We start from the raw sequence: 57,671 nt of genomic DNA on the forward strand, positions 1-57,671 counted from the left end.
CTGGAAAATCATCTGGATACGCCGCCGATTGGCCGCCAACGCCGAGCCATTCAAGGCCAGGAAATCGGTATCGCCCACCCACACATGCCCACTGTCACTGTCCACCAAGCGTATCGCCGCCTTGACCAGGGTGCTTTTGCCCGAGCCGGACTCGCCGACAATCGCCAAGGTCTTGCCCCGTGGCAGGTTCAGCGACACATTGCGCAGCGCCGCCACCGAGCTGCCGCCGACGGTGTAGGTCTTGGTCAGGTGCTCGATACGCAGCGCCATTTCGCCGTCGGCACTCGGCGCATGCAGCTCCGGGTGCAGCGCCGGTACGGCGGCGATCAGCTTGCGCGTGTAGGCGTGGGCCGGTGCGTTCAGTACCTGGTCGCGCTCACCGATCTCTACCAGGCGGCCGCCTTCCATCACTGCAATGCGGTCGGCGATCTGCGCCACCACGCCGAAGTCATGGGTGATAAACAGAATGCCGTGCTGCCCACGCCCACGCAGGTCGCGCACCAGCTTCAGCACCTGGGCCTGGGTGGTCACGTCAAGGGCGGTGGTGGGCTCGTCGGCGATCAGCAAATCCGGGTTCATCGCCAAGGCCATGGCAATCACCACACGTTGGCATTGGCCGCCGGATAATTGATGGGGAAAGCTGTTGGCGATGCGCGGTGGGTCTGGCAGTTGGGTGGACTCCAGCAGCGCGAGCATGCGTTCACGGCGCTCGGCGGCGGGCATCTGCGGGGCGTGGATGTCGAAGATTTCTTCGACTTGCTTGCCGATGCGAATCGCCGGGTTCAGCGCCGCCATGGGTTCCTGGAAGATCATCGCGATGCGATTGCCACGCAGGGCGCGCAAGCGGGCTTCATCGAGAGTGCAGATGTCGTCGCCGAGAAAATCGATCACGCCGCCGGCATGTCGCAGGCCTTTGGCGTAGTCGCCCATGATCGCCGCCGACAGCACGGATTTGCCCGAGCCCGACTCACCGATCACGCAGAGGATTTCGCCCTTGCGCACTTCCAGGCTGATGCCCTGCACGGCGTGGCTACGGTCGGCGCCCTTGGGGAGTTCGACGCTGAGGTTGTCGACCCGCAATACGGTTTGCTGGCTGTTCATGCTCAACTCCTTGCGCCTTGCTGCGCGTGTTCATCCAGCCCGTCGGCGAGCAGGCTCAGGCCAAGCATCAGGGTGGAGATGGCGATGCAGGGGAAGATCACCAGGTGCGGGAAGGAAATGGCCATGGCGCGGCCGTCGTTGATCATGCCGCCCCAGTCCGGCGTAGGCGGCGGCAGGCCGAGGCCGAGGAAACCCAAGGCACCGATCATGATCGCGGTGTAGCCGATGCGCAGGCAGAAATCGACGATCAGCGGCCCGCCGCAGTTGGGCAATATTTCCACCAGCATGATGCGCAGCGAGCCTTCGCCCTGGGTGATGGCGCTGAGCACGTAGTCGCGCGAGCGGATGTCGATGGTCAACGCGCGCATGATGCGAAAAATCGCCGGGGCGCTGGTGAAGGTCACCGCAATCAGGATATTCAGCGCCGACGCGCCGAGGGCGATGATGATCACGATGTACAACACCAGCACCGGGAACGACAGCACGGTATCGGCCACGTAGGACAGCGCCGCGTCCACCCAACCGTTAAAGTAGCCGGCGCACAGCCCCATGGCGATGCCCACGGCAAACGCGGTGAGGGTGGCGAGGATCGACCAGAACAGCACGGTGCGTGTGCCCCAGATCAAGCGCGAAAGGATGTCGCGGCCAATCATGTCGGTGCCAAGCAAGAAGCGTGCGCCGTCATCGCCAGCCGTCATTGGCGTGAGCAACGGCGTGAAGCTTTCCAGCGGATCATGGGGCGCCAGCCACGGCGCGCACAGGGCGATCAACACCCAGCCGCCGACCAGCAGCAGGCCGAGCAGGGCCAGGGGATGTTTGAAGGCGTTGAGCAGGTTCATTGGCGGCCTCCGCCGAGACTGTGCAGGGTGATGCGCGGGTTGAGCCAGGTGTAGGCCAGGTCCGAGAAGATCTTGCTGATACCCACCACCACGCCGCTGATCATTGCGCAGGCTTCGATCAGGTAGACGTCATGGTTGAGCGACGCGGTGTACAGCAGCGAGCCGAAGCCCTTGTAGGCGAAAAACACCTCCACCACGATGACGTTCGACAGCAGCCACGGGATGTACAGCATGATCACCGTGACCGGCGCGATCAGCACGTTGCGCAAAGCGTGGCGCAGCACAATGCGTGTAGTGGACGCGCCTTTGAGCCGTGCGGTGCGGATATACGGCGCTTGCATCACTTCCACCATCGACGCGCGGGTAATGCGCGCCAGGTAGCCAATGCCGAACAGGCACAGCACCATCAGCGGCAGCACCAGTTCCACGGCGCTGAAGCCATCGCTCATGCTGCTTACGCCGGGCAGCCAGTTGAGCCAGAACACGAAGATTGCCGAGACGAACACCGCACTGGCGAAGTCCGGGATCGAGGTGGTGACAATCGACAGGAACGACACCAGCCGGTCGATCAAAGAGCCCTGGCGAATCCCGGCGAGGATGCCCAGGGTCAACGCCACCGGCACCATGACCAGCAAGGCCAGCCCGGCCAGGGCCAGGGTTTGCCAGAGGTTCGGAAGCAGCAGCTTGAGCACCGGCTCGCGAAAGTACACCGAGGTGCCCCAGTCGCCGGTCACGAAGTCCTTGAGCCACACCAGGTAGCGCCACACGAAGGGTTGGTTGTAGCCATGTTCCAGCAGCCACGCCGCGCGCTGGTCGGCGGCGGAGTAGGGGCCGAGGACGTTGATTGCCACGTCCTCGATGTTCAGCTCCAGGGCCAGGAACACGATCAGCGACACCGACAGCAGTGTCGCTAACAGCATCAGCAGTTTGCGCAATAGAAAATGAGCCATCAGGTGCATGCTCCGACGGGTAATGGGAGGTGTGTTGCGCCAGTAATTCAGGCACTCAGCCAGACATTGCCCATGGGGTAGAAGTCGGAAGGGTGCACCTGGAAGCCCTGCACCTTTTTGCTCACGGCGGTGAACTTGTCGCCCCAGAACGGCTGCACGATCACGCAAGCGTCCTGCAGGATCTGCTCGACGCTCTGCATGGCCGCCGCACGTTGTTTCGGGTCGATGATGCCCATGGCCTTGTCCAGCGCGGCGTCGAAGGCCGGGTCGCTGTAGTGGCTTTCGTTCCAGGCGCCACCGCCACGGTAGGCCAATTCCAGGGACATCACGCCGAGCGGGCGATGGGCCCAGTAGGTCAGACTGAACGCGGCCTTGTCCCAGATCGGCCAGTATTGTGCGGCCGGGACCACTTTGAGGTTGATGCGGATCCCGGCTTCCAGGCAGTTTTGCTGCAGGATTTGCGCGCAGTCCTGCTCATAACGACCCTGGGTGTTGCCGACGATCAGGTCGATGTCCAGGCCATTGGCAAAACCGGCCTCGACCAGCAGTTTTTTCGCCGCCGCCACATCGCGTTCGCGCTTGGGCAGTGGGAAATATTCAGGATGGGAAGGGGCCACATGATGGTCCTCGCCCAGGGTGCCCATGCCTCGATAGGCGACCTTGAGCATCTGCGCGTTGTCGGCGCAGAGCACCACGGCTTTACGCACGCGCACATCGGTGAAGGGCTTCTGGTCGCAGGCCATGCGCATCACCACGGTCTGCGCGGATTTGCAGCTGAGCAGTTGCGCGCCGGGCAGGCGCTTGGCCAGGTCCAACTCGGCCACGGTGACGCGGTACAGCACGTCGACTTGGCCGGCTTGCAGGGCGGCGAGGTGGGTGGACACGTCGGTGCCCATGTCGATGTAGCGCAGCTCGTCGAGGTTGGCCGGTTTGCCCCAATAGTCGGCGCGCTTGGCGAAGGTCGCCTGCTTGTTCACGGCAAACGACACCAGCTTGAACGGCCCGGTGGCCAATGGGTTTTTCGCCCAGTCATCGCCGGCCTTGAAGCTGCGGTGCACCAGGGCGCAGGTGAAGGCGTTGAGCATTTCCGGGATCGCCAGGATCGGCCGCTTGAGTTGCAGACGGAACTGGTAGTCGCTGACTTTTTCGAAGGCCTTGATGTCCTGGAACGCGGTGCGGTTGACCGACTTGGAGTCGGCGGCAATCCAGCGCTGGATATTGTGCTGCACGTCATCGGCGTTGAAGCTGTCGCCGTTGCTCCACTTCACGTCCTGGCGCAGGTTGAAGGTCCAGGTGGTGAGATCCTCTGATGGGCTCCAGCTTTCGGCGAGGTACGGGTGGGTGATGTTATCGGCGTCGACCCAGGTCAGGTATTCCAGGGAGTTGCGCAACAGGTTCGAGGCTTCGATCCAGGTGATCAGCATCGGGTCCTGGATTTCCTGGATGGCGCAGGCAAACCGCAGGCTGCCGCCTTGACGGGCGGGCGTGCCGTCGGCCGCCTGGGCGTCGCTGCCGAGCAAGGCTGAACCGATGAAGGTGGAGGCACTGGCCGCGGTGATGCCGAGCAGGGCGGCGGTGCGCAGGAATTGGCGGCGGTTGATCTCGCCGCGCTGCACTTGGGTGCACAGTGCGTCGACAGCGGGGTGCGGCGCGTTACCGTCCAGGGTCGCTAGAACGTTGGAGTCGGACATGGGGCTGCTCTCATGTTGTTTTTATTAGAGATGCCCGCAGTTTTGTGATTTGCGCAAAGATCGACAAACGATAAATTCAGCCGTTAAACGTTCATTAAACGCATGTTAGTCCGCGTCAGGGCGCCAAGGTGTGGAGATAGACGGGCTGGCAGATACAAAAAATCATGTTGGCTAGGAAACATCCTACGGATCGTGGGATGCTTGGCGCCTCGTCAGTCGTCTTCGAGTGCCCTTCATGAAACGCAAAATGCCCGGTCTCAATGCCCTCAAGGCTTTCGAGGTGGCCGGCAGCACCGGCAGTTTTACCCGGGCTGCGGAGCTGTTGAACGTGACCCAGAGCGCGGTCAGCCGCCAGGTCCGGCAGTTGGAAGAACAGTTGGGCGAGAACCTGCTGGAACGACGCCATCACCACTTGGAGCTGACCAGCGCCGGGCGCGTACTGCTGCGTGCGCTGAACCAATCCTTCGACAAGATCGAGTTGACGGTACGCAGTATCCAGCAGAAAACCCACTCCAATCGCCTGCACGTCAATGCGCCGCCGACCTTTACCAGCCGCTGGTTGATGCCGCGCCTGGGGCGCCTGCGTGAGGCCCACCCGGAGCTGGAGTTGAGCATCACCACTTGCTTGCAGGACAGCCTGGCGCAGACCAGCACGCTCGATTGTGCGATTCGTTTTGGCAATGGTGAATGGGATGGCTTGGACAGCTCGTTGTTGATTCAGGAACGGCATATTGCGGTGTGTGCACCGTCACTGTATGCCCGTGAGTGCAGCGATGGGGTGGACTTGAATCGCATGACTTTGCTGCATGTGTTGGCCAGTGAGGATCAGCGGTATCTCACGTGGAAACATTGGTTGGATGCGGCGCGGATCCATGGGGTGGATACCCAGGGTGGGTATGAGTTCGATCTGTTGGATCTGGCTATTCGGGCGGCTACGGATGGGTTGGGGATTACGATTGCTGACTGGCATATGGTGGCGGCGGAGTTGGCGGCTGGGCAGTTGACTCAGGTGCTGAATGTGCATGTGGAGGGGCATCAGTCGTATTGGCTGGTGACTCGGCCGGAGCAGACGGATATGCCGCAGTTGCAGGTGTTTGGGCAGTGGTTGCAGGAGGAGATTTGGTTGGCGCAGCGGCAGTTGGAGCCTTCTACGGCGGCGGGGTGAGTGGGGTTTTGATTGCGTGCATATCCGTTATTTGGGTGATGGCTGATATGGGTTCCGCCCTTACGGCGGGTCACTTTGGAAAAGCCCCAAAGTAACCAAAGGGCTCTTGCCCCAACACTCGGCACCTCGCTTAGGCTCGGTGTGCCCGAACGCAGGCTTGAATCCGTGGGCCGCCGCGATGGGCCATCCTTGGCCCAGCGCGGCTAACCCGGCGTCCTGCCGGGTTACCCACGGATTCAAGCCTGCGTTCGGCCAGCGTGTTTGACGGGGCGCCTAGGATCAAGATCAAAAGCAAAAGCACAGCGGCCTGACAGCCGGCTTGAGTGGTGTGGAGCAAAAGCAAAAGCAACGGCGAACGCGGTCCACTGTGGGAGCTGGCTTGCCTGCGATGGCATCGACTCGGTATGCCTGATACACCGGGTGTCTGCATCGCCGGAAAGCCAGCCATTTGGTTCTGGTGAGGCTATAGGCTGATCTTGATCTGCGCACACAACCCACCTTCCGGCCGGTTGCTCAAGGTCAGCGTGCCGCCAATAGCTACCACCAACTGCTGGGCGATCGCCAAACCCAGGCCGGTGCCGCCGGTGCCGCGGTTGCGTGAGCTTTCCACGCGGTAGAACGGTTGCATCACCCGGATCAGTTCGTCTTCGGCGATGCCGGGGCCGTTGTCCAGGACCTTGATCGACAGTTCGCCATTGCCCGTGGAGCCGACTTCCAGTTGTGCGGCGCCGGCAAATTTGAGGGCGTTGTCCACGAGGTTCACCAGTACCCGGCGCAGGGCGTGGGGGCGGGTGTCGAGGACCACGGCGCTTTTGCCGCTGAGGCTGACCTGTTTGTGCATGTCTTGGTAATCAAATACCAGGCTGTCGAGGAAGGCGTCGAGGTTGATGCGGTGGCTGGCTTCGGTGGCGCCGTGGACGCTGCGCGCATAGGCCACGCCTTCGCGTACCAGGTGTTCCATCTCGCCCAGGTCGCTCCAGAGTTTGTCGCGTTCGGCGCAGTCCTCCATGAATTCGGCGCGCAGTTTCATGCGGGTGATCGGGGTTTGCAGGTCGTGGGAAATCGCCGCGAGGATCTGCATGCGTTCCTTGAGGTATTCGGCGATGCGTTTTTGCATTTCGTTGAACGCGGCGGCGGCGTGGGCGACTTCGGTGGGGCCGTTTTCGTCCAGCGGCGTGGGGTGGGCGTTAGGGTCGAGGGTTTCCACGGCGCGCGCCAGGCGGGTCAATGGGCGGATGGCCAGGCGCACGGCGATCCAGGTACAACCCAGCAACAACGCGAGTTGCAGCACCAGCACCACCGGCAGCCAATAGGCGACGGGCAGGGCGGTGGGGCGCACGTCGATCGTGATCGGGCTGCCATCGGCGAGGTTCAGGTGCGCCTGGAAGTGTTTCTGCATGCCGGGGATGTCGCGAAAGGTCAACGCGTAGTGTTCGCCCAGCGCATCCGCGATGGAGGTGGCGGCCATGGGCACATCATCGCTGCTCATCGGTTCGCCGGTTTCGCCGGCATTGAGCAGGTAGCGGTAGTTCTGACGGTCGAGACGCGGCAACCAGCTGGTGCGTTCGTTGGCCGGCAGGCGGTCGAGAATGGCCACCGAGGTGGACACATCGTTTTCCAGGTTGCCCAGCATGGCGGTGCGCGCACTGATGTAGCGCTCGTAGAACTGCGCACTGAAGGACAAGCCATGGGCGCACACCAGGCTGATCAGGAAGATCAGCGACAACTGTGACGCCAGGGTACGCGGCCAGCCAAACCTTAAGCTCATTGCTCGGCCCCGAGGATTTCCACCGGCAGCGAGAACACGTAGCCCTCGCTGCGCACGGTCTTGATGTAGGCCGGTTCGCGGGCATCATCCAGCAGGCGTTGGCGCAGGCGGCTCACCAGCAGGTCGATGGAACGGTCGAACAGGTCGGCATCGCGCCCTTGGGTCAGGTTGAGCAACTGGTCGCGGTTGAGCACGCGTTGCGGGTGGTCAAGGAACACCCGCAGCAGCCGGTATTCGGCGCCGCTCAGGGCCACCAGGGTGTCGTCTTCGTCGAGCAGGTGGCGGGCAGTGGTGTCCAGGCGCCAGCGACCGAAGCGGATCAGCCGGCCGGTTTCGCTGACCACCAGGTTCGGTGGAAGCATCCGTGTGCGGCGCAATACGGCGTTGATACGCGCCAGCAATTCACGGGCGGCGAAGGGTTTGACCAGGTAGTCGTCGGCGCCCATTTCCAGGCCGATGATGCGGTCGGTTTCATCGTTGCGCGCGGTGAGCATCAGCACCGGCGTGGCCTTGTGCTTGCCCACCCGCAGTTCGCGGCACAGCTGCAAGCCATCGTCGCCGGGCATCATGATGTCCAGCACGATCAGGTCCACTGGCGTGGTGTCGAGGAAGCTACGCATCTGGCGGCCGTCGGCGACCACGGTGGTACGCATGCCGTTTTTCTTCAGGTAGTTGCCTACCAGCTCGCGGATCTCCCGGTCGTCATCGACGATCAGGATGTGATCGACATGATCCATGCTGCTTTCCTCGTTAATTACTCATTGGGGCGCAGTCTAGCCACTGTCGTTGCCTTTGCCTTGTGCCCTTTGTATTGCAGTGTATCTGGCGTTAGGGAGATACACGATGAAGCAAAATTGCGGCTTTGATGCGCCAGGATCGGGGTGACGTCCTATGTCAACCCGGAATAAAGCTATAGGTTCACATGGCCTGAGTCGCTCGGATTCCCGGCTTAAACGCACATCCGACAGGGTACTCAAGGCCAGAAGATCAGGTTTTATTGCCTGGTGAGAGTGCATTCATGACCGCCGTTACTTCGCGAGCCAGCACCACGTTTCAGACGATTGAACAATTTCAGCACCGAGATGATCGCGGTGCCGGCATCCAGCACAATGGATTACCGTCCAAGACGCCTCAAGAAGCCACAGAAAGGCTCTGGCGTGGGAGTTCAGGCTGGCCGGACAAGAACGGCGACGGTCGTTATGAGGTGACCTATGAGTTTCGAGAACCGCCCAAAGACAAGGATCGACGACAGCGCAATATGTCCGGGTTCAGCCACATCCTGGAAAATCAACGGGACCAGACCCGACGCAGTTTGCAATCCATTTCAGATGTGGCCAACGTCAGGTTTACCGAGGGGCCGAAAACGGCGACTAGCGAAGGTCACATTACCGTCGGGAACTACGGCCATTTGTATAATAAAAAAGACCAGCAAAGCAGGTTATATCGAAGACTCCTAAAGCCATACCCATATGAGTTACCTGGGCGAACGTCACGGCTATATGAATCACCGCGGTACCCGCGCGTCGGCACCGCAACTTGACGATATCAGCGCTTATCAGAAGAAATACGGCGCCAACCACGAAACCCGCAAGGACGACACCACCTACGGCTTCAACTCCAATACGGACCGCGACTTCCTCAGCGTCAAGACCGACAAAGACAAGATGGTCGCTGTCATTTGGGATGGCGGCGGCGCCGATACTTTGGACTTTTCCGGTTATAAGCAGTACCAACAGATCAGTCTCAAGGCCGGGACCTTTTCGGATGTCGGCGGCCTCAAGGGCAATGTCTCGATTGCCTATGGCGTGACCATCGAAAACGTTATCGGCGGCTCCGGCAACGATTTGCTGGTGGGCAATGAAGCTGCCAACACGCTCAAAGGTGGGGAGGGCAACGACCGGTTATATGGTGCAGGCGGGGCGGACCTTCTGTGGGGTGGCAAGGGCAACGACGTCTTTGTCTATGGAAACACCAGCGAGTCGACCCACGACGCGCCCGATCAGATCATGGACTTCGTCAGCGGCGAAGACCGGGTGGATGTGTCCGGGATCAGCGCGGCATTGGGCGACAAGCCACTGAAATTTGTCAGTGCACTTTCTGGCGCCAGTGGCGAGGCGGTGGTGACCTTTGACCCGCTACTTCAGATGAGCACCTTGCAAATCAGCGGCAAGCCTGGCGAGCCGGCCTTCGTCCTGCTGGTCCACGGTAAATTGCAGCAGAGCGACATCGTGAGTTGATTCAGCCAGCGTTTCGCAACAGCGTCTCAAACAATCGCTGCACCTGGGGCTCATCAGTGTGGGCCACGTTGAAACGCATCGAGTCACGCTGCGCCGGGTCGTAGCCAAACAGCGCGCCGGGCGCGAGCACCATGCCCTGCTTTAACGCTGCCTGGGCCAATAGTTCGCCGTTGACCCCAGGCGGCAGGCGCGCCCAGATAAACATCCCGCCTTCGTAACCCATCGGCAACTCGCAGCCGCAACGCTTGAGCCACTGTTCCACGCGTCCGCCGGCCTCCATCAAGCGTTGCACCATGCGTTTGCGGTGCTTGGTGTAGCTGCCTTCGCTGAGCATGCGATACACGATCTGCTCGAACAGTTCGGAGGTCACGCCGCCGCTCATCAGCTTCATGTTGGTGAGGTTGGCCGCCAGTTGCGGCGCGGCCACCACGAAGCTGACCCGGGCGTTGGCGCTGAGGACCTTGGAAAAGCCCGACAGGTAGGTGACCTGGTCGAGGCCGGCGAGGGCGGCCAGGCGCGGCGGCGGGTTGGGGTGCAGGTCGCCGTAGAGGTCGTCCTCGATGATATGGCAGTGGTACTGCTGGGTCAGTTGCAGCAGACGGAACGCCTGGCCGGGGCTGAACGAGTGGCCGGTGGGGTTGTGCAATACGCTGGTGGTCAGGTACAGGCTGGGGCGATGCTCGGCCAGCAGGTGTTCGAGGGCCGTGAAGTCAAAACCGTCGGGACGCCGCGGGATCGTCACCACCTTGACCCCGTGCAGGGCCAGGTTGGCGTGGAAGTTGAAATAACACGGTGCATCGAGCAGCACCGTGTCGCCGGGACGTGCCAGCAGGCGCATCAGCATGTCCAGGCCTTGCACGGTGTTGGGAGTGGTGATGATCTGTTCCACCGACACCGACAGGCCCTCGCCGTGCAGCTTCTGCTGCAGGGCCTGGCGCAACGGCAGTAACCCGGCCGGTGTGCCCAGGCTGGCGATGCGCAGTGACGGCGCACGCACCACGCTGCGCAGGGTTTGGCGCAGGGCTTCACTGTCCAGCCAGGTTTCCGGCAGGTGGCCGCCGCCGGGGCGCAGGTCGCCGTAGACGGTGGCGAGAGGGCGGCGCAATACGCTGAGCAGGTCCTGAGGCAGCAGCTCAACCCAGTTCGAAGTTGTCGGCCTTGGGTGGTCTATCGCCACAAAATAGCCACGGCCCTGGCTGGACGTGAGCAGGTTGCGCCCGCGTAGGCGGTCGAGGGCCTCATTGAGGGTGAACTTGCTCACGCCCAGGGTCTCGGTCAGTGCGCGCACCGAGGGCAATTTGCTGCCGGGCGCCCATTCGCCGTTTTCGATGGCCTGGCTGAACGCCTCGACAATCTGTTGCACCTTGGGGGTGTCTTCTACAAAGGCGATGGCCGATACAAACACGCGACCTCCTTATCTTTGCTGGTGATTTTACCGGTAAAGTCAGGGCCGATTAGGCCTCACTTTACCTGCCTTGCGCAATGCCAACTGCCTAGACTGCGGGCTCCATCCCCCAGGTCCCCGGCCATGACAAGCGCGTTAACCCTTTCCTCGTTCCTGTATTTCCTGCTGTTTTGCGCCACCATGACCTTCAGCCCCGGCCCCATGACCCTGCTGCTGTTAAGCCTGGGCGTGCGTGACGGGCTGCGCCGTTCGATCCCGGCACAAATCGGCGCCAGTGTGGCGTACCTGATCTCGATCCTGATCTTTGCCGTGGGCTTTTCCGAATTGATCAAGGGCTACCCGGTGATCACCCAGGGTATCCAGGTGGTCGGCGTGGCGTACATCCTGCACCTTGCCTACAAACAGTGGACCAGCAGCGGCGTGGTGATCGAACGGATCGGCCATGTGGAAGCAGCGCGCAACCTGTTCGGCAAGGGCTTGCTGACCGGGTTTTCCAATCCCAAGACCCTCATCATGTTCAGCGCGGTGTTCCCCCAGTTCGCCGGGACCGGGGAGCACAGTTCGACGGTGGACATTGCCATCCTCGGGCTGACGTTCCTGTTGCTGCAATTCGCCAGCGGCTGCCTGTATTGCTATTTCGGCCAGCGCATCAAGCACGTGCTGGAAAACCCCAAGCGCCGTGTGTGGTTGCAGCGCATCACGGCCCTGTTGCTGGTGGGCGTTGCCTTGATGCTGGCGCGGGGCTTTGCCCACTGAGTGTTGAGCTTATGAGCGGTAGTGGCGATCTGCCGTTGCCCTGATAGACTCCAGGCATTCCTCCAGGATCTCACCCCACCATGTCAGCTGCAGAAGGCACCGGACTTCCGCTCGCTTCACGGCTGTACAAATCCCGTACCCTCGGGCTGACGCTCGGTTTTGTGTGTGTGGTGTTCGGGATGTATCCCCTGGAGCCCGCGTGGTGGGTGTGGGCCTGGATGGTGATCAACGCCTTTGCCTGGCCGCATATGGCTTTTCAGTTGACGCTGCGCAGCAACAACGCACTGCGCAGCGAGCGGCGCAACCTGTTGTTCGATTCCTTTTGCGGTGGGTTCTGGGTCGGTGCGATGCACTTCAACCCGCTGCCCAGCGTGACGACCTTATCGATGATGACGATGAACAACGTGGCCATCGGCGGACCCCGCTTCATGCTGGCGGGCTGGGTGGCGCAGGCGCTGGGTATTGGCACTGCGTTGCTGATCTTTGCCCCGGCATTCATCGCCGTCACCTCTCAGGCACAGCTCTACGCCTGCCTGCCGATCCTGATGCTGTACCCGCTGGCGCTGGGCTGGATCTGTTATCGCCAGGCGGTGACCCTGGCGCGACACAAGCGCGAATTGCTCGCCCTGAGCCGCACCGACAGTCTGTCCGGCCTGCTCAACCACGGCGCCTGGAAGGACCACCTGGAAATCGAATTCCAACGCTGCCGCCGAGGTCCTGCTGGCGCCGCCATCGCGTTGATCGACATCGACCACTTCAAGACCATCAACGACACCTACGGTCATGTCACCGGTGATATCGTCCTGCGCCAGCTCAGCAAAGTGCTGCGCCAGAACCTGCGCGCCACCGACCTGGCCGGGCGTTACGGTGGCGACGAATTCTGCGTGATCCTGCCCGACATGGCGCTCAACCGCGCCACCGAAGTGATGGACGCCCTGCGTGACCGTTTCAACGCACTGGCCTACGCCCAGGACCCGACCTTGCGCGCCAGCTTGAGCATCGGCCTGGCGCCGTATCAACCGACCCATGCCGACTCCACGCAGTGGCTGAACGACGCCGACCAGGCGCTGTACGAAGCCAAGAGCAGCGGGCGCAACCGCGTCAGTTCAGTACAGGGGAGTTGGTTGCGATCGATCTAGTGGAGTAGGGTGTGGCGGCACCTTTCAACAAAAACAAGGATCGGTTCATGCTCTTCACTTTCCCCCGTACCCTCCTGGCCGCCACCCTGGCCCTGTCCTTCGCCCTGCCGGCCTACAGCGCTGAACCCCATAAACAGATCCAGGCGCAATCCGAACAGTACAAGGCCGAAGCCCTGAAACTGCTGGAGCGCCTGGTGAATATCGACTCGGGTTCAGGTTATGAACCGGGCCTGACCCAAGTGCGCGACATTGCCGTGGATGAGCTGAAACAGCTCGGTTTTTCCATTGAACTGGTGCCGGACAAAGCGGCCAATAACAGCCACGTGGTCGCCACCCTCAAGGGCACCGGCAAAGCCAAGATCCTGCTGATGGCCCACATGGACACGGTGTTCAAGGAAGGCTCGGCTGCCGAACGCCCGTTCCACATCAAGGACGGTCGCGCCTATGGCCCCGGCGTGATGGATGACAAGGGCGGCATCGTCGCCGGCATCTACGCGCTTAAAGTCCTCAAGGACCAGGGCTTCAAGGACTACGCGCAGATCACCTTCCTGCTCGACGCCAGCGAGGAAACCGGTTCCGACGCCGCCTCCGACCTTATCCGCAAAACCGCCAAGGGCCATGATGTGACCCTCAACCTCGAACCCGGCCGCCCCGCCGACGGCCTGGTGGTGTGGCGCAAAGGCAGCGCCACCGCCGTGGTCGAAGTCAAAGGCAAAGCCGCCCACGCCGGCGTCGCCCCGGAACTCGGCCGCAACGCCGCCATGGAAGCTGCGCACCAGATCCTGCAACTGGGCAAGCTGGGGGATGAAGAGAAGAAAACCACCATCAACTTTACCGTGATCAAGGCCGGGGACCGTACCAACGTCATTCCTGACCAAGCCACTGCCAAAGCTGACGTGCGTGCGGCATTACCGGAAGAGTTTGATCGCATCGAGAAAGACCTGGCGCGAGTCTCGGCGAACAAGCTGATCCCGGAGACCGAAGTGAAGACCAGCCTGCAGCGTGGCTTGCCACCGATGCCGCAAACGCCGGAGTCGGACAAACTGGTCGCGATTGCCCAGGGCATTTATGCGGAGTTGGGCAAGACACTGACCATCGAAGGTAGCGGCGGGGCGGCGGATGCGAGTTTGTCGGCCGGGGTTGGGACGCCGACGTTGGATGGGTTTGGGATTGTTGGCGGGAATATTCATACGCCGGAGGAATATGCGGAGGTGGAGAGTGTGGTGCCGCGGGTTTATTTGCTGAGTCGGATGATTATGGAGTTGTCGAAGCGGTGATTATTTTGGGGGGCACTCATTTTGCTGGTGAGGCCCCTCTCATCTGGTCGAGTATTGCCTGCGGTGAAAAGGCTGTGATGAGCAGGCTTCTGTGGTGAGCAGGCTTGCCCTGCGTTGGGCTGCGCAGCAGCCCCAGAACAGGCGATGCCGATCCACCTGAAAACCCCATTGTCTGGAGTGGGGCCGCTGCGCGGCCCAGCGCGAGCAAGCTCGCTCGCCACAGGGGTGGTGTTATCAAGTTGGCTGGTCTTTGAGGATGGCTATTTAAGGTAGTGCAATTCATTTTTTCGTTTCTTTGACCGTTTTTTATTAGTACGATTCGGTCTCGCGACGGTAACTCTTGAGACGTTCAAGCAGTACTGCCATGAACACTCTTTTGTTAGTTATGTCGTCTTCGAAGTATGTATCAAATAGATAAAAGACAGATTCGAAATCCTCGTCTTTCGATAGGTAGTATTCGATAGTTTCTATGAGCCATATTTGCTCATCCTCTGTATATGAGAGAAATTCTGGCTTGGTTAAAATGTCAAACAGTTCTGAAAGTTCAGTCTCGTTATTTACATTTTTTGAAACTATAATTTCTTCTCTTTCTCGGTTTTTGGTGTTTTCTGTGCTGTAAGTAAATAAAAAGCCTTGCAGTATCGTGAGGGTTGGTTTCTTTTTCATCTATCAAAATCCGTATAGGCTGTGATTGGTTTTCCATCTCTGTCTAAATGCACAACTGCTTTAGTTTGTTTTCCATATTCTAGTCCATCTCTCTTATATCCTTCGCCGATAATTTTTCCCATGTCCATCGGTCTTGGGGTTTGCGCTCGGCCATCGAGCTTGAATATCAGAATAGCTCTTTCAATTGCATTAAATTGATCTCTATGACTAAGAAAATGCGTGGCAGCACTTGGTAGTCTTGGTGTGCCTGCTCTTCTTCCCCTGTCAAAGGTCTCAATTTCGCCGGTAGTTGGGTTTTTTGCCGTTGCCACCCGTTCCAGTTGGGACTCCAAAGAGGTCTGGGCTCCATGTTTTTCCAAGAAGTGTGCTCCTGGAATTGATGTCTCAAGCTCCGATAATCGCCGATGAATGTTTGACTCAGCCAGCTCATCAATTCTTGCCTGCCGCTTAGCACGCGTCAGTTGCGGTAAAGCGGGCTCTCCGTCATTGATGCTTGACGAAGAGCGTTGAGAAATGGTGCCTTGCTCGCAACCATTTCCCCCAGGGCATGAGCTTAACCCTAGCGGGTCCACCCATCCCGTAGGATTGGGTACGTATTGGTACGCATTGATCCCCCCCACCAATTTCACCGGATCCGGCGTCAAGTAGCGACCAATATCCGGATTGTAGTAGCGGTGACGGTTGTAGTGCAGCCCGCTTTCTTGATCGAAGTATTGACCCTGGAAGCGCAGCGGGTTGTCGACTTGTCCTATGTCGAGACGGCTGATTTCGCCATAGGCGCGGTAGTGGGCTGACCAGACGATTTCACCATCCGGGGCGGTGAGTTCCTGCGGGGTGCCGAGGTGGTCGAGTTGGTAGTGGTAGGGCTTGGTTTCCTTTGGACCAAAGCCATCCAGCAGCGCCAATGGCCGGAAGCTGTCGGGCTCGTAGAGGTAACTGCGGTGGCGATCCTCGTGGTGCTCGGCGATTAGCTTGTCGCCTTGCCAGAAGAACTCGGTCGTAACCCCATCCACGGTCTTGCTGATCCGCCGCCCAAACGGGTCATAGCGATAGCTGGCAGTCTGGCCGTTGGGTTTTTTAATGCCGATCAGGCGATGCTGGCAGTCGTAACGGTATTCAGTGACGAGTGCGTGGCCTTTGCCACGCCGTTCGCGGATAAGGTTGCCGAAGACGTCGTAGTCGTAGTGGTGATCGCCTTGGATCATCAGGCGATTGCCCGCCACGATGTCGGGGCCGGGGCGGTTTTGCATGAGCAGGTTGCCGGCCGGGTCGTGGGCGAAGCGTTCCTGTTCGCCTTGGGAGTGGTCGGCGTGGGTGAGGCGGTTTAGTGGGTCGTAGTGGTAGTGGTGTTCGCCTTTGTGGGTGTCGAGCAAGCGAGTGAGGTTTCCGGCTTTGTCGTAGTCGTAGTGGCGTTGGTAAAAGGTAGTTTGCTGTTGGGTGACGGCGTGGGCGTGCAGGCGTTGCTGGTCGTCGTAGTGGTAGTAGCTGATCAGTTGGCCTTGTTGGCGCTGGCGTTCCTGGCCGGCTTTGAACAGGTGGGATGTCAGTAACGTGCCGTTTAACTCGACAGTGGCGAGGTGTCCACCTTTGGTGTGGTTGAACACCACCCGGTTGTTGTCCGGCAGACGTAGATTTTGCAGTTGGCCGCAGGTGTCGTAGCCATAGCGCAGCGTGCCCCAGCCTTGGTGTTCGGCAGTCAGGCGGTTTTGGCTGTCGTACTCGTAGGCCAACGCCCAGTGGCCATCCTCGACGCTGAGGAGATTGCCTTGGCGGTCGTAGGCGTAATCGACCTTGTTGCCGTCGGGTAGGGTTTTTCTTACGAGCCGACCGGCATAGTCGCGTTCGTAGCGGGTAACCAGCTGACTGCCGTCATCACCGTGTTCGGTCTTTTCCTGCAGGTTGCCATTGAGGTCGTAGGCGTAAGCCGTGCGCTGCCCATCAAACCCGGCTTCCTGTTGGATCAGGCCATTGGCGTGATACTGGAGCCGGTAGGTTTCGCCCACCTCGTTTTCGATCTCGGTCAGCAGCAAACGAGTGTTGTCGTAACGGTATTTGACCTGCGTGCCATCAGCATTGATGCGACGACTGATCAGGTGCAGGCCGTCGGCGTATTCGTAGCGGGTGGCGTGGCCGAGTTCATCCCGTTCGGAGGTGATTTTTCCGTAAGCGTTGTAGGTATATTTACGCGTATCACCGCTCGGCAAGACGATTTGGACTAATCGTCCTACGTGGTTCCACTCAAATTGCGTGAACGCGCCGTGTTCATCTTCCCGCGTAATCTGCCGCCCGAGATCGTCATAGCGATAACGCTTGATTCCTCCAGTCGGCAACTGCTCCTCAAGCAACTGCCCACGCTCATTCCAAACCAGCCGATGACAGCTGTGATCCGGCAGCCAAACCTGCGTCAGTTGCCCGTATTTGTTGTAGCTGTAGTCCGTGGAGTTGCCGTCAGGATCGGTCCTACGCGTAACGTCGCCCTGGTCATTACGCTCATACTTCCAAACCGCTTCACCACGCCGCACAACCCGTACGAATCCGTTGTCATGCTCGTAGGTCGTCGGCTCATCATCCCCCGGAAACAGCGCCACCAACCGTCCAGCTTCGTCGTACTGATACGCCGTGATCGCCCCCAGCGGATCCTGCTCAACCGTCAGCCGGCCTTTGTCATCGTAGGATTTGAAATGTTGGGCCCCGTCAGGATCCACCCGCTGCACCAGCCGCGCTCGCTGGTCATGCACGTAGACTTCCTGGCTGCCATCGGCGTTAACCACCGTGACCTGCCCGTTGTCATCCCAGGCATAGCGCGTGTCCATCTGCGAGAAACTGGCCCAATGCCGGACACATCGCACCGCCTTACCAGACCTTTCCCACGCCCAGAAAAAACTCGCGCCACCGGCCAAGCCACGCTCAAGAATGACGTGCTGCGCGTCGTACCGATAAACCTCGCTTTCGCCTACGGCATTGGTCGCTGAAACCAACCGACCCGCCGCGTCATAGGCGTAGGCAACAACGTTTTGCTCTGTCACCCAAATAAACGGACCGTCGTCCACGGCCCGCTCAATCTGGTAATCCACCGCCACAATGCGGCCCGACGCATAGCGCAAAAACAACGAGCGCCCCACGCCGTTGTCCAGCCGCTCAATCTGCCCCAGGTAGTTACGGAAAATGCGCAGTCGGTTGTCATACGCATCGCTGATCGCCGTCAGCACGCCGTCGCGGAAGTGGTAGAAACGTGCCCCTTGAGACAGGACCAGTTCATCGGGTAAAGCGCCCAGATAAATCGCAGCTTCGGCCAGGCTATTGGTAATCGCCGGCCGAGAAAGCGTGGGCAAGGGCAGGGTAGTCGTGCGGTTCTCATGATCCGTCCACACCACCGAATTCCCGGAAACACTCAGCCGATGCGCCAGCGAGTGACTCCAGCCAAACCCCAGCCCGCAATCCACGTCCACCGCACTGGTGCGGTACAAGCGGGTCCACTCAAACGGCAAGATCCCGTCCAGCGTTCCGTCGGTGAGCTTCAGCAGTTCCTCACCCGTGACCATCGACACTGGGCAGCCGTTAGTGGCTGTCTTGTCCGAAGACGCCGCCGCATCCCCAGCCGGGTTTCGAGCAGAAACAGGCACATCATCCACAGGCTCCGCCTGCTTCAGCACTGCGTTCTGCCGCGCCTTCCAGCGCATCTGCAGCCTGCCTTGCTTCAACCCGCCAACCACCCCGCGAACCGCGACCGCCTTGTAGCGATCCACGGCCTGCATGAACTTCGTCAGAATCCCCAAAAGCCCCCTGACAAAACCCACCGCCGCCTCAAGAATCTGCCCGCCATACTTGACCAACCGCAGGCTCAAATACGCCACACCCGCCGCCGGCAAGGCGATGGTCAACACTACGCCAATCACCAGATCAATCAGCAACGACACCACAAACCCAGCCGCCATCTCAGCCATTTCACCGAGCGGCATTGCGTCCAACCAGATCATCGCCGTGCGCAGCATCAGGAACAGTGCTGCCTCATCACTGGCCAGCAACATCGCCTGTTCCATGACTTTGGGCGCATCGGTGGCGAGCTGTGCCAATTTGGCCGCTTCTGCGCCCAGCTGTTCGACATACTTCAATGGGTCATCAAGAATCGCCTGCACCAGCTTGATGCTGTCCCACACATCACGAATCGCGGCCCAACTGCCCGCCAGTACGCCGCTGCCAATCGCGCTGGCGGTGGACTGCTCCCAGTGCGGCTTAAAACCCGACCACTCAGACCGAAGCCACTGCTCCAAGTCCCCTGTCAGCCCAGCGTAGGACGCAAACAACGCGTCCACTTGCTCAGCAGAAACGCCCCCCTGCACCCGCACCTGATAACGCCCGCCCGCCGCGCAGTGGTGCGAGCCTTTGCCTTGGTCATCCAACATGACCACGGTGGAACTGCCGTCATCCAGCCCGATCACCTCCACCGGGATATTGCCGATCGGCACGTCATACACCGACTCGAACAGGCTCTCGATCTTGAGTTCGCCTCCCGCCGGACACTGAGCCACGGTCGAAAAGTCGGTATCGGAAAGGCTCACCGCCCGCTGCGAATCACCCACCCGCAACACCCGATCCATCCCCAGCAGCGACGGCATATCCAGCCCATGGCTCACCGAATCCAGCGCACGCGAATACCACGCGTCCATCTGCTGGCGATAAAGCACCAGGCTCTGATGGAAACCATTCAGCTCAAATTCAATCAGGGCAATGTGGGAAGGGTGGGTCATCGGCGCCGATTCCCCACAGATGACGCACAAAAAGGCAAAGCACTAAAAAGAAAATCCATCCGCAATCCCTCGCACTGTGTATTCAGGCGAGGGACTTTGCGGACCTTTTCAGGGGAGGGGAGTAGAGCTTATCCGGCAGTTATGTGGGAAGTTTCGACAGTTTTCGTCTTCTCTCGCCCCAGCACCAAACTGCACAGCGCCGGCAAAAACAACAGCGTCAACAGCGTGCCCACCAGCACCCCGCCGATCAGCACGTAAGCCAGGGACGACCAGAACACCGACAGTGTCAGCGGAATAAACGCCAGCGCCGCTGCCAGTGCAGTGAGGATCACCGGTCGTGCGCGGCGCACCGTGGCTTCGACGATGGCTTCGCGAATCGCCATGCCGTGCTCCTGGTTCTGGCGGATCTGGTCGGTAAAGATCAGCGTGTTACGCATGAGGATCCCGCCAATCCCGATCAAGCCCAGGATCGCGTTGAAGCCGAACGGCTGGTTGAACAGCAGCAAGGTCGGCACCGCGCCGATCAACCCCAGCGGCGCCGTGGCGAAGACCATGAACATCACGCCGAACGACCGCACCTGGAACATGATCACCGTGAGGGTCAGCAGGATCATGATCGGGAACAGCGCGGCCAGGGCGACGTTGGCCTTGGCGCTTTCTTCCACCGGGCCGCCGATGTCGATCTGGTAACCGGCGGGCAGCTTGGCGATCAGCGGTTGCAGGTCTTTGTACACGGCCATCTCCACGTCGGGCGGTTGCACGCCGTCGATGATATCGGCGCGCACTTCCACGGTGGTCGCGCGGTTGCGGCGCTTGAGGATCGGCTCTTCCATCACTGCCTGGAAATGCCCGACCTGGGCCAATGGCACCGAGGTGCCGGCGCTGTTGGTCAGGGTCATGTTGTTGAGGTTGCCGAGGTCTTCGCGTTGGCTGCCCTGGGCGCGGGCGACCACGGAGACGGTGCGGTTGCCCTCACGCACTTCGGTGATCGGGTTGCCGCTGAGCAAGGCATTGAGCTGGGACTTGACTTCATTGGGCGTGAAACCCAGCAAACGCAGGCGGTCTTGATCCAGCACCAGGCGATAACCGCTGGTACGCTCGCCCCAATCGAGGAAGGCGTCCTTGGTCAGGTTGTTGGCGGCGACCACTTTGCGCACGTCTTCGGAGACGCCGCGCAGCACATCCACATTGGGGCCGGACACACGGAACACCACCGGGAACGGCACTGGCGGGCCGAACAGCAACTGCGTCACGCGCACCCGCGCCGCAGGAAACTCACCGGCCGCAATGCGTTCACGCATGCGCAGTTTCAAAGCGTCGCGCGCGTGGGAGTCCGGGGTCTGCACGATCAGCTTGGCAAACGCCGGGTCCGGCAGTTCGGGGTTCAGCGACAGGAAGAAGCGTGGCGCGCCGCCGCCCACGTAGGTGTCGACCAGTGTGGTTTGCGGCTCTTGCAGCAGGGCTTTTTCCAGCTGCGCGGCCACCGCTTCGGTGCTTTTGAAGGCACTGCCGGGCGGCATGTACACCTCGAGAATCAGCTCGGAACGGTCGGAGTTGGGGAAGAACTGCTTCTTCACCACGCCCATGCCCAGCACGCACAGCACAAACGCCGCCACCACCAGGCCGGTGACCAGCCAGCGCCCACGTACACACGCTTCGACCAATGCCCGCAGCTTCTGATAGTAACGCCCGGCATAGATTGCATCATGGCCGCCCGGCACAGGCTTGATCTGCGGCAGCAGTTTCACGCCCAGGTAAGGCGTGAACACCACGGCCACCAGCCAGGACGAGATCAGCGCAAACCCGACGATCCAGAAGATATTGCCGGCATATTCCCCGGCACCGGAACGGGCAAAGCCCACCGGCAGAAAGCCGATGATGGTGACCAGCGTGCCGGTCAGCATCGGCGCTGCCGTGGAACTCCAGGCAAAGGTGGCGGCGTGAATCCGGTCGAAACCTTCCTCAAGCTTCACCACCATCATTTCAATGGCGATGATCGCGTCATCCACCAGCAAACCCAGGGAAATGATCAGCGCGCCGAGGGTGATGCGGTCGAATTCACGCCCGGTCAGCAGCATGATCACAAACACCACCGACAAGGTCAGCGGCACCGCTGCCGCCACCACCAGGCCCACACGGAAACCCAGGGCCAACAGGCTGATCACCATCACCACCGCGAGGGCGACGAAGAATTTCAGCATGAACTCGTTCACCGCCAGGCTGATGTTTTTCGCCTGGTCGGAAACCTTGGCGAAGTTCACGCCCAGCGGCAGGTCGGCCTGGATCCTGGCTTCCTGGGCCTTGAGGCTCTTGTCCAGTTCGAGGCCGTTCCAGTGTTTCTCCATGATCACACCCAGCATCAACGCCGGGTCGCCCTGATGGCGGATGCGGTAGCTGGGCGGGTCTTCATAACCACGGCTGACGGTGGCCACATCGGCGATTCGCAACACGCGGCCATTGACTTCCAGCGGCACGTTTTCGATCAGCGACAGGCTGTCGAACGCACCGTCGATCCGGATATAGGCGCGGGCCCCGGCGGTCTCGACGAAGCCCGACGGCGCCACGGCGTTTTGTGCGGCCAATGCAGAAAATATCTGATCCGGCTTGATGCCCAGGGTTGCCAGGCGCTCGTAGGAAAACTCCACGAACACTCGCTGCGCCTGCTCGCCAAGGATATTGACCTTCTTCACCCCCGGCAGGTTGAGCAAACCCTGGCGCAGGTCTTCGGCCATCTGCACCTGTTGCCGATGGGGCAGGTGTTCAGCTTCCAGGGCGTACAGCGCGAAGTACACATCGGAATATTCATCGTTGAAGAATGGTCCGATCACGCCCTTGGGCAGCTTCGCAGCTTCATCACTGAGTTTTTTGCGGGTTTGGTAGAACAAGTCCTGGATTTCGCTGGGGCGCGTGGACTCCTTGTAGGTCATGCGCATCGACACGAAACCGGGTTGGGCGATGGTCTCGACACGGTCGTAGTAATCCAGTTCCTGCAGGCGTTTTTCCAGGCGATCGGCCACCTGTTCCTGCATTTCCTGGGCGGTGGCGCCGGGCCAGGCGGCGGTGATGGTCATCACCTTGACGGTGAAGGAGGGGTCTTCGGCGCGACCCAGCTTGCCGAACGAGAAGATCCCGGCCGCCAGGATCGCGATGATCAGGAACAGCGTGACCGCGCGATGCTTGACCGCCAGTTCCGAGAGGTTGATACCGCGCATGCTCAGTTGTCCTGTTTGCGGTTGAGGGCCAGTATTTGCGAGGGCAGCAGGCGCACGGCGTCACCGCTGTGCAACAGGTGTGCGCCGAGGGCAACGATGATCTGGCCGGGGGCAACGCCACTGTTGAGCAGCGCGTCTTCCTGGCCGAGGCTGGCGACGTTCACGGGAGCGAAACTGACTTTATCGTCCGCGCCGATCAGCCACACGCCGGTGCCTTGTCCCGAGTCCTGCAGTGCGCCAATGGGCACGCGGGTTTGCTGGGCCTGGCCGTTGCCTTGCAGGCGTACGGTGATGGTGGAACCGAGGGCGAAGCGGTCGACGGCCCCGTGCAGCACGTAGCGGGCGCGGTAGGTGCGGGTGGTCGGGTCGGCGCTGGCAGAAAGTTCGCGCAACGTGGCGGTCACCGCCTGGTCCGGGGCGCCGAAGGGGAAGGCCAGGGCTTTTTGTGAGGCTTGGTCGCGCTGGTTTTCTGGCAGGTTGACGATAGCTTCGCGGGCGCCGTCATGGGCCAGGCGCGCAACAATCTGCCCTTCGGCGACCACCTGGCCGCGATCCACACGCACGTCGGTGATGATGCCGTCGCCATCGGCCCTTGAGTACGGAGTAGGTGCGACGGTTTTCGATCTGGCTGGCGTCGGATTGCGCCGAGGCCAGTTCGGCTTCGGCCACCCGCAGGTTGGTCGCGGACTGGTCGAAGATCTGCCGCGACACGGCGCCGGTGTTGGCCAGGCGCTGGTAGCGGTTTTCGTCGTCACGGCGCTGGCGCAGTTGCGCCTGGGCGGCGTTGACGCGATTTTTCGCCGAGCGCAGGGCCAGTTCGAAGTCGCCGATGTCCAGCACCAGCAGCGTGTCGCCACGGGAAACATGCTGGCCGGGGTCGACCTTGCGTTCGATGACCTTGCCGCTGACCCGGAAACCCAGGTCGCTTTCGGTACGTGCTGCAACCACGCCGGTGTAGGCGCTCTGCTGAGTGCCGGCGGCTTCGACTTTGGCGGCGAGGACCGGGCGTGGCTGAGTCACTTCGGCGGCGGTGTCGGCCTTGCTGTTGCAACCGTTGAGGACGATCAACAGGGCCAGGGGCGTGAGAAGACGCAAGGGAAGAGGGTGCATGGCGGGCTCCGGGGGGGTAACCATTGGGCAAAAAATTATGGACATAATTTTTTACGCATATTATGGTCGAAATATAAATTAATCCAGCCCCCCGGATGTCCCCCATGAGAAACGCCCCGGTCCCCTCGCGAAGCCTGTTGTTTTTACTGGTGGCCCTGACGGCACTGGGTGAGGTTTCAACCCAATTGATCATTCCCGGCCTCGGCGCCATCGAGCAGGCACTCGCAGCGCCAGCCGGTTCGGCACTCATGGCGCTGTCGGCGTTTGTGGCTGCTTTCGGTCTTGGACAATTGCTGTTCGGCCCGCTATCGGACCGCATTGGCCGGCGCCCGGTGCTGATCGGCGGCCTGGTGCTGTACGTGCTGGCGACCTTGTCGATGCTGCTGGTCCACGACATCCACCAGTTCATCGCCGCCCGCGTGCTGCAAGGCCTGGGCGCCTGCGCCGCGTTGGTACTCGCACGCACGGTGGTGCGGGATGTGTGGAAGGCCGAGGCGGGGCCTGCACTTGCGTTGACCATGATCGGCATGCTCTACGCCATTGTGGTGGCACCGATGGTCGGTGGCCTGTTGATCAAACTGTTCGGCTGGCACGCGCCGATCGTCCTGGCGCTGGTGATTGGCAGCGTGGTGTTACTGCTGGCCTTGCTGTTCTTTCGCGAGAGCAACCATTTCCTGGATCCCAAGGCCGGTCACTGGCGCACCCTCGGCGGGCAGTACCTGGATCTGCTCAAGGGCCGCCAATACCGTGCGTTCGCCGTGGCCTTGGCGTGCACCTACGGCGCGATGTTTGCGGTGATCGCCGGTTCTTCGGCGGTGTTCATCAATCTACTGGGCTTCAGCACGCTTGAGTACGGCATCAATTTCGGCCTGATCGTGTCGATGCTGATCGTCGGTTCCACCTACACCCGACGCAACATCATGCGTCTGGGCCCGCAGCGGATTGTGGCGATGGGCGTGACGATGGTCGCCGTCGGCGGTGTGTCCGCGCTGGTCATTTATGCACTGTTTGGCCTGTCGGTACTCGGCCTGGATATTCCGATCGCACTGGTCACGCTTGGCGGCGGCCTGGTGTTGCCGGGCTCGGTCACCGGGGGCGTCATGCCCAACGCGCACCGCGCTGGCCTGGCGGCAGGCCTGATGGGGTTTGCGCAGATGTTCGGCGCCACCTGCAGCGGTGTGTTACTGAGCCAACTGCGCGATGGCAGTGCCGCGCCGATGATCATTATCCAGGCCTGTTTTGCGCTGACGGCCTTTGTCGCGTTTCATCTGCTGCGTCAGCGCCAAGTCAAGGGATTGTCCTATACGTAGGACGATCCAAGCTGCTTTTGCCGGCTAGTGCTCAACCGCCAGCCGACTTATGGTGTAGGCACTTTGGAGGTACACCATGAAAAAGCTTATCGGCATCTACACCAGCCCTCGCGGCCATTGGGTCGGCGACGGTTTCCCGGTGCGCACGCTGTTTTCCTACGACACCCTGGGCAAACACATCAGCCCATTCCTGCTGCTGGACCACGCCGGTCCAGCAGATTTCACCCCGACCGAACAACGTCGCGGCGTCGGCCAACACCCTCATCGCGGCTTTGAGACGGTGACCATCGTCTACGATGGCGAAGTTGAACACCGCGATTCCACCGGCGCCGGTGGCACCATCGGCCCCGGCGACGTGCAATGGATGACGGCCGCCAAAGGCATTCTCCACGAAGAGTTCCACTCCGAAGCCTTCGCCCGCAGCGGCGGCGCGCTGGAGATGGTGCAACTGTGGGTCAACCTGCCGGCCAAGGACAAAATGGCCGACGCCGGTTACCAGACCATTGTCGACGGTGACATTCCAGTACTTCCACTGGCCGACGACGCTGGACAATTGCGCCTGATTGCCGGTGAATTCGCAAGCGTCCAGGGCCCGGCGCGTACGTTTACGCCCATCGACGTGTGGGACTTGCGCCTCAACGCCGGCAAACCCGTCACGTTGGATCTGCACGAAGGACGTAACACCGCCCTGGTGATCCTGAATGGTACGGTGTTGGTCAATGGCGAGGAGGTTGCGCGCCAAGGGCAATTGGCGCTGTTTGAGCGTGATGGTCGCCAGCTGATATTGGAGGCCAACGACGACGCCAAGGTGTTGCTGCTCAGTGGCGAACCCATCGACGAACCCATCGTCGGGCATGGGCCGTTCGTGATGAATACCGAGCAGGAGATTCATCAGGCGTTTGCGGACTTTCAATCCGGTCGTTTCGGGCAGATGTAAGCACGCCCGCTATACCCTGCAGCGGCATTTCATGCGATCTTCACGGCATTCGCCCTGGAGTCGCCTGGATGCCCTCATTTATCGCTGATCACCCGATGCTGTGCGCCCTGGCGCTGATCTTTATCGACATCGCCGTGTGGCGCCTTATTTCCGTCAACCTCGCCAACTGGAAGCTCGCGGCGCGGTTGGCGATCTTTGCTGTGTACAGCGCCGTGCTGTTCAACGACGGCATGAACCCCATGCAAGTGGCGCCCTATGCGGACAACACCGCCTTGCACCTCGCGGCCACCGCCTTGCAGATTGGCTGGTGGCTGTTCGCGGCGCGTACTCTCACGGTATTGCTGGGTGCGGTGATGATGCAGCGGGTCGGGCACACCGGGCGCCTGTTGCAGGACCTGGTCGGCGCCGTGATTTTCCTGATCGCGATCATCGCCGCCATGGCCTATGTGCTCGACCTGCCGGTCAAGGGTGTGCTCGCTACGTCCGGCGCGGTGGCTATCATTGTCGGCCTGGCGCTGCAAAGCACGCTGAGCGATGTGTTTTCCGGGATCGTGCTCAACACCACCAAGCCGTACCAGATCGATGACTGGATCTCCATTGACGGAACCGAAGGCCGGGTGACCGACATCGACTGGCGCGCCACGCGCCTGCAAACCTCCCAGGGCAGCCTGGCAGTGATCCCCAATTCCCTGGCGGCCAAGGCCAAGATCATCAACTTCTCGCGCCCGGCGGACATGTTCGGCCTGTCGGTCAGCCTGCAAGTCAGCCCCCATGCGCGCCCGCAAACGGTGATCGAGGCGCTGGAGCGTGCGATGCAGGGGTGTCGGCCGCTGCTGGGCAAGCCGGCGCCGAGTGTGGCGTTCAAAACGTCCGCCAGTGGTGGCGTCGAATATGAAATCAGCGGTTTTGTACCGGCCATGGCCCTCAAGCGCGAGGTGCGCAACCAGCTTTACGACCTGGCCTTCCGTCACCTGCAAGCGGCGGGTGTCGGCTTGCTCTCGGCCACGGAAAGCAGCGCGCCTGCGGCCATGTCAGCCGCCCGTGCATTGCTGGAGCGTTCGTCGATTTTCTCCACCTTGCGCCAGGAAGAGAAAGATACCTTCAGCCAGAACATGACCCTGCACACCTACCGCGCCGGCGACATGATCCTGCCGGCCCGGGGAGGTCAGCGATCATTTGTTTATCGTCGAATCCGGCGTGGTCTCGGTGATGTTGATCAAGGGCGGGCACAAGTTCGAAGCCGGGCGCATGGGGCCAGGGGAGGTGATCGGTGAGGCGGGGATTCTGTCGGACCAGGCGGCGCTGGCGGATTTTTCGGCCAAGACCTTCTGCACCCTGTACCGCATCGAGAAGGAATACTTGAAACCGTGCCTGGATGCGCGCCACGACATCAGCGAAGCCATGAAGACCCTGCTGGATTTCCGCCTGCACGCCGCGCAGGCCTTGACCCAGGAGGCGCCCGTGGTACCCGTGAAGAAGGGCTTCCTGCAGTGGCTGCGCCAACGCGGGCTCTGAGGGTAAAAACCGACTAACCTGCGTTTTTCGCACGTTACCCCACGCAATAAATCGTTTGTCCAACGGCTGGCCGATGACAAGACTGCATGTCACTCGGATAACAACAACGTTGGGCGAACCACATGCAACTCGAGCGCAATTTTTTCAACGGTCACTTTGTCGAACCTGCCAGTGACGCACTGATCGCCGTCTACAACCCGGCCACCGAAACCCTGGTCGGCCACGTCAGCGCTGCCACCGCCGAGGAGGCGATTGCCGCCGTCGACGCCGCCGCCATCGCCCAGAAAACCTGGGGCAAACTCACCAGTATCGAACGCGCCGAACACCTGCGTGCCTTTGCCGATGCCCTGGACAGCTGCGCTGAAGCCATCGGTACGGCGCTGGCCAGCGAGTCGGGCAAGAGCGTCAGTGACGCCAGCAACGAAGCGCGCTACGCCGCGCAGATCACCCGCTACCACGCCGAATGGGCACGCCGGATCGAAGGCGAGATCATCCCCAGCGATACCCCGGACGAAAACCTGTTCCTGCAACGCGAGCCGATTGGCGTCGTGGCTTGCCTGATCCCGTTCAACTACCCGGTCTACACCCTGTTGCGCAAGATCGCCCCGGCGCTGATCGCAGGCAATACGGTGGTGGTGCGGCCGAGCAACAACACGCCGCTGTCGGCGTTTGAAATCGCCAAAGCCGTGGTCAAGGCCGGAATTCCAGCCGGCGTCATCAATATCCTGACCATGGACCATGCCACTGCCGCCAGTGTCTGCACCCACAAGGCGGTCGGTTTGATTACCCTCACCGGCAGCGTGAATGCTGGGCGCATTGTGCTGGATTACTGCAAGGCCAACATCGCCAAGCCCTCGCTGGAGTTGGGCGGCAAGACCCCGGCGATCATCGAGGCCGATGCGGACCTGGAAAAAGCCGCCAGCGCCATTGTTGCCTCCAAGACCACCCACTGCGGCCAGCTGTGCACGGCGGTGGAGCGCGTGTATGTGCACGAAAGCATCTATGACGCGTTTTTGGCCCTGCTCAAAAGCAAGATCAGCGCCGTGAAGTTCGGCGACCGTGCAACCGACGCCAGCCTGATGGGCCCGTTGGTCAACGCCAGCTCGCAACAGAATATCCACGCCATGGTCGAGCGCGCCGTCGCCGCCGGTGCTGTACTGGAAGTGGGCGGCGTGCTGCCTGAAGGTCCAGGGCATTTCTACCCGCCGACCCTGCTCAGCGGCTGCCGCCAGGACATGGAAATCATCCAGGAGGAAATCTTCGGCCCGGTACTGCCGGTGCTCAAGTACCGCGACATCGATGAAGCACTGGCCATGGCCAACGACCACCAGTTCGGCCTGTCGTCGGTGCTTTACACCGAGAACTACCGCACGGCGATGAAAGTGGCGAATGCCATCGAAGCCGGCGAGTTGTACGTCAATCGCACACCGGCGGACCCGTACCAGGGTTTCCACGCCGGCTGGAAACGCTCAGGGCTGGGCGGCGATGACGGTAAGCACGGGATGCTTGAGTTCACCCAGACCCGCTTGGTGGTCATGAAGTACTGATCCACGCACACCCGCGACACCTTTAATAAAAACAATTATCGGGGCACCCGTGCATCGGGTGCCTGAGGTCCGAATGATGTCCAAGCCTGCACCCGTTGCCCAGGTTCCTGTTGCCGTGCCCGCGGCAAATGACACCGCCAGTCGCTATTTCCAATTGATGTTGCTGGTACTGGCCGCAGGGGCGATCTACCCGATCCTCTACCTGCGCCAGGTTTACCAGACCACCATGCTCGATGTGTTCCACATCAACCACAGCGAGCTGGGCTATCTGTATTCCATGCTCGGCACGATCTTCCTGCTCAGTTACTTGCCCAGCGGCTGGTTGGCCGACCGCTTGCCGCCACGCTTCCTGATCTTCTTCTCGCTGGTTGCCACCGGTGGGTTGGGCCTGTGGTATTCGACGGTGCCGTCGATGACCGGCCTGATGATCATTTTCGGTTGCTGGGGCCTGACCACCGGCCTGACGTTCTGGGCCTCGGTGCTCAAGCGCGTGAAGATGATCGCGCACCACACCGAGCAAGGCCGTTTCTTTGGCATCCTCGATGGCGGTCGCGGGCTGGTCGAGGCGCTGTTGGCCACCGTGGCCCTGGGCCTGTTCGCCTATGCCACCGAGAGCCGCAGCGAGACGGCGGCCGAGGGCTTCAAGCACGTGGTCTACCTGTATTCCTTTGTGTGCATCGCCATCGGCTGCGTGCTGGTGTTGCTCAAGGATCCCAAGTCCATGACCGAGACAGCGGCGGTGGAGAAGGGCAAGTTCAACCTCATCGCTGACTTGACCACGTTGGTGAAAATCCCCGAGCTGTGGCTGGTGACCGCCATCGTGTTCTGCGGTTACCACATGTTCTGGGCTACCTACAGTTTCTCCGACTACCTGCAAGGCAGCGGCATGACCGCTGTGATGGCCGGCACCATCACCACCATCAAGCTGTGGATGCGTCCCATCGGTGGCATCGGCGGCGGCTGGCTGGGGGACAAGTTCTCGAATATTTCGGTGCTGATCGTCGCACTGGCGCTGGTGACCCTGGCGATGGTCGGGCTGATCGTATTCCCGGCATTCAACAGCCTGGGCCTGCTGATCGGCACGGTGATTTTCATCGGTTTGATGACCTACGCGATCCGTGGCCTGTACTGGGCGATCCTCGACAGCTGCGACATTCCGCTGCGCATCACCGGCCTGGCCATCGGCATTGTCTCGGTGGTGGGTTACCTGCCGGACACCTTTATCCCGCTGATCAACGGCTACCTGACCGACACCTACCCAGGCAAGGCCGGTTACAACCTGTATTTCGGCTACATCGCCTTCATCGGCGTGCTCGGCACCCTTGCGGCCTTGACCCTGCGCGCCCGAATCAACCGTAAAAAATTCAACCAGACAGGTGCCTGAGATGAAAATCGTCGCCCTTGAAACCCATATCGTTGCTGTCCCGCCGCCGCACATCGGTGGCATGTACTGGCTGTTCGTCAAGCTCAAGACCGACTGCGGCATCGAAGGCGTCGGCGAGATCTACGCCGCCACCTTCGGCCCCAAGGCCATGCTGCCGATCATCGAGGATGTGTTCGAGCGCTACCTGCTCAACCACGACCCGCACCATATCGAGCGTTTCTTCCGCCAGGCCTATTCCAGCGGTTTTACCCAGCGCCCGGACCTGACCATGATGGGCGTGGTCAGCGGCCTGGAAATGGCCTGCTGGGACATCATCGGCAAGGCCGCCAACAAGCCGGTTTACGAGCTGCTCGGCGGCAAGGTCAACGAGCGTCTGCGTTCCTACACCTACCTGTACCCGGTCAACAGTCAGGGCGAGTACGACTATGACGACCCGGACCTGGCCGCCGAGTGCGCCATCGAGAACATGAACAAAGGCTTCACCGCCGTGAAATTCGACCCGGCCGGCCCGTACACCGCGTATTCGGGCCACCAGATCTCCCTTGAGGTGCTGGAGCGCTGCGAGACCTTCTGCCGCAAGATCCGCGAAGCGGTGGGCGACAAGTGCGACCTGCTGTTCGGCACCCACGGGCAGATGGTGCCGTCGTCGGCAATCCGCCTGGCCAAGCGCCTGGAGAAATACGACCCGCTGTGGTTCGAAGAGCCGGTGCCACCGGGCCAGGAAGACGCCATGGCCCAGGTCGCGGCCAAGACCAGTATCCCGATCGCCACCGGCGAGCGCCTGACCACCAAGTATGAGTTCTTCAAGCTGCTGCAGGCCGGCGGTGCGTCGATCCTGCAGATGAATGTGGCGCGCTGCGGTGGGCTGCTGGAGGCGAAGAAAATCGCGAGCATGGCCGAGGCTTACTACGCGCAAATCGCCCCGCATTTGTACAACGGGCCGATTGGCGCAGCGGCGAGCTTTCAGCTGGCCACGTGCACGCCGAACTTCCTGATCCAGGAAAGCATCATGACCTGGGGCGGTTTCCATGCCGAAGTGCTGACCAAGCCGCTGCAATGGGAGGACGGCTACATCATCCCGTCCACCGAACCGGGCCTGGGGGTTGAACTGAACATGGACGTGGTGCGCAAGCACACGCCGTACACCGGGGAACGCCTGCACCTGCAAATGGCGCCGACGCCGGCTGACGTGAAAGACACTTCGCCCGCCAAGGGCTAAAAAAAACGACTGATGCGGTAACCGTGAATGACATATGACTACATCATCGCCGGCGCTGGCGCCGCAGGCTGCATCCTGGCCAACCGGTTGTCCGCCTCGGGCGAACACTCCGTGTTGCTGCTGGAAGCCGGCGGCAAGGACAGCTCCTGGTGGTTCAAGATTCCGGTCGGTTTCGCCAAGATGTATTACAACCCGACCTTCAACTGGATGTACTACAGCCAGCCACAAAAGCAGTTGGCCGGGCGTGAAATTTACGCGCCGCGCGGCAAAGTGCAGGGTGGATCGGGCTCGATCAACGCCATGATCTACGTGCGCGGCCAGGCCCATGACTTCAACGACTGGGCCGCCAACGGCAACGACGGCTGGGGTTTTGCGGACGTACTGCCGTATTTCCGCAAGCTGGAAAACCACCCGCTGGGCGACACCGAGTACCACGGCGGCAGCGGCCCCATCAGCATCACGCCGATGAAGGGCCAGACCCATCCGATCTGCGACGTGTTCCTCAAGGGCTGCGAGCAATTGGGCTATGCCTACAGCGACGACTTCAACGGCCCGAACTTCGAAGGCGCCGGTTTGTATGACGTCAACACGCGCAATGGTGAACGTTGTTCCAGCAGCTTTGCGCACCTGCACCCGGCGCTCGGCCGTTCCAATCTGACGGTGGAGTTGCATGCGTTGGTGGATCGCGTGCTGTTCGACGATCAGCAACGCGCCACGGGCATTGCCGTCACCCAGCATGGCGTGACGCGCACCTTCACGGCGCGCAAGGAAGTGATCCTGTGTGCCGGCGCGGTGGACACGCCGAAGATCCTGCAATTGTCCGGTGTGGCCGACCAGCACCTGCTGGCTGAACACAACATCCCGTTGGTCAAGCACCTGCCGGCAGTGGGCGAAAACCTGCAGGACCATCTGTGCGCCAGCTACTACTACAAGGCCAACATCCCGACGCTGAACGACGAACTCAGCTCGCTGTTCGGCCAGCTCAAGCTGGGTTTGAAATACCTGCTGACCCGCAAGGGCGCGCTGGCGATGAGCGTCAACCAGGCCGGCGGCTTCTTTCGCGGCAACGACGAACAGAAGGACCCGAACCTGCAGCTGTACTTCAACCCGCTGTCGTACCAGATCCCGAAAAACAACAAGGCCAGCCTCAAGCCCGAGCCGTATTCCGGCTTCCTGCTGTGCTTCAACCCGTGCCGGCCGACCAGCCGGGGCACCATCCGCATCGCCTCGAAAAATCCACGGGACGCGGCGCTGATCGACCCCAACTACCTGAGCACCCAGAAGGACATCGACGAGGTGATCCAGGGCAGTCGGTTGATGCGCAAGATCATGCAGGCGCCAGCGCTCAAGGGCATCACCGTGGCCGAGGTGCTACCCGGCGCGGCGGTGCAGACCGACGAGCAGATGCTGCAATACTTCCGCGAGAACAGCGGCTCGATCTACCACCTGTGCGGCTCCTGCGCCATGGGCTCGGACCCGCAGGTGTCAGTGGTGGACAAGCGCTTGAAGGTGCATGGGCTGGAAGGGCTGCGCATTGTCGATGCGTCGATCTTCCCCAACGTGACGTCGGGCAATACCCATGCGGCGGTGTTGATGGTGGCGGAGAAGGGCGCTGACTTGATCCTGGAGGATGCGGGCTAAATCAGGAGAGTGCACAAAACCCGTGGCGAGGGGGCTTGTCCCCCGTTGGGCTGCGCAGCGGCCCCAAAAAAAGCAGGAGCGCTGCGCACTCCAACGGGGGACAAGCCCCCTCGCCACAAAGTGTTCCCTACCAGCCACGCAGGCGTGGCCAGTCTTGAATCCCGCCATCCTCCAACAGCGCGTTATAGCTGCCAAACTGCGCCCCCGTCGCACAGGCATGGTTGGGCAAAATTCGCAGACGCGTGCCCAACGGGAACTGCGCAGCCACATCTACAGTGCCACCCTGGAACTGCACCACCCCATGCTCCTGATTGGCGCTGCTCAACAGCAGCCCCTCAATCGGCTCACCGCGTTCATCGCAGACCTGGCCGTAACCAAAATCCTGTTTCTGCGATTGCGTGCCGCGATCCCGACTCATCGCCATCCAGCCCGAGTCCGTGATGACCCAGCCTTTTTCCGATTGATGCCCGATCACCGTGGTCAACACGCTCAAGGCCAGTTCGTCGAGGCGGCACACGCCAATGTTGTGCATCACCAAGTCGAAAAAGGCATAGACCCCAGCGCGCAGTTCGGTCACGCCGTCCAGGTTGAGGGCGGATAACGCGGTGGGTGTCGAGCCGACGCTGACCTGCGCGCAACGCATCCCAGCCGCACGAATGCGTTCGGCCGCTTCAACACACCGCGCACGCTCCTGCTCCGCGATGGCTTGCAGCGCGTCAGGCGTGTCCAGGCCGTAGCTTTCACCGGCATGGGTCAGCACGCCGGTGAGGCTGTCACCGAGCAGGCGGGCGATGTCCAGCAGCAGCGGGTCGTGTGGCTTGACCCCGGAGCGATGGCCGTCGCAGTCGATCTCGATCATCACCGCAAAGCGTTCGCCATGCTCGCGACCAAAATCAACGATGGCCTGGGCGCCGGCCAGGCTGTCGGTGATCAGCGTCAAGGCGCAACCCCGACGACGCAGCGCCAGGGCCTGGGGCAATTTGTGCGGGGCCATGGCCACGGCGTAGAGGATGTCGAGGATGCCCAGGTCGAAAAAATACTCGGCCTCTTTCAACGTCGAAACGGTGATGCCACGGGCACCCGCGGCGATTTGCGCAGCCACCACTTCGGCGCACTTGTGGGTTTTGACATGGGGACGTAACTGCACGCCCAAGGTATTGGCGCGCTCTTGCATGCGCTGGATATTGCGCTGCATTTTTACGCTATCGATCAGTGCGGCGGGCGTGTCCACGGGTGCGGCTCCACATTGAGGGACAGTGCGCAAATTGACGCCCTGTCCAGGACTGGATATGTTGTCTTGCATGAAAAACACCTCTCCCAACGATACTCACCTGATCAGCCAGCTCGAACAGATTGCCGAAGGCTTGAGCAAGACCTTCAGCCCGTTCTGCGAAGTGGTGCTGCACGACTTGCGCGACCCGCAGCACTCGATCCTGGCCATCCATAACAACCTGTCCGGTCGCGCACCGGGAGACCCGACCACCGAGTTGGGCCTGGCGCGGATTGCCGACCCGGACTACCCGCAAGTCATCGCCAATTACCAGAACCAGTTCAGCGACGGTCGCCAGGTCAAGAGCACCTCGATTGGCATCAAGGGCGTGGGTGGCGAGTACGTCGCGGCCTTGTGCATGAACGTCGATCTCTCATTGTTCCGTGGCCTGCAAGGCATGCTGGAGCAGTTCGGCTCGGTCAGCGGCGACAAGCTCATCGAGTCCCTGGACCCTTCCGGTGCCGACGTCATCCGTGCGCGTATCGACCAGTTCGCCGCCCGCCTGGCCACCACCCCGCGTGCGTTGAAGACGGCGGACCGGCGTGTGCTGATGCAGGAACTCAAAGACTCGGGCTGTCTGGATATTCGCCGGGCCATGGAAACCGTGGCTTCCCACTTGGGCGTGTCGCGCGCGGCGGTCTACACCTACGCCAAGTAGCGCGCCACGGCTTCAATCTCCACCAGATACCCGTGATGCAACTCGGGTACCGGTACCACCGCGCGGGCAGGGCGGTGGTCGCCCAGCGCGGCGGCGTACACGCTATCGAATGCAGGCCAGTGTTCGACGCCGGCCACATAGACCGTGACCTTCACCAAATCCTCTGGCGTAGCGTCGGCGGCTTTCAAAATCTCCAGCAGATTGTTCAGGGTTATCCGGGCCTGTTCGGCAAATGCCGCCGACAGGTTGTGCTGTCCATCCGGACTGACCGGCAATTGCCCTGAGATGTACAACGTGTCGCCGTGGCGGATGGCCTGCGAGTAATGGCCGGCGGGCTTGGCGGCGTTGGGCGTCTGGATGATCTTCATGAGGCCTCGCTGAGCAGCGCGGCATACTTCTGGATGTCGACGTTGCCACCCGTGACGATAATCCCCACGCGTTGGCCCTTGAACCGGTCACCTTCGTTGAGCAATGCCGCCAACCCCAGGCAGCCGGTAGGCTCCACCACCAGTTTCATGCGCTGCATGAAGAACTTCATCGCCCCCACCAACTCGGCATCCGACACGGTGAGGATGTCGTTCACCTGGTCGCGGATGATCGGGAAGGTGTAGTCGCCCAAGTGTTGAGTCTGCGCACCATCGGCAATGGTAGCCGGTGTGTCGATATGCACGATGCTGCCGCTGCGAAACGAGCGTTGGCCGTCATTGCCGGCTTCGGGCTCGACGCCATACAGCAGGCAGTCGGGCGCCAGGGCGCGGGTACTCAGTGCGGTGCCCGAAAGCATTCCGCCGCCACCGAGGCCGACGAACAACGCATCCAGCCGGCCGGTGGTCTCCAGCAGTTCCTTGGCGGCGGTGCCTTGCTCGGCAAGGATGTGCGGATGGTCATAGGGCGGGATCAGGGTCAGGCCGTGTTCGGTGGCCAGGTTACGGCCGATCTGTTCACGGTCTTCGGTGAAACGGTCATACAGCACCACGCGTGCGCCATAGTCGCGGGTGGCCGCGACCTTGGCGGCCGGCGCATCGGTGGGCATTACGATGGTCGCCGGTATGCCCAACAACTGCGCTGCCAGGGCAATGCCTTGGGCGTGGTTGCCGGAGGAAAACGCCACCACACCGGCCTTGCGCTGCTGATCATCGAAGCGCGACAACGCGTTAAAAGCACCGCGAAACTTGAACGAGCCAGCCCTTTGCAGGTTTTCACACTTGATGAACACCTGGGCACCGGTCAGCGCATCGAGGGTGCGTGAGGTGAATACCGGCGTGTGGTGGGCGAAGCCTTCCAAACGTTGGGCGGCGGCGATGACGTCTTGGTAAGTCGGCAAATGCATGGGGAACGGACCTCAGTGGCTTGTCTAGATAAAATATCCACAACAAGACAAATAGTAAAGGTTCGTGTGTGCATGTTAGCGTTTCGGGCTTCTCTGACCGTTAGAGGATTAAACGTTGATCCGACTTACCGATTACATCGCCCCGATCTCTCAATCCTGCCTTGCGCCGTGGGCCGACCTGGCGCCTTGGGCACTGGTCACACAGGCGCCGGCCATCGTTCGCCAATTGTTGGCCGAACTGCCAGCCGACGAGTACGTCATCCAGGATGAAATCGCCATTCACCGTACCGCTACGGTCGAGGCGGGTGCCTTGCTCAAGCCGCCACTGATCATCGGTGCCCACTGTTTTATCGCCAGCGGCTCACTGCTGCGTGGCGGTTGCTGGTTGGATGAACACTGCATCATCGGTCCCGGCGCCGAGTTGAAGACGTCCTTCGTGTTCAGCGGCAGCAAGCTGGCGCACTTCAACTTTGTCGGTGATTCGGTGCTGGGGCAGGGGGTCAACCTGGAAGCGGGGAGCATCGTCGCCAACTACCGCAATGAGCGCGATGACAAAGAAGTGTTGGTACGAGTGGACGGGGCACTGCAACGCACCGGTTGCGACAAGTTTGGTGCGCTGCTCGGTGACCAGTGCCGGATCGGCGCCAATGCGGTATTGGCGCCAGGTGCGCTACTCAAGCCTGCCAGCGTGGTGGGGCGCGGGCAGGTGTTTGATGCAGAGAAAGACTAGAAGTCGGCAATAAACTGCACGCCGCCGACCACCGCACCGGTGGTTTGCGTCAGCCCGCCGGGATACTTCACGTACTGCAGGTTGGGCCGCACCATCAGCCACTTAGTCGCCTGCACGCCGTAGTTGATCTCGTAGCTGTATTCGCGGCGTTGCTCGGGCACGTACAGCGGGTCATCAGTGGCGGTTACGCCATTGGCGGCGTTGAGCATCTGCGTGTTACGGGTGTAGCGGTCGCTGACCTGCAGTTTCGACGCGCCAATACCAAAAGTGTCGTCTGGGCGTGAATCGAACGGGCCTCGGTAGATCAGGCCGACCTGAATCAGGTTTTTAATCACGCTCTTGTCCGGGTCATTCATCGTCAGGTTGGCGAATACGTTGAGCCCGCGCTTGTTGTTGCCGTCGACCGTGGTCAACTGCTGCTGGCCCGACAGCCACCAGCCGTCGTTGCTGGAATACATCCGATAGGGCTTTTGCGAGCTGGCGGCAAAGTTGCCGTCGGCGTCCTTGAGCATGTCCTTGGTGTCCGCGTTGGCATAGTAGTAACCCAGGTGGTATTCGGAGTTCAGCCCAGCTACCCGGCCCTTCCAGATGGCTTCGATGGGAAAACTGGTGCCTTGGGAGCCGCTGATGAAGGGTTTGAAGCCATTGCTGGCTTCGGCGTTGCCGGGGTTCTTGTCGTAGGCTCCGACCTGTACCGCAAACTCGTCGGAGAACTGGTACTTGGCGCGCACTGCCCACTGACTGATGGGGAAGCTGTTCCACACGCCATTCCAGTTGCCTTCCTGGGAACCGCACAGGGTCACGTTCTGGAATTCGCAGGGGAACTGATCGAAGTCTTCGCCATGGCCGAAGCGCCCCAGTTTCAAGGCGAATTTGCGCTCGAAGAATTTCTGCTCGTACCAGAACTGCGAGAGCCGCCAGGCATTGCCACCGCCGAACACTTCCATGGTGGAGGTCAGTCCAGTGGCGTTGGGCTGGTGCACGCGGTCGTTGGTGATGTCCTTGCCATGACGCTCGCCGATGCCGATGCGCAAGGTAGCGTCTTGCCAACCGAGCAGTTTTTGCAGGTCCATGTTCACACCGAGAATCAACTGGTCGCTCCAGCGTGCCGTGGTATGCGAGTTGTAGCCACCGCCGAGGTTGGAACCGACCTCGCCGACGTACTTGAGGGTGAAGTCATAGCCTTGCTCGGCCAGTTGCGGGCGCAGGCCGTTCCAGTCGCCGAGCATGGCGGGGGAGTTTGGGTCCAGTAAACCCGCGCTGAGGGCGCAGGTGGACATGGCGCTGCAGAGCAGGGCCAGGGGTAGGGTGATGCGCATGGAAAAGCTCCTTGGATTGTTGTTTTTATTGGGGTGGAACTCGAACTTCAGGCACACAGAGGCCCCTGTGGGAGCGGGCTTGCTCGCGAAAGCGGTGGTTCAGGCGTGAATCCTGTGACTGACACACTGCATTCGCGAGCAAGCCCGCTCCCACAGTGGAACTGTGGTGGTTGGAAGAGCGGGGTGTTACTGGAGGTTTACGTACAACCCGCCATCCACCAGCAACGACGCGCCGGTTACGTAGCGCGCCATGTCCGAGGCCAGGAATACGATGGGCCCGGCCACATCATCCGGCTCACCCAGGCGACCCAACGGCGTGCGTGAGGTCATGTAGGCGAGTTTTTCCTCATCGGCCAGGTCGTCCTTGTTGATGTCGGTGGCGATGGTGCCCGGCAGTACCGAGTTGCAGCGAATGCCGTACGGCCCCAGGGCAATTGCGCAGGATTGCATCAACGAATGCAGGCCGGCCTTGGTGGGTGTGTAATGGGTCTGCATGCCGCCGCCGACCAGGGCGCTGATGGAGCTGACGGCGATAATCGCGCCGCCGCGACCCTGGTTTTTCATCTGGTTGGCCGCTGCCTGTACGGCGAAGTAGGCGCCATTGAGGTTGGTGTTGACGGTTTTCAGGTAGACCTCGCGGGGCATGTCGAGGAACGAGTGGAACGGGCAGATGCCGGCGTTGTTGACGAACACATCGACGCTGCCGAAGGCTTTTACTGCGCCGGCCACCAGTTTGTCGCCGGTGTCCGGGTCGGCCGCGTCGCCGCCCACTTCAATGGCTATACCGCCGAACGCCTTTATCTCTTCGATCAACGAGTGCGCTGCCTCGGTGCCTTGGCCGCTGCCGCTATGGCCGATCACCACGCGGGCACCCTGGCGCGCACATTCACGGGCGGCGGCGCGGCCGATGCCACGGGAGGCGCCGGTGATGATCACGGTTTTGTCTGCAAGCAACATAAAACTCTCCTTCAAAAATAAGCGGCATCAGCCGAGATAATTGCCGTAGCCGACCATGGCGATCGCACCGAGGATCACCGCGATACCCGCCACCAGCACGCCTTTGTTGGCCGCACTGGTGCCGTGCCATTCGCGGAAATACAGGCCCCAGCAGTTGGACACGATGATGATGAACGACATGTGCAGTACCCAGGAGCTGGCGTCGTTCTGCAGGCGGCTTTCGCCCATGCCGTAGAAGAAAAACTGCAGGAACCACAGGGTGCCGGCAATCGCCACCAACAGATAGTTGCCCAGCAGCGGGGTGCTGCGGTCGGTGTAGTTATGGAAGGTGCGGTTGCGCCAATTCAGCCACAGGCACCAAATACCGTTGGTGGTGAGGCCGCCCCACATGATCACCATGAAGGTCACGTTGTTCTGGAACAGGCTGTTGGCACCGTGCTCTACAGCAGCGGCGGCCAGCGGTCGTCCGGCGGAAATGCCGTAGCTGAAACACGCACTCAGTACGCCGGAAATCACCGCCACCAGCATGCCCTTGCCCAGGGAGAATTCGCTGACACTGGCGAACTTCACCGCCTGGGACACTTCCCTTTCCTTGATCAGCCCGGCCTTGCCGCACACTGCAATACCGACCAGCGATACGGCCACGCCCCACAAAACCCAGTGCCCGCCTTGCGAGGCCAGCATCGCGGTCAGCGTACCTTCGGTTTCTGTAGTGAAGAGGTCGCGGTACAGCGCCGGCATCAATGCGCCGAGGGCCGAGGTGAGGCCCATGATCAGCGACATGCCCAGGGACAAGCCGAGGTAGCGCATGGTCAGGCCAAATGTCAGCCCGCCGATGCCCCACAACACGCCGAACAGGTAGGTCCAGAGCAGGGTGCTGGTGTCTGCGTTGCGCAGGATTTCCACCCAACCGGGCACCGTCAGTTGCGCCGCGATCAGCGGCACGATCAGCCAGGACACCAGGCCGCCGGTGATCCAGTAACTTTCCCAGGCCCAGCCGCGGACCTTCTTGTAGGGGATGTAGAAACTGCCGGAAGCGAAGCCGCCGATAAAGTGCAGAATCACACCAAGGAGAATGATTTCCACGTAGTCGAATCCTTTTTATTGTTGTTGTGCGTCGGTTGGATCAGGGGCGCGTCAGTTGGAACATGGGCAGCAGGTCAACACTGATCGGCGAGGCGTCTGCGTGGCTGGGCATGATGTCCTGCATGTAGGCCCACCAGCGCTGCATCAGTGCTGTACCGGGCAGCTCGTCCAGGCCGTGGACGTCTTCGTGGGTCAGCACGGCGAACAGCGCATTGCCCGGTTCATCGAAGAAAATCCGGTAATCCACCACACCCGCATCGAGCAGCGCCTGGGCCAGTTCGGGCCAGATGTCGTCGTGGCGCTTGCGGTATTCATCGGCCTGGCCGGGGTTGAGGTTCATGCGAAAGGCACGGGTCTGCATCACGGCGCTCCATGGTTGGGTGTGTAGATACGCACCGCGTTGTGCAGGAAGAATTTGGCTTGTACCGCCTCGGGTTTACCGGCCACGCAGCGCTTGACCAGGCCCAAGGTGGCGGCGAAATCCGCCAGGTGATAGCTGTTGGGCCAGTCACTGCCGAAGAAGCAGCGGTCTTCGCCGAAGGCTTCCCACAACACCGCCAAGCGATCGTTGTAGAACGCCGTGTCGGTGATCAAGCCTTGAGGGCCGAGCTGGGGAATCTCCGCCAGTTTGGCGAACACATTCGGGCGTTCGGGCCAGGCGCAGGAGGTCGGCGTGATAGGCCGCCTCTTCGCCTGATGGCACCTGGGCGTTGGGCAGGTGGTCGATGATGATGCGCAGCTCGGGCAGCCTATCGCTCAACTGCAACAGACCTTTGACAAGACGCGGATTCGGATTGGCGCTGTCCAGGCCACGGCCGCTGGCGGCGAGTTGGCGCAGGCCGTCGATAAAGCCAGGGCGCGCCTGGTCTTGCAGCAGGTCGCGATCCCACAGGTTGCCGTAGCGCAGGCCGAGAAACAGCGGCTCATTGGTCAACGCGTCGAGGTCGTTGGCGAAGTCGGCGTGCAGCGGGTCGAGGTTGCCGACAAAGCCGAGCATGCGCGGTTCGCTGCGCAGGGTGTCGAGCAGCCAGCGGTTATCGTCGCGCCACGGGCTGGCTTCCACGGCAATCGCGCCGACCACATTGTGCGGCGCGGCCAGGGCCCAGTAATCCGCCGGCAGGTGCGCGGCGTACAGCCGGTTACCGGGTTCAGGCCATGGAATGCCCTCGGGGCGACGAGGGTCGAACAGGTGCAAATGGCTGTCGATGATCGGGCCGCTGTAGGCAGTCAGGGGCATGACGCAGTCCTTATCAAAAGCAAATTCGGAGGGGCCAGCACGCTAGCGCGCCCGGCCCCGATTAACCAGCTCAGCTCTGCAGGTAAACCGCGTGGGTGTGGGTGTATTCGTACAGGCCGTGCTTGCCGTCGGCACCGCCAATGCCGGATTTGCGCACGCCGGCATGGAAGCCCTGCATGGCCTCGAAGTTCTCACGGTTGACGTAGGTTTCACCAAAGTCGATTTCGCGCACCGCGTGCATGGCCTTGCCCAGGTCGCGCGTGTAGATCGACGACGTCAGGCCGTAGTCGCAATCGTTGGCCAGGGCGATGGCTTCGTCGAGGTCGTCGACGATCTGGATGGGCAGCACCGGACCGAAGATCTCTTCGCGCATGATCTCCATGTCGGCGCGGCATCCAGCCAAGACCGTCGGCTGGAAGTGAAAACCCGCACCCAAGTCGGCAATCTGCCCGCCGCTGACCAACGTTGCGCCCTGGCTCAGGGCGGTGCGTACTTTGCGGTTGACGCTGTCCAGGCCCTGGCGGTTGATCAGCGGGCCCATTTCCACGTCCGCCTGGGCGATAGGGTCGCCATAGCGGGTGGCGGACATGGCTGCGCTGATGCGTTCGATAAACTGGTCGGCAACCTTGCGCTCCACGTACACCCGCTCGGCGCAGTTGCACACCTGGCCGGTGTTGATGATGCGCGAGTCGCGGATGGCTTTGACCGCCAGCTCCAGGTCGGCATCTGCCAGTACGATGGCCGGTGCCTTGCCGCCCAGTTCCAGGTTGAGCTTGGTGATGTTCGGTGCGGCGGCCGTCATGATCCGCGAGCCGGTCGCCACGCTGCCGGTGAAGCTGATCATGTCGACGCCTGTGTGCGCCGTGAGCGCGCCGCCGACCCGGCCGTCACCGCAGACCACGTTGAACACCCCGGCGGGCAGGTCGGTTTCGGCGACGAGCTTGGCGAACTCGAAGCAGTTGTTCGGGGTTTCTTCGCTGGGCTTGATCACGATGGTGTTGCCGGTGAGCAGCGCCGGCGCCATTTTGCGCGCGATCAGGAAGAACGGGAAATTCCACGGCAGGATGCCGGCCACCACGCCCAACGGCTTGCGGAACAGGAAGATATTTTCATTGGGACGGTCGCTGGTGATGATCTCGCCTTCGATGCGTCGTGCCCACTCGGCCATGTAGTCGAGGTAGTCGGCGGTGAAATTCACTTCCACCTCCGCCAGACCACTGACTTTGCCTTGCTCCAGGGTGATGGTGCGCGCCAGGTGCGCCACGTTCTCGCGCAGCTTGGCGGCGATGCGGCGCAGGTGGCCGGCACGTTCGATGGCGGGTTTGCGTGCCCACATCTTTTGCGCCTGGCGTGCGGCGGCCAGGGCCTGGTCGACCTCGGCGGTGGTGGACGCCGGCACCTTCGACAGCAAGGCGCCGGTGGCCGGGTTGAGCACGTCAATGTGCGCTTCGCTGGAGCTGAAGCGGCCATTGATGAAGTTCTGGTAAACGGGAACGGATGACATGGGCAGGTTCCTCAATAAGTACGCGAAGGCGCTTTCGTTTCGGCGGCAGGGCGATAGCGGGCAAGGGTGGCCAGGGCACTCTGGCGCAGGAGGCTGATGTCGATGGCCACCGCGATAAAGCGGCAACCCCAGGCCTGATAGCGGCGTGCATCGTCTTCGTTGGGCGCCAGGATGCCGCTGATCTTGCCGGCGGCGAGGGTGGCGTCGATGGCGTGCTTGATGCGCTCCTGGACCTCTGGGTGGCCGGGGTTGCCGGCGTGACCCAGGCCGATGGACAAGTCGGCGGGGCCGATGAATACAGCGTCAACGCCTTCTACGGCGGCAATCGCGGCGACGTTTTCCACGCCAAGGCGCGACTCCACCTGCACGATCAGGCACAACTCCTCATGGGCGGTGGCCAGGTAGTTGTCCACGCCGTCCCAGCGCGTAGCGCGGGTCAGACCGCCGCCGACGCCACGGATGCCGTGGGGCGGGTAACGCATGGCACGCACCAGGGCCTGGGCCTGTTCGGCGGTTTCGACCATGGGGATCATCAAGGTCTGAGCGCCGATATCGAGCAGTTGCTTGATCAGGCTGGCGTCACTGTTGACGGCGCGCACCACGGGCGCGGTGCTGTACGGCGCGACCGTCTGCAACTGGTTGAGGACGCTCGGAACCGTGTTGGGAGCATGTTCACCGTCGATCAGCATCCAGTCGTATCCGAGGCTGGCGACGATCTCGGCAGCGTAGCCGGTGGCGAAACCGGCCCAGATGCCGTATTGGGTGGCGTCCTTGGCGAGGGCGGCCTTGAAGCCATTGCGGGGCATGTTCATGGCGGGTTCCTCAGCGGTTGTAGGGACGGTGCAGTTGGCAGTCCGGGTTCAGGTCAACGCCAAAGCCCGGCTTGTCCAGCGCCGACAAGCGCATGCGGCCATTTACCGGCACCGGTTCGCCCAACAATTGCGGGTGGAACATCGGCACCACTTCATCCGCTTTGGGCGCCATCATCAGGAACTCGGCGAATGGGCTGTTATGGCGGGTGGCGACAAAGTGATAGCTGTACACCGACGAACCGTGGGGCACGACCATTGCGTTATGCGCATCCGCCAACGCCGAGATTTTCACCAGTTCGGTGAGGCCGCCGCACCAGCCGACGTCGGGCTGGATGATGTCGCAGCAGCCCATCTCTAGCAGCATGCGGAAACCCCAGCGGGTGGCTTCGTGTTCGCCGGTGGTCACCAACATGCCTTTGGGCACGTTGTTGCGCAGGGCGGCATAGCCCCAATAATCGTCTGGGGACAGCGCTTCTTCGATCCACTTCAGGCCATGCTCATGGGCGCCGATCGCCAGCTTGGTGGCGTAGTTCAAATCCAGGCTCATCCAGCAATCGAGCATCAGCCAGAAGTCAGGGCCGACCCGTTCACGCATGGTCGCCAGCGCTTCGAGGTTCTTGCGCAGGCCTTCTTCGCCTTCGCTGGGGCCGTGGTGCAGGGGCATTTTGCCGCCGATAAAACCCATTTTCTGCGCGAGATCCGGGCGCGCGCCGGTGGCGTAGAACTGCAACTCATCCCGCACCGCGCCGCCGAGCAGTTGGTGCACGGGTTCCTGGCGGATTTTGCCGAGCAGGTCCCACAACGCCAGGTCGACGCCGGAAATCGTGTTGATCACCAGGCCCTTACGCCCGTAATACAGGGTGGACTGGTACATCTGGTCCCAGATTTTTTCGATGTCGGTGACGCGGGCGCCTTCGATAAAGCGCGCCAGGTGTTTCTCGACAATGTAAGCCGCCGGTTCACCGCCAGTGGTCACAGCGAAACCGACGGTGCCGTCGCTGGCTTCGATCTCCACCACCAGGGTGCCGAGCACGTTGATGCCAAAGCTGCGACGGCTCTGGCGGTACTCGGGGTACTTGCTCATCGGCGTGGAAATGTGGTCGTCGATCCAATGCCCATCGGCCTGGTCGTGGTAATCGGCGCCGCCGCCTCGCAGTACAAAGGCGCGGACGTGTTTGATGGTGAGATGACCCATGATGTGACTCCTGGCGTTAAACAGTGGCCGGCGTTTTCGACGCGGTGCGGCCGGGTGAATGGATGCCCAGCACCAGCAATGCAGCCAGTACCGTGGTGGCGGACAGCAGGTACAGGCCGGCTGCCGGGGAATTGAAGGCGCCTTCGGCCCAGTGCTTGATGACCGGTGCGATGAAGCCACCGAGGGCGCCGAAGGAATTGATCAGTGCAATGCCGGCTGCGGCAGCGCTGCCGGCCAGGTAGCTGGAGGGGAAAGTCCAGAACACCGGTTGCACCGCGATGAACCCCGAGGCGGCAAAGCACAGCGCGAGCATGCCCAGCAGCGGGTTGGCGAAGGTCACCGAGCAGGCAATGCCCGCTGCAGCCATCAGCAGGGTCAGGCAGGCGGTCTGGCGACGCAGGCCGGTACGGTCGCTGTAGCTGGGAATCCACCAGGCCGCAAACAGTGCGCAGAGCCAGGGAATGGCCGAGACCAGCCCGACCATCAAGCCGACCTTGGTGCCGAGCAGATCGCCCACTTGGGTCGGCAGGTAAAACACCACGCCGTAGACGCTGGCCTGGATCAGCAGGTACACCAGGCACAAGTACAACACCGCGGGTTGGCACAGCACGGTGAGCAGGCTGCGACCGTGGGAGGTTTTGTGCTGGTCTTCGCTGTCCAGCAGGCTTTGGATCTGCTGGCGTTCAGCGCAGGTCAGCCACTGGGCATCGGCGGGGCGATTGTCGAGGTACCAATAGGCCCAAATGCCTACTGCGGTCGCCATCAGGCCTTCCACCGCGAACAGCCACTGCCAGCCGTGTATGCCGCCAAACCCATCCATTTCCAGCAGCAAACCGGACAACGGGCTACCGAAGATGAAGGCCAGCGGCGCACCGAAATAGAAGAAACCCATGGCCTTGCCGCGCACGGCCTGGGGGAACCAGTAGGTAAGGTAAAGAATGACGCCGGGGAAAAATCCGGCTTCGGCCACACCGAGTAAAAAGCGCAGCACGTAGAAGCTGGTTTCGTTGTGGGCAAACACCATGGCCGCCGAAATCAGGCCCCAGCTGACCATGATGCGGCACATCCACAGACGGGCGCCGACGCGGTGCAGGATCAGGTTGCTCGGCACTTCGAGCAGCGCGTAGCCGACAAAAAACACGCCGGCGCCAAACGCAAAGGCAGCGTCGCTTAAACCGGTGTCGGCCTGGAAAGCTTGTTTGGCGAACCCGACGTTGGCGCGGTCGAGAAAGGCCATGATGTACATCAACAGCAGGAAGGGCAGCAGTCGCCAAGAAATCTTGGCGAGCAGGGGCGCGGGGAGGGTTTTCATAGTGGCGTCCGATGTTTTGTTCTTATGGGACGGACTGTACGGCGGCCGAGCAATACGCTACAAATCGAATCTCGCTTACAACTGATAACCTCAGGGTATCGATAACAAGGATAAAAATGCGCAGTCCCGCGATCTCTCCCAGCCTGTTCAACCGCCTGCGCTACAAGCACCTGCATATGCTCGTTGCGCTGAGCTCCAGCCAAAACCTGCACCGTGCGTCACAGGCGCTGAACATGTCGCAGCCTGCCGCCACGCGCATGCTGCGCGAAATCGAGGACATGTTTGCCTGTGATCTCTTCGAGCGGTTGCCTAGGGGCATGCGTCCTACGGCACTTGGCCAGGAGTTGATTCGCTTTGCCGAATCCGCCTTGAGCGGCCTGGACCGTTGCGCCGAAGACTTAATGGCACGACAGCAGGGCGGTTACGGCTACCTGTCGATTGGCACCATCATGGGGGCGGCGCCGGACCTGGTGATGGATTCCATCGCGCAGATCAAATCGCTGAACCCGCAACTGCGTATCCGCATCATGGGTGACACCAGCGACCAGGTGATCCAGTTGCTTGAACAGGGACGCATCGACCTGGCTATCTCGCGCCGTAATGCCGCCACCGACAACGAGCACTACAGCTTCGAACCCCTGGGCAACGAACGCTTGCTGGTGGTTGTGCACGCGGGCCACCCCTTGGCCCAGCGTGAGCAGTTGATGCTGGATGAACTGGTGCGCGACTGGCCGTGGATCCTGCAACCGCAAACCAGCCCGGCGCGCATCGGCTTCGACCAGGCGCTGCAGGATCTGGCGCTGCCCAGCCCGGCGGACATCATCGAATGCAGCTCGGTTTACTCCATGCAGCAGTTGATCCAGCTGACCGACGCGGTGATGGTGCTGTCCGAAAGTGCACTGCGTGATTACCTGAAAATGGGCCTGGTGGTGGCGCTGCCGGTGGCCCTCGACGTGCGACTGGCGCCGTTTGGCATGTTGTTGCGCAAGGGCGAAGTGGTGAGCCGCGAGCTGGGGTTGTTTATCGACTTGTTGCGACAGAAGGCCGCGATGCTTTGAACGCGATGTGTAAAGGGCATGGTGCGTCGGCACGATATTAAATAGAATGAATCTCATTTGAGACTCACTCGCGCCGCGCAGGTCGCTTGCCATGAATGATGCTGTTGTTCCGACCCTCGCCCCCGAACTGACGCTGTCGAGCCTGTACCGTGACCACCGCAGTTGGCTGGAAAGCTGGCTGCGCCGGCGCCTGGGCAATGCCTGGGATGCGGCTGACCTGAGCCAGGATACGTTCTTGCGGGTGCTCGCCAGCGCCCAGCCGATTGCGCAGATGCAGGAGCCGCGTGCCTATCTGGTCACCGTCGGCAAGCGCCTGTTGGTGAATTTTCATCAGCGGCGCAGCCTTGAACAGGCCTATCTGAAGGCCTTGGCGAGCCTCCCCGAAACCTGCGTGCCGTCGCCCGAACAGCGTTGGCTGGTGCTGGAAACCCTGCAAGCCCTGGATGAATTGCTCGATGGTTTGCCGGTGCTGGTCCGCCGAGCCTTCCTGTGGAGCCAATTGGAAGGCTTGGGCTACCGAGAGATCGCCGAGCGCCTGGACGTGTCGGAACGCACCGTAAAACGCTACATGGCCCAGGCCTACGAACACTGCCTGCTGGTGGACCTGTGAGCCGCGACGTCGCCCGCGCCGCCGCGCAATGGTTGGCGCTACTGGAGTCCGGTGCGGCCACCGAGCGTGATCACGCCGCGTTGCAGCATTGGCGTGACAGCCACCCCCAGCATGAACAGACCTGGCAAAAAGCCCAGACCCTGCGCCAGCGTTTCAGCGACTTGCCCCAGGCCTTGGCGATGGCCAGCCTCGACCGTCCGCAACCGGGACGCCGTGCCGTACTCAAGCGTGCGCTGGGGATCGCTGCACTGGTGCCGACCGCGTGGTTGATCAGCCGCCAATTGCCCATCGAGGCCTGGCGTGCCGACTTGCACACCGCCACCGGCGAGCGCAAACGCATGTCCCTGGCCGATGGCGGCAGCTTGCAGCTCAATACCGCGACGGCGGTGGACGTGGACCTGGCGCAGCGCCGCATCAGCCTGGTTGAGGGTGAGCTGGCGTTGAATGTGCCAGGCATGACGGCGATGACCGTGCACACACGCTACGGCGAGCTGCGGGTCAGCCAGGCTGAGGTGTGTGTGCGGCAGCTGGCCACGGGTTGCCTGGTGTCGGTGCTCAAGGGCTCGGTCCAGGTGCGCGATTTGAGCGGGCAGATGGCGACCTTGCAAGGTGGGCAGCAAGCGCCGCTCAAAGCCAGCGGCCTAGGGACCTGGGTGCCTTTCGATGTGCTGCAACTCGGCTGGCGCGATGGCGTGCTGACCGCGCAGAATCAGACGCTGGGTGACTTTCTGCGGGAGCTGGAGCGTTATCGACCGGGTGTGTTGCGCTGGGAGCCGAGCCTGGAAGACCTGCGGGTTACCGGTAGTTTTCGCCTGGACGACACCGACCGCATCCTCAACCTGCTGGCCTCAAGCCTGGGGCTGGAGGTGCAGGCGCGGACGCGGTATTGGGTGACCTTGCGCAAGGTCGTCTAAATCACGTGGGCCCGTTGCAGCTCAGTCAAGGATTGCGCCTTGAGCTGCGCCAACAACGGATCACGCCGGTCACGCGGGTGCGGCAGATTCACCGCCAATTCCTGGCGAATGCTGCTCGGTCGGTTGTCCATCACCAGCACCCGGTCACTCAGGTACAGCGCCTCGTCCACATCATGGGTCACCAGCAACAAGGCGATGGCATGGTGTTCGGCCAATTGCAGCAGTAGGTCCTGCAGCTTCATGCGGGTAAAGGCATCCACTGCACTGAACGGCTCATCCAGCAGCAACACCTGCGGCCGTGAATACAACCCCCGCGCAATGGCCACCCGCTGCGCCATGCCGCCGGACAATGCCTTGGGCAGTGCCTGGGCAAAGCCCTTGAGGCCGACTTCCTCGATCAACTGCGTGATCCAGGCCTTGTCGTAGTGGCTGTCATCGCTGAAACCGATGTTCTGTTCCACCGTGAGCCAGGGCATCAGCCGTGGCTCCTGGAACACAAAGGCCACTTCGCCATCGGGGCTGTGCAGTTCACCCTGGAAGTCCGTTTCCAGGCCGGCGACGATGCGCAGCAAGGTGCTTTTGCCGCAGCCGCTGGGGCCGAGCAGGCTCACGGCTTCCCGTGGTTGCAGCACCAAACGCACGTCTTTCAACACGGTGGTGCTGGCAAAGCTTTTACGCGCGACATGAATATCCAACAGAGGTTGCGCGCTCATTGCCCGGCTCCCTGGAAGGTATCGCGCCAGGCCAGGCAACGCGTTTCCAGCGCCGCGAGCAGGCCATCGCTGACTTTGCCCAACAGCGCCAACACGATAATCGCCGCCAGCACGATATCCGGCCGCGAAGTCTCCCGCCCATCACTGAGCAGGTAACCCAAGCCCTTGGTCGCCGCGATCAGCTCGGCTGCCACCAGAAACATCCACGCCAGGCTCAAGCCACTGCGCAACCCGGTGAACAGGCCGGGCAGGGCGGCGGGCAGCAGGATCCGACGCACCAGCCGCCACCGGCTGAAACCGTACATCTGCCCGACTTCCACCAGCTTGCGGTCGATATCGCGGATGGCAGCGACACCATTGAGGTACACCGGGAAAAACGCGCCAATCGCGATCAGCACGATCTTCGAGGTTTCGTCGATGCCCAGCCACAGCAGCAACAGCGGCACCCAGGCCAGGCTCGGGATCGAACGCAGCCCGGCAAACGTCGGTTCCAGGTAGGCTTCGGCCTCGCGGCTCAAACCGACCCAGGCGGCAAACACCAGGGCCAGGCTGGCGCCAATGGCAAAGCCCAACAGTACCCGGCCGAGGCTGGCGCTGATGTGTTTCCACAATGCGCCTTCGGCCAGGTCGGTGAGGGTCACGGCGATTTCGCTGGGTGCCGGCATCTGGTACGACGGCAGCCAACCCACGCGCACCACCACCTCCAGCACCAGCAGGATCAGCACCGGCAACACCAGGCCCTTGAGCCGCCTTGGCCAGGCACTGCGGTTGATCACCACCGGTGCGGCAAGGGGCAATGCTTGGGTTTTGCTGGTCATCACGGGCTCCTTAATGGCCGAACGAGGTGTCGATCAACTGGTCGATCACCTGGTCCACGTTCACGCCTTTGCGCACCAGTTCTTCCGACACCAGGATCGGGGCGGCCGCCTTGGACGCCACCACGTCCTTGCTGCTCAGGAACGGCGTGCTCAAATCGGTGCGCGAGAGTTGCAGCTTGGCCACTTCCAGCGGCAGGCCGGACTCGTCGGCCAGCAGCTTGGCGAATTCATCCGGGTGCTTCACCGCCCAATCCCGCGCCTTTTCATAGGCACCGAGCACTTTGGTGATGGTCTGCGGGTGCGCCTTGGCGAACTTCTCGGTGACGCTGACCACGCCGTAGCTGTTGAAGTCTTTATTGCGGTAGAGCAGGCGCGAACCGGCCTGGATTTCACTGGCGGCCATGTGCGGGTCGAGACCGGCCCAGGCGTCCACGTCACCTTTTTCCAGCGCAGTGCGGCCGTCCGGATGTTGCAGGTGCACCAGTTCCACGTCGTCCTTTTTCAGCCCGGCCTGTTGCAGGCTGCGTAGGGTGAACAAGTACGGGTCGGTGCCCTTGGTGGCGGCGATTTTCTTGCCCTTGAGGTCGGTGACGGTCTTGAACGGTGAGTCCTTGCGCACCACCAGTGCGGTCCATTCGGCGCGGCTGTACACGTACACCGATTTGATCGGGCTGCCGTTGGCGCGGCTCAGCACCGCCGACAAGCTGGCGGATGACGCAAAGTCCACGCCGCCACTGTTGAGGTATTCCAGGGAACGGTTGCTGCCCTGGCTCAACACCCAGCCCACTTTGGAGTTTGGCAAGGCTTGTTCCAGCCAGCCGAAATGCTTGAGCACCAGGCTGACGGGCGAGTAATAGGCGTAGTCGAGGTTGACTTCGGCGGGATCGGTGTCGGCGGCGTGGGCCAGGGGTTGCAGGCACAGCGCGAGGGCGCAGGCGCCGAATAGGCGTTGGGTGAAGGCTTTCATGGAACAGCTCCGGCAAGGCGTTGAGAGAAGGTTTTTCTTATATTCAGAAAATTTGGTTTGCATGTTCCATCATGCTTTATAGGAATATGCAGTCTCTGTGCCATGTACTTTGGAGGCGTGTTTCCAGGGTTCAGGAGGCATTAAACTGTGTTGGGAAAGGGCAGATTGTTGAAGTACTGTTGGCTGGGCAACAGCTCTCATATATCTGTATCGAATAAATAAAGAGTTATATATTCCTTTTAATGTTCGGGGCGATGGCGCATTTTGAAGGCCTGCGCATTCGTGCGGATTGACCCAACAGCCAAAAGGAAAGCCGACATGACCATTAAAGCGATCAACGTGCGCAACCAGTTCAAGGGCGTGATCAAGGAAATCCTGCTGGGGGAAGTGGTGTCGGAAATCGACGTGCAGACCGCGTCCGGCATTGTCACTTCGGTGATCACCACCCGTTCGGTGCGTGACCTGGAATTGAAGGTGGGCAGTGAGGTGATTGCGTTTGTGAAGTCCACCGAAGTGTCCATTGCCAAGTTATAAATGACTGCCCCCGCACTCAGGCGGGGGCATTCATGACTCAAGCGATTTTCGGTCCACTACCACCCGGTGGATGTGGCTCCGGTTTCTCTGGCGGTGCGTCCGTCGGCAAGTTCTTCGGCGCCTTGTTCGGGTCTTCGTAGTCCTTGTGCAAGCCCCCATCCAGCCGGTTGCTCGACGAACCGCCTTTTTGCGGGGTCTCGTCGAAGTGTTCCCATTCCGACTGCTGGAAGCGGAAGATGCTGTCGTCGGTTGGCGCGTCGCGACCACCGTAATGGTGGATTTCGTAGTGGGCGTATTCGACTTTGTCAGCCCAGTTGTCCTGCAATAGACCGTCGCCGGCCAGGTCGCGGTACCAGTCGTTTTCCTTCTCGGTCGCCTTCTGCTTTTTGTTGTGGTCGACGAAGTAGCCGATGATCCCGCCGACCACCGCCAACACCACGCCCACCAGGAACAACGGCCCGGTCAACGCCGCCGCCGTGCCCGCGCCAAACAGCGCCGCAGCTCCCAGTACGCCCGCCGAAGCACCAAACGCACCGCCCGCTACTTGCAGGCCGCCGGCCGCCTGGGCCAGGGGATCTTTGTCTTTCACGCCGCTCTTGATCGCCAGCGCACCCAACACGATGTCGGCAAAACCGCCGGCAATGTCCGTGGCCGGGCCGAGCACCTTGATCACGGAACCGGCGATCTTCGCCGATTTAGACGCGCCCAGCTTGGCCGCACCCGCAGCCGCCAGGCCGTCATCCAGGTGCGTGGCCAGGCCTTCGGTGGCCTCGGTGACGGCCTTGTCGCCGTCGCCGAACATCTTGGCGATACCGTCGTACTGGCTGTCCGGCACGGCATCGAGGGCGGTGGCAATCTTGGATTTGACCTCGGAGGGCAATTCGCTGACGCGGAACTCGAAGTTCGGCTCCTGCATGCCGGTCTTGCCCCAGATCTCCGGTAAGGTCTTGTCCAGCCCCAGGAAGTCCACCAGGCCGCCTTTGCCCAGGGTTTCACCGATCTTGTCGCCCAGGCGCACGAAGTGGCTGGAGCCGCCGGCAAAGCTCAGGAAGTCCTTGGCGATGGTCATGCGCTGCGCCGGGGTTTCACCCAGCTTGCCGCCTTTGCCCACCAGTTGGTAAATCCCGGAGAACAGGCTCACGCCGGCGCCCAGGGAGCCAAGGATGCCCTTGCTGTTGAGGGTGTTGAACACCTCGCCAAGCATGCCGCGATCGGCCACCGGAATGTAGGGTTTGCTCAAGGCGGTTTTCAGGTCGGCTTCGCTGATCGCACCGTTTTTCTGGTAGACGGCGCCCAGCTCTTCCAGGGCCTTGGTGACAGCGGCGGATTTTTCCTTGCCTTGCAGGCCCTCGTTGAGGAATTTTTCCAGGGTTTCCTGGGTACGGCGCGGCAAGTCCAGCACGTTGCCCTTGAGCACGCCTTTGAGCAGGCCGAACAGGTCCTTGGTCGCCAGTTCTTTGTTCTCGTCGGAGATCTTGCTCGGGTCCGACAGGATCGCGTTGAGGTCGGTGGTCAAACCGTCGGCCTGGATATTCTGCGCGGCCTTGCTCGCGGCTTCCGGGTCGAACAGCGACAACGACGTCAGGGTATCGCTGAGGTCTTTCTGCGCTTCAAAGGTCTTGCCCTGGCTTTGCAGGTCCTTGAGGTACAGCACGTAATCCGGGTTGGAGGTGAGGTCCAGCAGCTTCTGCTTGATCTCGTCCTTGTTGGGCAGTTTGTTGATCGCCTCGTCCATCTTCGACTTGTAGTCAGCCTGCACGGTCGGGTCGTTGAACAGCTCGCCGATCTGCTTTTGCACGGCCTTGCCGTCGATGATGTCGTGCATGTCAGCCGAGGTCAGCTCGGTTTGCTTGTCATCGAACTCGCGCCAGGTGGTGTTGAACGGGCGCTTGGCCTCTTCGTAGCCGGTGATGCCGTGGCCGTTCTGGTAGGCCGCCTGGGCTTCGAGGGCGCGAACCAGCTTGGCGCGTGGGTCGTCCTTGGGGATCGAGCCGTTTTTCACGCCTTCGCGGTAGGTGTCGATCAGTTGGGTGGTGGCCAACTCGCTGACGCTGAGGGTGGGCGACTTATCGTCCTTTTCATCGGCATGCACGCCAGTGTCCAGGTTCAGCACATCCAGCTCATCGGCCTTGGGCAGGTTGTGCTTGGCGCGGGTGTCGTCCACCGAGCTGGCGCTCCAGGCTTCCCACTTGGCCGCGACATCGTCGTAGAGCTGTGGGCTGAGCTCCTTGGAGACGATGACCTTGCCTTCGCTGGTCTCGTAGCGGATCAGGCCGTCGCCCAATTCGTCCGGGGAGCCGAAGGTGATGTCGGTGTTCTTCAGGAAGTCATTCGGCCCGGCCAGCTTGTAGCCTTCGCCTTCGCTGGTATGGATCTTGGCCCAGGTGTCATTGGCGGTGGCGACGCTCTTGAACAGCTCGGGACTGACGTCGGCCGACACTACCACCTTGGTGCCGTCATGCAGTTCATAGGTGAGGATGTTGTCTTTCTGGTCGTTGTTCCAGTTGAAATTCTTGTAATCGTTGAGGTCCGGTACTGGCGTATTGGCGTCGGCCAGCACCGCGCCGTTGTTCAGCTCGCCTTCCACCACGGCTTTCTTGCCGGGATCGGTGTAGACCTCGTGCAGGCCGGCCAGGTAATCGAACAGTTTGGGGTTGTCGTCGCGGGCCACCACCATCTTCTGGCCGTTGCTTTCGAAGCGGATCAGGCCTGGGCCGACTTCATCGACCGGGCCAACCGCCGTGCCGCCGTAGGGTGGCCACACTTCATTGTCGCTGGCGCGCTTGTAGCCGGCGTCTTCACTGGTGGACAGGCCGGTGAAGCTGGCATAGGCGTCCTTGGCTTTCTGGAACGCCTCGGGGTTGTCGCGCTGGCTGATGACAACCTTGGTGCCGTCCTGGGTCTCGTAGCGGATCACGCCTGGCCCGGTTTCATCCGGTGGGCCGAGGGATTTGTAGTCGGCGAGTTTTGCCGGGGCGCTGCCATCGGCGCCGAGGCTCTGGTAGCCGGCATTCTGGCTGGCGACGACGCCGGAGAGGGACTTGAAGTCGGTACTGACCTGCTTGAACAGCTCGGGGCTGTCCTGTTCGCTGACGATGACTTTCTTGCCGTCCTGGGTCTCATAACGAATCAACCCCGGACCGACTTCATCGGGCGGGCCGATGGCCTTGTAGTCGGCCAGTGCCGGCGGTGGCGTTGCGTCCTTGGCGGCCAACTCATAGCCGTCCTTCTTGCTGGCATCCAACCCGGACGGCGTCTTGTCGTGGGCCTCGACCTTCTTGTTATTGGCGCTGTTCTTGAGCAGCACATGGAACGGCGCGCCGGACTTGGGCGGCGTGCGGGGAAGGGCTTTGGGGTCGGACGAGCGATCGAGGGGCTGGGTCGTCATGCCATGGAACTCCTGCTGTAGCCGGTTGTGGCGGTCGGCAAAAACAGTAACAGCAGGGGTTCGGCACTCGTTGCGAAAAGTTGTGAATTAGGCCTGACGGTTGCGCAGCGCGCGCTCCATGCGTTGCAGGCCTTCTTCCAGCATGGCCCGTGGGCAGCCGAAGTTCAGGCGCACGAATTGCTGGCTGTCGTCACCAAACTCGATCCCGGCGCTCAAGCCGACCTTGGCCTGCTCCAGGAAAAACTGCTGTGGGTCATCCAGGCCCAGGGCGCTGCAATCCAGCCAAGCCAGGTAGGTGCCTTGTGGCGCATGCATGACCACGCCAGGCAGGCGGGTTTGCACGGCGTCGAGCAGGTAGTCACGGTTGCTTTGCAGGTACTGCACCAGCGCGTCGAGCCAATCACTGCACTGGCTGTAGGCCGCGCGGGTGGCTTCCAGGCCCAGGGGGCTGACGCTGTCGACCATGCCGCAACGGGCATTATTGAAGCGCTCGCGGATCTCGGCGTTCTGGATCACCGCAAAGCAGGTCTTCAGGCCGGCCACGTTGTAGGCCTTGCTCGCCGACATCAGGGTAATGGTGCGCTGGGCAATCTCGGGGCTGAGGCTGGCGGTGGGGATGTGGCGGCGGCCGTCGAAGCACAGTTCGGCATGGATCTCGTCGGAGATGATCAGCGCGCCGTGTTCCAGGCAGGCGTTGGCCACGGCCAGCAGTTCTTCGCGCGGGAAAACTTTGCCCATGGGGTTGTGCGGGTTGCTCAGCAACAGCGCACCCGCGCCGGTCAGCGCCTGGCGCATCGCAGGCATTGGCGTGAGGTATTCGCCGTTGATCAGCTCGAAGGGCACTTCGATGCGCGGCAGGTTCCAGTGTCCCGGCGCCAGGCGAATCGGCCGGTAGTTGGGGGTTTGCAGCACCACCGGCTGGCCCGGCTTTACAAACGCGTGCAGCGCCATATTGAAGCCGGGCTCGACGCCGGGCAGGAACAGCAACTCATCCGGCTGCACGCGCCAAGCGTACTTGGCCCACAGGTCGGCGATGATTGCCTCGCGCACATCCGGCCCGGCGACGCTGTAGCCCAGCACCTGTTGGTCGAGGCGCGCGTGCAGGGCTTGCAGGACGGCGGGCGGGGCGGCGACGTCCATGTCGGCGATCCACATCGGCAACACGTCTTGCGGGTAACGGTTCCACTTGGTGCTGCCGGTGCCGAGGCGGGGGTGGATCGTGTCGAAATCAAAGCTCATGGGGGGCTCGTATCAGGAAGTCAGGCGCAAGAATGGCGCTGATTCTAGCGCCATTATTTTTATAGGCCAGAGCCGATTGCCACCGCGAGTTGCCGGTGCGCCTGTTCCAGGGCGCGGTTGACCGCTTCTTCACCGCGCACCATGGCCGGCAGGTAGACGAAATCCACCGAGTGAATGCCCACCGTCGACAGGATGGTGCTCATGTACGGGGTCAGGAAGTCCGGCTCATGGCCCTTGCGGGCGTTACCTGAACTGACCAGCACAAAAGTGCGCCGGTCCTGCAGCAAGCCGACTTTGGCGAACTGTTCATTCACCGTAAAACTGCGCTGGATGCGCACCACATGGTCGATCCAGGCCTTGAGCGCCGCCGGCACGGTGAAATTATGCACGGGGGTGCACAGGA

The 57,671-nt window shown here is 61.5% G+C and carries 46 protein-coding genes and 2 pseudogenes (2 of these 48 only partly in view); 19 read left to right on the top strand and 29 right to left on the bottom strand.

What is annotated here, in order from left to right; all coding sequences use genetic code 11:
• The 4 genes in view from AYR47_RS21295 to AYR47_RS21310 are tightly spaced (at most 47 nt apart) and all read right to left on the bottom strand, a layout consistent with a single transcriptional unit that may run on beyond the window.
• Positions 1–1,101, bottom strand: the 5' portion of a protein-coding gene (locus tag AYR47_RS21295) for a dipeptide ABC transporter ATP-binding protein (protein WP_033899616.1). 540 nt of this gene lie to the left of the window's left edge; 1,101 of the gene's 1,641 nt are visible here — the first part of the coding sequence; it begins with the start codon at positions 1,099–1,101; its stop codon lies off the left edge, out of view.
• 2 nt (positions 1,102–1,103) lie between these two features.
• Entirely contained in the window at positions 1,104–1,940 is an 837-nt protein-coding gene (locus AYR47_RS21300; RefSeq protein WP_033899617.1) for an ABC transporter permease, read from the bottom strand.
• Positions 1,937–2,890, bottom strand: a complete 954-nt coding sequence (locus AYR47_RS21305; protein ID WP_033899632.1) for an ABC transporter permease — start codon at positions 2,888–2,890, stop codon at positions 1,937–1,939. The genes AYR47_RS21300 and AYR47_RS21305 overlap by 4 nt, the downstream gene beginning before the upstream one ends.
• 47 nt (positions 2,891–2,937) lie before the next feature.
• Entirely contained in the window at positions 2,938–4,581 is a 1,644-nt protein-coding gene (locus AYR47_RS21310) for an ABC transporter substrate-binding protein (RefSeq protein ID WP_033899620.1), read from the bottom strand.
• A 235-nt stretch (positions 4,582–4,816) separates the two neighbouring features.
• Here AYR47_RS21310 and AYR47_RS21315 point away from each other — a divergent pair, with 235 nt between their 5' ends.
• Positions 4,817–5,746: a LysR substrate-binding domain-containing protein gene (locus AYR47_RS21315; protein WP_061436732.1), complete on the top strand. Its 930-nt coding sequence runs from the start codon at positions 4,817–4,819 to the stop codon at positions 5,744–5,746.
• 463 nt (positions 5,747–6,209) lie between these two features.
• On the opposite strand, the gene AYR47_RS21320 is transcribed toward AYR47_RS21315, so the two are convergent.
• A complete protein-coding gene (locus tag AYR47_RS21320; RefSeq protein WP_061436734.1) occupies positions 6,210–7,514 on the bottom strand; it encodes an ATP-binding protein in 1,305 nt (434 codons plus the stop codon).
• On the bottom strand, positions 7,511–8,251 hold the full coding sequence (locus tag AYR47_RS21325; RefSeq protein ID WP_028616631.1) for a response regulator: 741 nt from the start codon (positions 8,249–8,251) through the stop codon (positions 7,511–7,513). Before AYR47_RS21325 ends, AYR47_RS21320 begins: the two co-directional genes overlap by 4 nt.
• Positions 8,252–8,532: 281 nt before the next feature.
• Between AYR47_RS21325 and AYR47_RS33015 the strand changes: the two genes are divergently transcribed.
• Positions 8,533–9,054 (top strand): hypothetical protein, encoded by a 522-nt coding sequence (locus AYR47_RS33015; protein WP_237142495.1) that lies wholly within the window; start codon positions 8,533–8,535, stop codon positions 9,052–9,054.
• On the top strand, positions 9,014–9,751 hold the full coding sequence (locus tag AYR47_RS33020; protein WP_237142496.1) for a M10 family metallopeptidase C-terminal domain-containing protein: 738 nt from the start codon (positions 9,014–9,016) through the stop codon (positions 9,749–9,751). Before AYR47_RS33015 ends, AYR47_RS33020 begins: the two co-directional genes overlap by 41 nt.
• A gap of 1 nt (position 9,752) precedes the next feature.
• Here the strand turns inward: AYR47_RS33020 and AYR47_RS21335 are convergent, their stop codons facing one another.
• Positions 9,753–11,156 carry an aminotransferase-like domain-containing protein gene (locus AYR47_RS21335; protein WP_061436737.1) on the bottom strand — a complete coding sequence of 468 codons (1,404 nt, stop codon included), beginning with the start codon at positions 11,154–11,156 and terminating at the stop codon, positions 9,753–9,755.
• A 123-nt stretch (positions 11,157–11,279) separates the two neighbouring features.
• On the opposite strand from AYR47_RS21335, the gene AYR47_RS21340 reads away from it, so the two are divergent.
• The 3 genes from AYR47_RS21340 (at position 11,280) to AYR47_RS21350 (ending at position 14,328) form a co-directional block, all read left to right on the top strand.
• A complete protein-coding gene (locus tag AYR47_RS21340) occupies positions 11,280–11,912 on the top strand; it encodes a LysE family translocator (RefSeq protein ID WP_033899628.1) in 633 nt (210 codons plus the stop codon).
• Between the two features lie 80 nt (positions 11,913–11,992).
• On the top strand, positions 11,993–13,051 hold the full coding sequence (locus AYR47_RS21345; RefSeq protein WP_033899629.1) for a diguanylate cyclase: 1,059 nt from the start codon (positions 11,993–11,995) through the stop codon (positions 13,049–13,051).
• A gap of 47 nt (positions 13,052–13,098) precedes the next feature.
• On the top strand, positions 13,099–14,328 hold the full coding sequence (locus tag AYR47_RS21350; protein WP_028616627.1) for a M20/M25/M40 family metallo-hydrolase: 1,230 nt from the start codon (positions 13,099–13,101) through the stop codon (positions 14,326–14,328).
• Positions 14,329–14,990: 662 nt separating this feature from the next.
• On the opposite strand, the gene AYR47_RS21360 is transcribed toward AYR47_RS21350, so the two are convergent.
• The 3 genes and pseudogenes from AYR47_RS21360 to AYR47_RS21370 all read right to left on the bottom strand — a co-directional run bounded on the left by AYR47_RS21360 (position 14,991) and on the right by AYR47_RS21370 (position 24,064).
• Positions 14,991–19,742, bottom strand: a complete 4,752-nt coding sequence (locus AYR47_RS21360; RefSeq protein ID WP_061436739.1) for an RHS repeat-associated core domain-containing protein — start codon at positions 19,740–19,742, stop codon at positions 14,991–14,993.
• Between the two features lie 128 nt (positions 19,743–19,870).
• Positions 19,871–22,954 carry an efflux RND transporter permease subunit gene (locus tag AYR47_RS21365; RefSeq protein ID WP_061436741.1) on the bottom strand — a complete coding sequence of 1,028 codons (3,084 nt, stop codon included), beginning with the start codon at positions 22,952–22,954 and terminating at the stop codon, positions 19,871–19,873.
• Between the two features lie 2 nt (positions 22,955–22,956).
• Positions 22,957–24,064: pseudogene (locus AYR47_RS21370) on the bottom strand (efflux RND transporter periplasmic adaptor subunit).
• A gap of 104 nt (positions 24,065–24,168) precedes the next feature.
• Here AYR47_RS21370 and AYR47_RS21375 point away from each other — a divergent pair.
• From AYR47_RS21375 to AYR47_RS21405, 7 genes and pseudogenes are all read left to right on the top strand, one after another.
• Positions 24,169–25,374 carry a multidrug effflux MFS transporter gene (locus AYR47_RS21375; protein ID WP_061436743.1) on the top strand — a complete coding sequence of 402 codons (1,206 nt, stop codon included), beginning with the start codon at positions 24,169–24,171 and terminating at the stop codon, positions 25,372–25,374.
• Positions 25,375–25,450: 76 nt separating this feature from the next.
• Complete coding sequence (locus AYR47_RS21380) at positions 25,451–26,311, top strand: pirin family protein (protein WP_061436744.1); 861 nt, start codon at positions 25,451–25,453, stop codon at positions 26,309–26,311.
• A 68-nt stretch (positions 26,312–26,379) separates the two neighbouring features.
• Positions 26,380–27,826 (top strand): annotated as a pseudogene (locus tag AYR47_RS21385) (mechanosensitive ion channel domain-containing protein).
• Between the two features lie 122 nt (positions 27,827–27,948).
• On the top strand, positions 27,949–29,373 hold the full coding sequence (gene aldA, locus AYR47_RS21390; RefSeq protein WP_033901672.1) for an aldehyde dehydrogenase: 1,425 nt from the start codon (positions 27,949–27,951) through the stop codon (positions 29,371–29,373).
• A 76-nt stretch (positions 29,374–29,449) separates the two neighbouring features.
• Positions 29,450–30,757 carry an MFS transporter gene (locus AYR47_RS21395; RefSeq protein WP_061449464.1) on the top strand — a complete coding sequence of 436 codons (1,308 nt, stop codon included), beginning with the start codon at positions 29,450–29,452 and terminating at the stop codon, positions 30,755–30,757.
• Between the two features lies 1 nt (position 30,758).
• Entirely contained in the window at positions 30,759–31,976 is a 1,218-nt protein-coding gene (locus AYR47_RS21400; protein WP_061436746.1) for a mandelate racemase/muconate lactonizing enzyme family protein, read from the top strand.
• A gap of 27 nt (positions 31,977–32,003) precedes the next feature.
• Positions 32,004–33,617: a GMC family oxidoreductase gene (locus AYR47_RS21405; RefSeq protein ID WP_033901667.1), complete on the top strand. Its 1,614-nt coding sequence runs from the start codon at positions 32,004–32,006 to the stop codon at positions 33,615–33,617.
• Positions 33,618–33,744: 127 nt separating this feature from the next.
• On the opposite strand, the gene AYR47_RS21410 is transcribed toward AYR47_RS21405, so the two are convergent.
• Positions 33,745–34,848, bottom strand: coding sequence for a DSD1 family PLP-dependent enzyme (locus AYR47_RS21410; protein WP_061436748.1), 1,104 nt, complete (start codon positions 34,846–34,848; stop codon positions 33,745–33,747).
• A 70-nt stretch (positions 34,849–34,918) separates the two neighbouring features.
• Here AYR47_RS21410 and AYR47_RS21415 point away from each other — a divergent pair, with 70 nt between their 5' ends.
• Positions 34,919–35,545, top strand: a complete 627-nt coding sequence (locus AYR47_RS21415) for a helix-turn-helix transcriptional regulator (protein ID WP_033901663.1) — start codon at positions 34,919–34,921, stop codon at positions 35,543–35,545.
• On the opposite strand, the gene AYR47_RS21420 is transcribed toward AYR47_RS21415, so the two are convergent.
• Positions 35,533–35,913, bottom strand: coding sequence for a RidA family protein (locus AYR47_RS21420; protein WP_033901660.1), 381 nt, complete (start codon positions 35,911–35,913; stop codon positions 35,533–35,535). The two genes, AYR47_RS21415 and AYR47_RS21420, sit on opposite strands and share 13 nt — an antisense overlap.
• Entirely contained in the window at positions 35,910–36,875 is a 966-nt protein-coding gene (locus AYR47_RS21425; RefSeq protein WP_061436750.1) for a threo-3-hydroxy-L-aspartate ammonia-lyase, read from the bottom strand. The genes AYR47_RS21420 and AYR47_RS21425 overlap by 4 nt, the downstream gene beginning before the upstream one ends.
• A 115-nt stretch (positions 36,876–36,990) precedes the next feature.
• Here AYR47_RS21425 and AYR47_RS21430 point away from each other — a divergent pair, with 115 nt between their 5' ends.
• Positions 36,991–37,605, top strand: coding sequence for an LpxA family transferase (locus tag AYR47_RS21430; protein ID WP_033901658.1), 615 nt, complete (start codon positions 36,991–36,993; stop codon positions 37,603–37,605).
• Here the strand turns inward: AYR47_RS21430 and AYR47_RS21435 are convergent.
• The 10 genes from AYR47_RS21435 to AYR47_RS21475 all read right to left on the bottom strand — a co-directional run bounded on the left by AYR47_RS21435 (position 37,602) and on the right by AYR47_RS21475 (position 47,027).
• A complete protein-coding gene (locus AYR47_RS21435; RefSeq protein WP_033901656.1) occupies positions 37,602–38,924 on the bottom strand; it encodes a carbohydrate porin in 1,323 nt (440 codons plus the stop codon). The genes AYR47_RS21430 and AYR47_RS21435 overlap by 4 nt on opposite strands.
• Positions 38,925–39,110: 186 nt before the next feature.
• Entirely contained in the window at positions 39,111–39,881 is a 771-nt protein-coding gene (locus AYR47_RS21440) for an SDR family NAD(P)-dependent oxidoreductase (protein WP_033901654.1), read from the bottom strand.
• Positions 39,882–39,908: 27 nt separating this feature from the next.
• Positions 39,909–40,967 (bottom strand): L-rhamnose/proton symporter RhaT, encoded by a 1,059-nt coding sequence (gene rhaT, locus AYR47_RS21445; RefSeq protein ID WP_061436752.1) that lies wholly within the window; start codon positions 40,965–40,967, stop codon positions 39,909–39,911.
• Positions 40,968–41,007: 40 nt separating this feature from the next.
• A complete protein-coding gene (rhaM, locus tag AYR47_RS21450) occupies positions 41,008–41,328 on the bottom strand; it encodes an L-rhamnose mutarotase (protein ID WP_177049148.1) in 321 nt (106 codons plus the stop codon).
• Complete coding sequence (locus AYR47_RS33030; RefSeq protein WP_335340604.1) at positions 41,328–41,561, bottom strand: amidohydrolase family protein; 234 nt, start codon at positions 41,559–41,561, stop codon at positions 41,328–41,330. Before AYR47_RS33030 ends, rhaM begins: the two co-directional genes overlap by 1 nt.
• Positions 41,476–42,204 carry an amidohydrolase family protein gene (locus tag AYR47_RS21455; protein WP_237142497.1) on the bottom strand — a complete coding sequence of 243 codons (729 nt, stop codon included), beginning with the start codon at positions 42,202–42,204 and terminating at the stop codon, positions 41,476–41,478. Before AYR47_RS21455 ends, AYR47_RS33030 begins: the two co-directional genes overlap by 86 nt.
• 70 nt (positions 42,205–42,274) lie before the next feature.
• Positions 42,275–43,708, bottom strand: a complete 1,434-nt coding sequence (gene aldA / locus AYR47_RS21460) for an aldehyde dehydrogenase (protein WP_061436754.1) — start codon at positions 43,706–43,708, stop codon at positions 42,275–42,277.
• A gap of 11 nt (positions 43,709–43,719) precedes the next feature.
• Positions 43,720–44,520 carry an HpcH/HpaI aldolase family protein gene (locus tag AYR47_RS21465; RefSeq protein ID WP_061436756.1) on the bottom strand — a complete coding sequence of 267 codons (801 nt, stop codon included), beginning with the start codon at positions 44,518–44,520 and terminating at the stop codon, positions 43,720–43,722.
• 10 nt (positions 44,521–44,530) lie between these two features.
• Complete coding sequence (gene rhmD, locus AYR47_RS21470; RefSeq protein ID WP_033901648.1) at positions 44,531–45,715, bottom strand: L-rhamnonate dehydratase; 1,185 nt, start codon at positions 45,713–45,715, stop codon at positions 44,531–44,533.
• A gap of 16 nt (positions 45,716–45,731) precedes the next feature.
• Positions 45,732–47,027 (bottom strand): MFS transporter, encoded by a 1,296-nt coding sequence (locus AYR47_RS21475; RefSeq protein ID WP_033901647.1) that lies wholly within the window; start codon positions 47,025–47,027, stop codon positions 45,732–45,734.
• 116 nt (positions 47,028–47,143) lie between these two features.
• On the opposite strand from AYR47_RS21475, the gene AYR47_RS21480 reads away from it, so the two are divergent.
• The 3 genes from AYR47_RS21480 to AYR47_RS21490 all read left to right on the top strand — a co-directional run bounded on the left by AYR47_RS21480 (position 47,144) and on the right by AYR47_RS21490 (position 49,609).
• Positions 47,144–48,085 carry a LysR family transcriptional regulator gene (locus AYR47_RS21480; protein ID WP_061436758.1) on the top strand — a complete coding sequence of 314 codons (942 nt, stop codon included), beginning with the start codon at positions 47,144–47,146 and terminating at the stop codon, positions 48,083–48,085.
• Between the two features lie 91 nt (positions 48,086–48,176).
• Complete coding sequence (locus AYR47_RS21485; protein ID WP_033901645.1) at positions 48,177–48,695, top strand: sigma-70 family RNA polymerase sigma factor; 519 nt, start codon at positions 48,177–48,179, stop codon at positions 48,693–48,695.
• A complete protein-coding gene (locus tag AYR47_RS21490) occupies positions 48,692–49,609 on the top strand; it encodes a FecR domain-containing protein (protein WP_061436760.1) in 918 nt (305 codons plus the stop codon). The genes AYR47_RS21485 and AYR47_RS21490 overlap by 4 nt, the downstream gene beginning before the upstream one ends.
• Here AYR47_RS21490 and AYR47_RS21495 read toward each other — a convergent pair.
• Genes AYR47_RS21495 through AYR47_RS21505 form a run of 3 tightly spaced genes read right to left on the bottom strand, consistent with a single transcriptional unit; the run spans position 49,606 to position 52,107 of the window.
• Positions 49,606–50,322 (bottom strand): ABC transporter ATP-binding protein, encoded by a 717-nt coding sequence (locus AYR47_RS21495; RefSeq protein ID WP_033901643.1) that lies wholly within the window; start codon positions 50,320–50,322, stop codon positions 49,606–49,608. The two genes, AYR47_RS21490 and AYR47_RS21495, sit on opposite strands and share 4 nt — an antisense overlap.
• A complete protein-coding gene (locus AYR47_RS21500; protein ID WP_033901642.1) occupies positions 50,319–51,140 on the bottom strand; it encodes an ABC transporter permease in 822 nt (273 codons plus the stop codon). Before AYR47_RS21500 ends, AYR47_RS21495 begins: the two co-directional genes overlap by 4 nt.
• Positions 51,141–51,150: 10 nt before the next feature.
• Positions 51,151–52,107: an aliphatic sulfonate ABC transporter substrate-binding protein gene (locus tag AYR47_RS21505; RefSeq protein WP_033901641.1), complete on the bottom strand. Its 957-nt coding sequence runs from the start codon at positions 52,105–52,107 to the stop codon at positions 51,151–51,153.
• A 318-nt stretch (positions 52,108–52,425) separates the two neighbouring features.
• Here AYR47_RS21505 and AYR47_RS21510 point away from each other — a divergent pair, with 318 nt between their 5' ends.
• Positions 52,426–52,641: a TOBE domain-containing protein gene (locus AYR47_RS21510; RefSeq protein ID WP_003173733.1), complete on the top strand. Its 216-nt coding sequence runs from the start codon at positions 52,426–52,428 to the stop codon at positions 52,639–52,641.
• Between the two features lie 37 nt (positions 52,642–52,678).
• On the opposite strand, the gene AYR47_RS21515 is transcribed toward AYR47_RS21510, so the two are convergent.
• The 3 genes from AYR47_RS21515 to AYR47_RS21525 all read right to left on the bottom strand — a co-directional run.
• Positions 52,679–56,029 carry a hypothetical protein gene (locus tag AYR47_RS21515; RefSeq protein WP_061436762.1) on the bottom strand — a complete coding sequence of 1,117 codons (3,351 nt, stop codon included), beginning with the start codon at positions 56,027–56,029 and terminating at the stop codon, positions 52,679–52,681.
• Positions 56,030–56,116: 87 nt separating this feature from the next.
• Positions 56,117–57,268, bottom strand: coding sequence for a MalY/PatB family protein (locus tag AYR47_RS21520; RefSeq protein WP_033901639.1), 1,152 nt, complete (start codon positions 57,266–57,268; stop codon positions 56,117–56,119).
• Between the two features lie 59 nt (positions 57,269–57,327).
• On the bottom strand, positions 57,328–57,671 hold the 3' portion of the coding sequence (locus AYR47_RS21525; protein ID WP_033901638.1) for an FMN-dependent NADH-azoreductase. The gene runs 250 nt beyond the window's last position; 344 of the gene's 594 nt are visible here — the last part of the coding sequence; its start codon lies off the right edge, out of view; it ends in the stop codon at positions 57,328–57,330.

The organism is Pseudomonas azotoformans (genome assembly GCF_001579805.1).
GTDB classification, from domain to species: domain Bacteria; phylum Pseudomonadota; class Gammaproteobacteria; order Pseudomonadales; family Pseudomonadaceae; genus Aquipseudomonas; species Aquipseudomonas azotoformans_A.

Excerpts from the sequence above, each read along its gene's own strand:
- AYR47_RS21300 (WP_033899617.1), bottom strand. The coding sequence starts at position 1,940 with ATGAACCTGCTCAACGCCTTCAAACATCCCCTGGCCCTGCTCGGCCTG.
- AYR47_RS21305 (WP_033899632.1), bottom strand. The coding sequence starts at position 2,890 with ATGGCTCATTTTCTATTGCGCAAACTGCTGATGCTGTTAGCGACACTG.
- AYR47_RS21310 (WP_033899620.1), bottom strand. The coding sequence starts at position 4,581 with ATGTCCGACTCCAACGTTCTAGCGACCCTGGACGGTAACGCGCCGCAC.
- AYR47_RS21315 (WP_061436732.1), top strand. The coding sequence starts at position 4,817 with ATGAAACGCAAAATGCCCGGTCTCAATGCCCTCAAGGCTTTCGAGGTG.
- AYR47_RS21320 (WP_061436734.1), bottom strand. The coding sequence starts at position 7,514 with ATGAGCTTAAGGTTTGGCTGGCCGCGTACCCTGGCGTCACAGTTGTCG.
- AYR47_RS21325 (WP_028616631.1), bottom strand. The coding sequence starts at position 8,251 with ATGGATCATGTCGATCACATCCTGATCGTCGATGACGACCGGGAGATC.
- AYR47_RS33015 (WP_237142495.1), top strand. The coding sequence starts at position 8,533 with ATGACCGCCGTTACTTCGCGAGCCAGCACCACGTTTCAGACGATTGAA.
- AYR47_RS33020 (WP_237142496.1), top strand. The coding sequence starts at position 9,014 with ATGAATCACCGCGGTACCCGCGCGTCGGCACCGCAACTTGACGATATC.
- AYR47_RS21340 (WP_033899628.1), top strand. The coding sequence starts at position 11,280 with ATGACAAGCGCGTTAACCCTTTCCTCGTTCCTGTATTTCCTGCTGTTT.
- AYR47_RS21345 (WP_033899629.1), top strand. The coding sequence starts at position 11,993 with ATGTCAGCTGCAGAAGGCACCGGACTTCCGCTCGCTTCACGGCTGTAC.
- AYR47_RS21350 (WP_028616627.1), top strand. The coding sequence starts at position 13,099 with ATGCTCTTCACTTTCCCCCGTACCCTCCTGGCCGCCACCCTGGCCCTG.
- AYR47_RS21360 (WP_061436739.1), bottom strand. The coding sequence starts at position 19,742 with ATGACCCACCCTTCCCACATTGCCCTGATTGAATTTGAGCTGAATGGT.
- AYR47_RS21365 (WP_061436741.1), bottom strand. The coding sequence starts at position 22,954 with ATGCGCGGTATCAACCTCTCGGAACTGGCGGTCAAGCATCGCGCGGTC.
- AYR47_RS21375 (WP_061436743.1), top strand. The coding sequence starts at position 24,169 with ATGAGAAACGCCCCGGTCCCCTCGCGAAGCCTGTTGTTTTTACTGGTG.
- AYR47_RS21380 (WP_061436744.1), top strand. The coding sequence starts at position 25,451 with ATGAAAAAGCTTATCGGCATCTACACCAGCCCTCGCGGCCATTGGGTC.
- aldA (WP_033901672.1), top strand. The coding sequence starts at position 27,949 with ATGCAACTCGAGCGCAATTTTTTCAACGGTCACTTTGTCGAACCTGCC.
- AYR47_RS21395 (WP_061449464.1), top strand. The coding sequence starts at position 29,450 with ATGTCCAAGCCTGCACCCGTTGCCCAGGTTCCTGTTGCCGTGCCCGCG.
- AYR47_RS21400 (WP_061436746.1), top strand. The coding sequence starts at position 30,759 with ATGAAAATCGTCGCCCTTGAAACCCATATCGTTGCTGTCCCGCCGCCG.
- AYR47_RS21405 (WP_033901667.1), top strand. The coding sequence starts at position 32,004 with ATGACATATGACTACATCATCGCCGGCGCTGGCGCCGCAGGCTGCATC.
- AYR47_RS21415 (WP_033901663.1), top strand. The coding sequence starts at position 34,919 with ATGAAAAACACCTCTCCCAACGATACTCACCTGATCAGCCAGCTCGAA.
- AYR47_RS21420 (WP_033901660.1), bottom strand. The coding sequence starts at position 35,913 with ATGAAGATCATCCAGACGCCCAACGCCGCCAAGCCCGCCGGCCATTAC.
- AYR47_RS21425 (WP_061436750.1), bottom strand. The coding sequence starts at position 36,875 with ATGCATTTGCCGACTTACCAAGACGTCATCGCCGCCGCCCAACGTTTG.
- AYR47_RS21435 (WP_033901656.1), bottom strand. The coding sequence starts at position 38,924 with ATGCGCATCACCCTACCCCTGGCCCTGCTCTGCAGCGCCATGTCCACC.
- AYR47_RS21440 (WP_033901654.1), bottom strand. The coding sequence starts at position 39,881 with ATGTTGCTTGCAGACAAAACCGTGATCATCACCGGCGCCTCCCGTGGC.
- rhaM (WP_177049148.1), bottom strand. The coding sequence starts at position 41,328 with ATGCAGACCCGTGCCTTTCGCATGAACCTCAACCCCGGCCAGGCCGAT.
- AYR47_RS21455 (WP_237142497.1), bottom strand. The coding sequence starts at position 42,204 with ATGCCCCTGACTGCCTACAGCGGCCCGATCATCGACAGCCATTTGCAC.
- aldA (WP_061436754.1), bottom strand. The coding sequence starts at position 43,708 with ATGTCATCCGTTCCCGTTTACCAGAACTTCATCAATGGCCGCTTCAGC.
- AYR47_RS21465 (WP_061436756.1), bottom strand. The coding sequence starts at position 44,520 with ATGAACATGCCCCGCAATGGCTTCAAGGCCGCCCTCGCCAAGGACGCC.
- rhmD (WP_033901648.1), bottom strand. The coding sequence starts at position 45,715 with ATGGGTCATCTCACCATCAAACACGTCCGCGCCTTTGTACTGCGAGGC.
- AYR47_RS21475 (WP_033901647.1), bottom strand. The coding sequence starts at position 47,027 with ATGAAAACCCTCCCCGCGCCCCTGCTCGCCAAGATTTCTTGGCGACTG.
- AYR47_RS21480 (WP_061436758.1), top strand. The coding sequence starts at position 47,144 with ATGCGCAGTCCCGCGATCTCTCCCAGCCTGTTCAACCGCCTGCGCTAC.
- AYR47_RS21485 (WP_033901645.1), top strand. The coding sequence starts at position 48,177 with ATGAATGATGCTGTTGTTCCGACCCTCGCCCCCGAACTGACGCTGTCG.
- AYR47_RS21495 (WP_033901643.1), bottom strand. The coding sequence starts at position 50,322 with ATGAGCGCGCAACCTCTGTTGGATATTCATGTCGCGCGTAAAAGCTTT.
- AYR47_RS21500 (WP_033901642.1), bottom strand. The coding sequence starts at position 51,140 with ATGACCAGCAAAACCCAAGCATTGCCCCTTGCCGCACCGGTGGTGATC.
- AYR47_RS21505 (WP_033901641.1), bottom strand. The coding sequence starts at position 52,107 with ATGAAAGCCTTCACCCAACGCCTATTCGGCGCCTGCGCCCTCGCGCTG.
- AYR47_RS21510 (WP_003173733.1), top strand. The coding sequence starts at position 52,426 with ATGACCATTAAAGCGATCAACGTGCGCAACCAGTTCAAGGGCGTGATC.
- AYR47_RS21515 (WP_061436762.1), bottom strand. The coding sequence starts at position 56,029 with ATGACGACCCAGCCCCTCGATCGCTCGTCCGACCCCAAAGCCCTTCCC.
- AYR47_RS21520 (WP_033901639.1), bottom strand. The coding sequence starts at position 57,268 with ATGAGCTTTGATTTCGACACGATCCACCCCCGCCTCGGCACCGGCAGC.